Annotated in this window: 45 protein-coding genes and 1 pseudogene; 39 read left to right on the plus strand and 7 right to left on the minus strand. The window is 71.1% G+C overall.

Annotated features, from left to right (window positions below; genetic code table 11):
• The first annotated feature begins 72 nt into the window (after positions 1–72).
• Genes GTY56_RS29285 through GTY56_RS29295 form a run of 3 tightly spaced genes read left to right on the plus strand, consistent with a single transcriptional unit; the run spans position 73 to position 2,864 of the window.
• Positions 73–885, plus strand: coding sequence for a hypothetical protein (locus tag GTY56_RS29285; protein ID WP_161368354.1), 813 nt, complete (start codon positions 73–75; stop codon positions 883–885).
• Entirely contained in the window at positions 882–2,090 is a 1,209-nt protein-coding gene (gene mycP, locus GTY56_RS29290; protein ID WP_346345614.1) for a type VII secretion-associated serine protease mycosin, read from the plus strand. Before GTY56_RS29285 ends, mycP begins: the two co-directional genes overlap by 4 nt.
• Positions 2,091–2,132: 42 nt before the next feature.
• Positions 2,133–2,864 (plus strand): SseB family protein, encoded by a 732-nt coding sequence (locus GTY56_RS29295; protein WP_161368322.1) that lies wholly within the window; start codon positions 2,133–2,135, stop codon positions 2,862–2,864.
• A gap of 17 nt (positions 2,865–2,881) precedes the next feature.
• Here GTY56_RS29295 and GTY56_RS29300 read toward each other — a convergent pair whose 3' ends face one another.
• Positions 2,882–3,238 (minus strand): DUF1844 domain-containing protein, encoded by a 357-nt coding sequence (locus GTY56_RS29300; RefSeq protein ID WP_062925865.1) that lies wholly within the window; start codon positions 3,236–3,238, stop codon positions 2,882–2,884.
• Between the two features lie 395 nt (positions 3,239–3,633).
• Between GTY56_RS29300 and infC the strand changes: the two genes are divergently transcribed.
• The 9 genes from infC to GTY56_RS29345 all read left to right on the plus strand — a co-directional run bounded on the left by infC (position 3,634) and on the right by GTY56_RS29345 (position 13,324).
• Positions 3,634–4,272, plus strand: a complete 639-nt coding sequence (gene infC, locus GTY56_RS29305) for a translation initiation factor IF-3 (RefSeq protein WP_218829481.1) — start codon at positions 3,634–3,636, stop codon at positions 4,270–4,272.
• Positions 4,273–4,380: 108 nt separating this feature from the next.
• Entirely contained in the window at positions 4,381–4,575 is a 195-nt protein-coding gene (gene rpmI / locus GTY56_RS29310; RefSeq protein ID WP_003977225.1) for a 50S ribosomal protein L35, read from the plus strand.
• Positions 4,576–4,673: 98 nt separating this feature from the next.
• Positions 4,674–5,057 (plus strand): 50S ribosomal protein L20, encoded by a 384-nt coding sequence (rplT, locus tag GTY56_RS29315; protein WP_003989074.1) that lies wholly within the window; start codon positions 4,674–4,676, stop codon positions 5,055–5,057.
• Between the two features lie 87 nt (positions 5,058–5,144).
• Positions 5,145–6,005 carry a TrmH family RNA methyltransferase gene (locus GTY56_RS29320; protein ID WP_161368323.1) on the plus strand — a complete coding sequence of 287 codons (861 nt, stop codon included), beginning with the start codon at positions 5,145–5,147 and terminating at the stop codon, positions 6,003–6,005.
• A 53-nt stretch (positions 6,006–6,058) separates the two neighbouring features.
• Complete coding sequence (locus GTY56_RS29325; RefSeq protein WP_161368324.1) at positions 6,059–7,201, plus strand: sensor histidine kinase; 1,143 nt, start codon at positions 6,059–6,061, stop codon at positions 7,199–7,201.
• Positions 7,202–7,356: 155 nt separating this feature from the next.
• On the plus strand, positions 7,357–8,484 hold the full coding sequence (gene pheS / locus GTY56_RS29330; protein WP_161368325.1) for a phenylalanine--tRNA ligase subunit alpha: 1,128 nt from the start codon (positions 7,357–7,359) through the stop codon (positions 8,482–8,484).
• On the plus strand, positions 8,484–10,997 hold the full coding sequence (gene pheT, locus GTY56_RS29335; protein ID WP_161368326.1) for a phenylalanine--tRNA ligase subunit beta: 2,514 nt from the start codon (positions 8,484–8,486) through the stop codon (positions 10,995–10,997). The genes pheS and pheT overlap by 1 nt, the downstream gene beginning before the upstream one ends.
• Before the next feature lie 333 nt (positions 10,998–11,330).
• Positions 11,331–12,671, plus strand: a complete 1,341-nt coding sequence (locus GTY56_RS29340) for an NsdA family TPR-like regulatory protein (protein ID WP_161368327.1) — start codon at positions 11,331–11,333, stop codon at positions 12,669–12,671.
• A gap of 107 nt (positions 12,672–12,778) precedes the next feature.
• Entirely contained in the window at positions 12,779–13,324 is a 546-nt protein-coding gene (locus GTY56_RS29345) for an NUDIX hydrolase (protein ID WP_033311944.1), read from the plus strand.
• 1 nt (position 13,325) lies between these two features.
• Here GTY56_RS29345 and GTY56_RS29350 read toward each other — a convergent pair whose 3' ends face one another.
• Together GTY56_RS29350 and GTY56_RS29355 are read right to left on the minus strand one after the other, a co-directional pair.
• Positions 13,326–13,583, minus strand: coding sequence for a hypothetical protein (locus tag GTY56_RS29350; protein WP_030243880.1), 258 nt, complete (start codon positions 13,581–13,583; stop codon positions 13,326–13,328).
• A gap of 227 nt (positions 13,584–13,810) precedes the next feature.
• Positions 13,811–14,686 (minus strand): 3-hydroxybutyryl-CoA dehydrogenase, encoded by an 876-nt coding sequence (locus tag GTY56_RS29355; RefSeq protein ID WP_107458236.1) that lies wholly within the window; start codon positions 14,684–14,686, stop codon positions 13,811–13,813.
• Between the two features lie 180 nt (positions 14,687–14,866).
• Between GTY56_RS29355 and GTY56_RS29360 the strand changes: the two genes are divergently transcribed.
• On the plus strand, positions 14,867–16,096 hold the full coding sequence (locus tag GTY56_RS29360) for a family 10 glycosylhydrolase (protein WP_524540153.1): 1,230 nt from the start codon (positions 14,867–14,869) through the stop codon (positions 16,094–16,096).
• 1 nt (position 16,097) lies between these two features.
• On the opposite strand, the gene GTY56_RS29365 is transcribed toward GTY56_RS29360, so the two are convergent.
• Both GTY56_RS29365 and GTY56_RS29370 read right to left on the minus strand, forming a co-directional pair.
• A complete protein-coding gene (locus GTY56_RS29365; RefSeq protein ID WP_107458238.1) occupies positions 16,098–16,298 on the minus strand; it encodes a DUF1918 domain-containing protein in 201 nt (66 codons plus the stop codon).
• 93 nt (positions 16,299–16,391) lie between these two features.
• The gene (locus GTY56_RS29370) at positions 16,392–17,312 is read right to left on the minus strand and encodes a DMT family transporter (RefSeq protein ID WP_161368329.1); all 921 of its coding nucleotides are present in this window, start codon (positions 17,310–17,312) and stop codon (positions 16,392–16,394) included.
• On the opposite strand from GTY56_RS29370, the gene GTY56_RS29375 reads away from it, so the two are divergent.
• The 3 genes from GTY56_RS29375 (at position 17,311) to GTY56_RS29385 (ending at position 19,896) form a co-directional block, all read left to right on the plus strand.
• Entirely contained in the window at positions 17,311–18,747 is a 1,437-nt protein-coding gene (locus GTY56_RS29375; protein ID WP_161368330.1) for an aminotransferase-like domain-containing protein, read from the plus strand. The genes GTY56_RS29370 and GTY56_RS29375 overlap by 2 nt on opposite strands.
• A 41-nt stretch (positions 18,748–18,788) precedes the next feature.
• Positions 18,789–19,229 carry a GNAT family N-acetyltransferase gene (locus tag GTY56_RS29380; RefSeq protein WP_161368331.1) on the plus strand — a complete coding sequence of 147 codons (441 nt, stop codon included), beginning with the start codon at positions 18,789–18,791 and terminating at the stop codon, positions 19,227–19,229.
• A gap of 73 nt (positions 19,230–19,302) precedes the next feature.
• Positions 19,303–19,896 carry a histidine phosphatase family protein gene (locus GTY56_RS29385; RefSeq protein WP_161368332.1) on the plus strand — a complete coding sequence of 198 codons (594 nt, stop codon included), beginning with the start codon at positions 19,303–19,305 and terminating at the stop codon, positions 19,894–19,896.
• Here the strand turns inward: GTY56_RS29385 and GTY56_RS29390 are convergent.
• Positions 19,878–20,318, minus strand: coding sequence for a DUF6314 family protein (locus GTY56_RS29390; RefSeq protein WP_161368356.1), 441 nt, complete (start codon positions 20,316–20,318; stop codon positions 19,878–19,880). The two genes, GTY56_RS29385 and GTY56_RS29390, sit on opposite strands and share 19 nt — an antisense overlap.
• Before the next feature lie 137 nt (positions 20,319–20,455).
• Between GTY56_RS29390 and GTY56_RS29395 the strand changes: the two genes are divergently transcribed.
• The 3 genes from GTY56_RS29395 to GTY56_RS29405 all read left to right on the plus strand — a co-directional run bounded on the left by GTY56_RS29395 (position 20,456) and on the right by GTY56_RS29405 (position 24,073).
• Complete coding sequence (locus tag GTY56_RS29395) at positions 20,456–22,942, plus strand: alpha-L-arabinofuranosidase family protein (protein ID WP_161368333.1); 2,487 nt, start codon at positions 20,456–20,458, stop codon at positions 22,940–22,942.
• A gap of 271 nt (positions 22,943–23,213) precedes the next feature.
• Positions 23,214–23,456 carry a response regulator transcription factor gene (locus GTY56_RS29400; RefSeq protein WP_346345615.1) on the plus strand — a complete coding sequence of 81 codons (243 nt, stop codon included), beginning with the start codon at positions 23,214–23,216 and terminating at the stop codon, positions 23,454–23,456.
• On the plus strand, positions 23,453–24,073 hold the full coding sequence (locus GTY56_RS29405) for a leucyl/phenylalanyl-tRNA--protein transferase (RefSeq protein ID WP_161368335.1): 621 nt from the start codon (positions 23,453–23,455) through the stop codon (positions 24,071–24,073). Before GTY56_RS29400 ends, GTY56_RS29405 begins: the two co-directional genes overlap by 4 nt.
• Positions 24,074–24,139: 66 nt before the next feature.
• Here GTY56_RS29405 and GTY56_RS29410 read toward each other — a convergent pair whose 3' ends face one another.
• A complete protein-coding gene (locus tag GTY56_RS29410; RefSeq protein ID WP_161368336.1) occupies positions 24,140–24,826 on the minus strand; it encodes a 4'-phosphopantetheinyl transferase family protein in 687 nt (228 codons plus the stop codon).
• A 410-nt stretch (positions 24,827–25,236) separates the two neighbouring features.
• Here GTY56_RS29410 and GTY56_RS29415 point away from each other — a divergent pair, with 410 nt between their 5' ends.
• The 20 genes and pseudogenes from GTY56_RS29415 to GTY56_RS29505 all read left to right on the plus strand — a co-directional run bounded on the left by GTY56_RS29415 (position 25,237) and on the right by GTY56_RS29505 (position 49,473).
• Positions 25,237–26,052, plus strand: a complete 816-nt coding sequence (locus GTY56_RS29415; protein WP_161368337.1) for a phytanoyl-CoA dioxygenase family protein — start codon at positions 25,237–25,239, stop codon at positions 26,050–26,052.
• A complete protein-coding gene (locus tag GTY56_RS29420) occupies positions 26,049–29,396 on the plus strand; it encodes a non-ribosomal peptide synthetase (RefSeq protein ID WP_161368338.1) in 3,348 nt (1,115 codons plus the stop codon). The genes GTY56_RS29415 and GTY56_RS29420 overlap by 4 nt, the downstream gene beginning before the upstream one ends.
• 26 nt (positions 29,397–29,422) lie before the next feature.
• Entirely contained in the window at positions 29,423–29,647 is a 225-nt protein-coding gene (locus GTY56_RS29425) for an MbtH family protein (protein WP_161368339.1), read from the plus strand.
• The gene (locus GTY56_RS29430) at positions 29,640–30,608 is read left to right on the plus strand and encodes a TauD/TfdA family dioxygenase (RefSeq protein WP_161368340.1); all 969 of its coding nucleotides are present in this window, start codon (positions 29,640–29,642) and stop codon (positions 30,606–30,608) included. The genes GTY56_RS29425 and GTY56_RS29430 overlap by 8 nt, the downstream gene beginning before the upstream one ends.
• A 28-nt stretch (positions 30,609–30,636) precedes the next feature.
• Positions 30,637–35,304 (plus strand): non-ribosomal peptide synthetase, encoded by a 4,668-nt coding sequence (locus tag GTY56_RS29435; protein WP_161368341.1) that lies wholly within the window; start codon positions 30,637–30,639, stop codon positions 35,302–35,304.
• Between the two features lie 2 nt (positions 35,305–35,306).
• Complete coding sequence (locus GTY56_RS29440; protein ID WP_161368342.1) at positions 35,307–36,116, plus strand: class I SAM-dependent methyltransferase; 810 nt, start codon at positions 35,307–35,309, stop codon at positions 36,114–36,116.
• A 30-nt stretch (positions 36,117–36,146) separates the two neighbouring features.
• Entirely contained in the window at positions 36,147–36,815 is a 669-nt protein-coding gene (locus GTY56_RS29445) for a phosphopantetheine-binding protein (protein ID WP_161368343.1), read from the plus strand.
• Positions 36,816–36,839: 24 nt separating this feature from the next.
• Positions 36,840–37,778 carry a cysteine peptidase family C39 domain-containing protein gene (locus tag GTY56_RS29450; RefSeq protein WP_161368344.1) on the plus strand — a complete coding sequence of 313 codons (939 nt, stop codon included), beginning with the start codon at positions 36,840–36,842 and terminating at the stop codon, positions 37,776–37,778.
• Positions 37,775–38,068 carry an acyl carrier protein gene (locus GTY56_RS29455; RefSeq protein WP_202510893.1) on the plus strand — a complete coding sequence of 98 codons (294 nt, stop codon included), beginning with the start codon at positions 37,775–37,777 and terminating at the stop codon, positions 38,066–38,068. The genes GTY56_RS29450 and GTY56_RS29455 overlap by 4 nt, the downstream gene beginning before the upstream one ends.
• Positions 38,065–39,258 (plus strand): acyl-CoA dehydrogenase family protein, encoded by a 1,194-nt coding sequence (locus GTY56_RS29460; protein WP_161368345.1) that lies wholly within the window; start codon positions 38,065–38,067, stop codon positions 39,256–39,258. Before GTY56_RS29455 ends, GTY56_RS29460 begins: the two co-directional genes overlap by 4 nt.
• Positions 39,255–40,124 (plus strand): aminoacyl--tRNA ligase-related protein, encoded by an 870-nt coding sequence (locus tag GTY56_RS29465; RefSeq protein WP_161368346.1) that lies wholly within the window; start codon positions 39,255–39,257, stop codon positions 40,122–40,124. The genes GTY56_RS29460 and GTY56_RS29465 overlap by 4 nt, the downstream gene beginning before the upstream one ends.
• A gap of 75 nt (positions 40,125–40,199) precedes the next feature.
• Complete coding sequence (locus GTY56_RS29470) at positions 40,200–42,731, plus strand: alpha/beta fold hydrolase (protein ID WP_161368347.1); 2,532 nt, start codon at positions 40,200–40,202, stop codon at positions 42,729–42,731.
• 5 nt (positions 42,732–42,736) lie between these two features.
• A complete protein-coding gene (locus GTY56_RS29475; RefSeq protein WP_161368348.1) occupies positions 42,737–43,972 on the plus strand; it encodes an MFS transporter in 1,236 nt (411 codons plus the stop codon).
• Positions 43,973–44,214: 242 nt separating this feature from the next.
• Positions 44,215–44,382 (plus strand): hypothetical protein, encoded by a 168-nt coding sequence (locus tag GTY56_RS40115; RefSeq protein WP_202510897.1) that lies wholly within the window; start codon positions 44,215–44,217, stop codon positions 44,380–44,382.
• Positions 44,379–44,543 (plus strand): annotated as a pseudogene (locus GTY56_RS41225) (cation transporter); the annotation flags it as partial. The gene GTY56_RS40115 and the pseudogene GTY56_RS41225, both read left to right, overlap by 4 nt.
• A gap of 93 nt (positions 44,544–44,636) precedes the next feature.
• Positions 44,637–45,665, plus strand: coding sequence for an N-acetyl-gamma-glutamyl-phosphate reductase (gene argC, locus GTY56_RS29485; protein WP_161368349.1), 1,029 nt, complete (start codon positions 44,637–44,639; stop codon positions 45,663–45,665).
• A complete protein-coding gene (gene argJ, locus GTY56_RS29490) occupies positions 45,662–46,813 on the plus strand; it encodes a bifunctional glutamate N-acetyltransferase/amino-acid acetyltransferase ArgJ (RefSeq protein ID WP_161368350.1) in 1,152 nt (383 codons plus the stop codon). Before argC ends, argJ begins: the two co-directional genes overlap by 4 nt.
• Positions 46,810–47,724, plus strand: a complete 915-nt coding sequence (gene argB / locus GTY56_RS29495) for an acetylglutamate kinase (RefSeq protein WP_161368351.1) — start codon at positions 46,810–46,812, stop codon at positions 47,722–47,724. The genes argJ and argB overlap by 4 nt, the downstream gene beginning before the upstream one ends.
• The gene (locus tag GTY56_RS29500; protein WP_161368352.1) at positions 47,721–48,920 is read left to right on the plus strand and encodes an acetylornithine transaminase; all 1,200 of its coding nucleotides are present in this window, start codon (positions 47,721–47,723) and stop codon (positions 48,918–48,920) included. Before argB ends, GTY56_RS29500 begins: the two co-directional genes overlap by 4 nt.
• A 7-nt stretch (positions 48,921–48,927) precedes the next feature.
• On the plus strand, positions 48,928–49,473 hold the full coding sequence (locus tag GTY56_RS29505; RefSeq protein WP_033311957.1) for an arginine repressor: 546 nt from the start codon (positions 48,928–48,930) through the stop codon (positions 49,471–49,473).
• Positions 49,474–49,546: the final 73 nt, after the last annotated feature.

A 49,546-nucleotide genomic window follows, 5' to 3' on the forward strand; every position in this document is an offset into this window, starting at 1 on the left:
GCCCCGCCGCACCGGAGCCCCGCCCCGGTCTCGCCCGACCCCGCCCTCTCCTGGAGCACCACGCGCCCCATGGTGTCGTTCGGTGAGCCCGAGGGCTACGACGGCGACGCCCGGCCCCGGCCGCTCGTCCGCCGTGGGGCTCCGCAGGCCGCCGCTGCCGCCGTCTGCCTCGTGCTCGGACTGGGCCTCATCTCGGGAGCGGTCACCGGCAGCTGGCTCGTCGGCGGCTCCGGGGAAGAGGGCTCGCCCAGTACCTTCGCCGCCGCCGGAAGCCTCTGGCACAGCGTCCCGGTCGACCAGCTCTTCCCGCCCACCGTGCAGGGCCGGGGTGCCGGGCCCGGCGGAGCCGACCGCACCTGGACCCGCATCGCCGTCGCCCCCGACAGCGGCTGCAAGAACGCCTTCGACCCGCTGCTGCGCAAGGCCCTCGCCCCCGTCGGCTGCGAACGCCTCCTGCGCGCCACCTACACCGACGCCACCGAGAGCTACGTGACCACCGTCGGCCTGCTCTTCACCACCGCCGACGCACCCGGCATGACCGCCCTCGCGAACCGTTTCCGCAAGGAACGCCTGGACCGCCGCAGCGACCTGATGCCCCTGCCGTACGCAGCGAAGGGCACGCTCGCCGCCGGCTTCGGCGCCCGCCAGCGCGCCTCCTGGACCGTCTCCGTGCTCACCGAGGCCCCGGTCGTCGTCTACGCCGTCTCCGGCTGGGCCGACGGCCGCAACGTCGACGACCCGCAGCCCGCCGGGGACGCCCTGGAGGCCGACGCCACCACCGCGGCCGCACAGGCCGGCCTCGGCAACGAGGCGCAGGGCCTCGCCGACCGCGTCGAACGCGACTTCCGCAGAAACGTCCGCTCGGCCTCGGAGCAGCCCTCGTGACCGCCGCGCTGCCACCGGCCGAGAAACGCCCGCGCAGGCCGTCCAAGAGGGCCGCCGCCCTCGGCGTCCTGCTCACCGCCGGTCTCGTCCTCATCCCCGCCGCCACCGCGCACGCCGACGGCATCCGCGCCCAGCAGTGGGCCCTGGAGGCCATGCACACCGAGCGGGCCTGGCAGACCACCAAGGGCCGTGGCGTCACCGTCGCCGTCCTGGACACCGGTGTCGAGGAGGACCACCCCGACCTGGCCGGCAACGTCCTGCCCGGCAAGGACCTGATCGGCTTCGGGGCCGAACCCGGTGACCGCGCCTGGGCCCGGCACGGCACCGCCATGGCCGGGATCATCGCAGGCCACGGACACGGCCCCGGCAACGCCGACGGCGTCCTCGGCATCGCGCCCGAGGCGAAGATCCTCCCGGTCCGCGTGATCCTGGAGGACGGCGACTCCTCCCGGGCCAAGGCCCGCAGCACCCGCGGCAACGCCCTCGCCGAGGGCATCCGCTGGGCCGCCGACCACGGCGCCGACGTCATCAACCTCTCCCTCGGCGACGACTCCGCCTCCGCGCACCCCGAACCCGGCGAGGACCAGGCCATCCAGTACGCCCTGAAGAAGGGCGTGGTGGTCGTCGCCTCAGCGGGCAACGGCGGCGAGAAGGGCGACCACATCTCCTACCCGGCCGCCTACCCGGGCGTCATCGCCGTCACGGCCGTCGACCGCGCCGGCACCCGTGCCTCCTTCTCCACCCGCCGCTGGTACGCCACGGTCAGCGCCCCCGGCGTCGACGTCGTCATCGCCGACCCCGACCACAAGTACTACGAGGGATGGGGCACCAGCGCCGCCGCCGCCTTCGTCTCCGGCGCCGCCGCCCTGGTCAAGGCCGCCCACCCCGGTCTCGCCCCGGCCCAGATCAAGACGCTGCTGGAGGACACCGCCCGCAACGCCCCGGCCGGGGGCCGTGACGACTCCCGCGGCTTCGGATTCATCGACCCGGCCGCCGCCATCGAGGCCGCCGGCCGTCTGGAGCCGGAGGACCTGCAGTCGGCGTCCTACGGCGCGAAGTACTTCGGCAGCGGACCGGACGCCGAGGCCTCCGGCGACGACACCGCCGACTGGGCCGCCCCCCTCGCGGGCGGCGCCGGCGGCGTCCTGCTGGTCGCTGCGGTCGTCCTGTGGCGCGGCCGCCGGGCCGGCCGTCAGGAGTTCTGAGCCACTTCCGGGAGCGCACCGACCGGCCGATAGGGTCGAGGCGTGGCGAACAAGAACATCCCGGACTCCGGCTTCTCCGACGACGACGGCTCCGCCGATCCCCGGCTGAGCGCGGCCCTCACCGCCTGGTCCGCGGACCGGAGCGCCGTGGGTCCGGTCCTGGCCGCCCTCAAGGACGCCCGGCTGCTCGTCCCCGTCGTGGCCGTGCTCGGCGAGGCCGAGGAGGACGAGCGGGGGCTGCGCCGCGACAAGACCAGCGACATGGCCGTCCCGACGCTGAAGGCCGGCGACCGCACCGCCCTGCCCGCCTTCACCTCCACGGACTCCCTCGCCCGCTGGGACCCGGCCGCCCGCCCCGTCGCGGTGCCCCTGCACCAGGCACTTCAGGCCGCCGCGCACGAGAAGGCGGACACCATCGTGCTCGACCTGGCCGGACCGGTGCCGTTCGAGCTGACCGGGCCCGCGCTGCTGTCGCTCGCCGAGGGCCGCACCACCACGGACCCGCTCACCGACCCGGCGGTCGTGGACGCGGTGCGCTCCGTGGTCGCCGACGTGGGCGCCGTGATGCGGGCCTACCTCGGCCCCGGCCGGGCCGACGGCACCCTCGCCCTGGTCTTCGAGCCGGCCGTGCCGCACGAGGCCGGCGTCCACGCGGTCGCGCGCCGCCTCGCCGCCGACGAGACACTGAGGGCCCGCCTGGTGCGCGGCCTCGACCTGGCAGTCCTGCCGGCCGGGGCGACGCCACCGGGCGAGCCGTTGTACGTACGCGGATGAAGCAGGCCGCGTCCTGCCTAGCCGTAGACCGGGCCCGTGTACTTCTCGCCCGGTCCCTGTCCCGGCTCGTCCGGGACGAGTGAGGCCTCGCGGAACGCCAGCTGGAGCGACTTCAGACCGTCGCGCAGGGGCGCCGCGTGGAAGGAGCTGATCTCGGTCGCCGTGGCGTCCAGCAGACCGGCCAGGGCGTGGACCAGCTTGCGGGCCTCGTCCAGGTCCTTGTGCTTCTCGCCCTCCTCGGTCAGACCGAGCTTCACGGCGGCGGCGCTCATCAGGTTGACGGCGACCGTCACGATCACCTCGACCGCCGGGACCTCGGCGATGTCGCGGGCCATGGCGTCGAAGTCGGGGGACTCAGGAGGGGTCTCACTCATGCCCCACACGATAGGCGCAGCGGGCGGGCGAACCCCACGTGACCCCGGCCCGCCCCAATTGGCCGTTCCTGGCCGTTGCTGGTAACCTCGTGTAACGACCGGTCGGACACGTGTGCCCCACAGCTCGCGGGCCCGGCCCACAAGTGGAGGCTTTCGAACTCCCACCCGATCGCCCTCTGGGTGGCGGGTCACCGGTCAGGCGGTCCCGTCCATGCGGCGGCGATCCGTCCGAAAGCGCGCCCCGCGGCCCCCGCGGCGGTGCTCCGGTAGTTCGAGGAGCCCCGCCTGGGATCGTCCCGGGGCATTTTTGTTGCACCGGCGCGGTTAGGTCTATCGATACAAGACGTTACGCGGCCGTCCGCCAGACCGTCGCGTGGTGCTACCGAGGAGGATCCATCAGCGCCGAGCCCCGCATCAACGACCGGATTCGCGTTCCCGAGGTGCGACTTGTCGGTCCCAGTGGCGAGCAGGTGGGCATCGTCCCCCTGGCCAAGGCACTGGAGCTTGCGCAGGAGTACGACCTGGACCTGGTCGAGGTCGCGGCGAACGCCCGTCCGCCCGTGTGCAAGCTCATGGACTACGGGAAGTTCAAGTACGAGTCGGCCATGAAGGCCCGTGAGGCGCGCAAGAACCAGGCGCACACGGTCATCAAGGAGATGAAGCTCCGGCCGAAGATCGACCCGCACGACTATGACACCAAGAAGGGTCACGTCGTCCGGTTCCTCAAGCAGGGCGACAAGGTCAAGATCACGATCATGTTCCGTGGTCGCGAGCAGTCCCGTCCCGAGCTGGGCTACCGACTGTTGCAGCGTCTCGCGGAGGACGTCCAGGACCTCGGTTTCGTCGAGTCGAACCCGAAGCAGGACGGCCGGAACATGATCATGGTTCTCGGTCCGCACAAGAAGAAGACCGAGGCGATGGCCGAGGCTCGCCAGGCGCAGGAAGCCCGCAAGGCGGACGCGAAGGCCAACCCCGGCAAGTCGCAGAACGCCGCGGAGACCGAGGCGCCGGCTGAGGAGCCCGCCGAGGCGTGACTCCCCGGGACGCCAGTCCCAGGAAGCAACCGATACAAGACGACGCTCCACCGTGCCCGGTTTCGCGACCGGGCACCGGAGCGCCACCGACGAGGAGAGAACGGCGCTATGCCGAAGAACAAGTCGCACAGCGGTGCCAGCAAGCGCTTCAAGATCACCGGCTCCGGCAAGGTGCTGCGCGAGCGCGCCGGCAAGCGCCACCTGCTCGAGCACAAGTCGTCCCGCGTGACGCGTCGCCTCACCGGCAACGCCGAGATGGCCCCGGGCGACGCCGCGAAGATCAAGAAGCTTCTCGGCAAGTGACGTCCGGGCGCGTGAGCGCCGGACGTACGTCAGACCGGGACCCAATCGATTTCGGGTCGTGTGAGCACCCCCACGGCCCCGCTACAAGGAGTTAACAAGTGGCACGCGTCAAGCGGGCAGTCAACGCCCACAAGAAGCGCCGGGCGATCCTCGAGCAGGCCTCCGGCTACCGCGGTCAGCGCTCGCGCCTGTACCGCAAGGCCAAGGAGCAGGTCACCCACTCGCTGGTCTACAACTACAACGACCGCAAGAAGCGCAAGGGCGACTTCCGTCAGCTGTGGATCCAGCGCATCAACGCCGCTGCCCGCGCCAACGGCATGACCTACAACCGCTTCATCCAGGGTCTGAAGGCCGCCAACGTCGAGGTGGACCGCAAGATCCTGGCCGAGCTGGCCGTCAACGACGCCGGTGCTTTCGCCGCCCTCGTCGAGGTCGCCCAGAAGGCGCTGCCGAGCGACGTGAACGCGCCGAAGGCTGCGTGACGCCGGCCCGAGCCGACGTGAACTGAAGGACCCGCAGGCCGGACGGTCTGCGGGTCCTGCTGTGCAGCTACCGAGAAAGCGAACAGGATGCCGCCTGCCACCCCCGAGCTCGTCTCCCCCCGCTCCCCCCGCGTCCTGGCCGCGCGGCGGCTGGCCAAGCGGAACTTCCGGGGGAAGGACCGCCTGTTCCTGGCGGAGGGGCCGCAGGCCGTCCGGGAGGCCGCCGGGCACCGGACCGGGGACACGGCCACGCTCGTGGAGCTCTTCACGACACTGGAGGCCGCCGAGCGCTACGCCGACATCGTCGGGGCAGCTCGGGACGCCGGAGCCCGGGTGCACCTCGCCGCCGAGCAGGTCATCGCCGACATCTCCACGACCGTCACCCCGCAGGGCCTCGTCGGCGTCTGCCGGTTCCTGGACACGCCCTTCGAAGAGGTCCTCGCGGCCCGCCCCCGGCTCGTCGCCCTCCTCGCCAACGTCCGTGACCCGGGCAACGCCGGGACCGTGCTGCGCTGCGCCGACGCCGCCGGGGCCGAGGCCGTCGTCCTGACCGACGCCTCCGTCGACGTGTACAACCCCAAGGCCGTCCGCGCCTCCGTCGGCTCCCTGTTCCACCTGCCGGTCGCCGTCGGCGTCCCCGTTGAGCAGGCCGTCGACGCACTGCGGGGCGCAGGGGTCCGGGTGCTCGCCGCCGACGGCGCGGGCGACCGCGACCTCGACGACGAGCTCGACAAGGGCACCATGGGCGGGCCCACCGCGTGGGTCTTCGGCAACGAGGCCTGGGGCCTGCCCGAGGAGACGCGTGCCCTCGCCGACGCCGTCGTCCGCGTCCCGATCCACGGGAAGGCCGAGAGCCTGAACCTCGCCACCGCCGCCGCCGTATGTCTCTATGCGTCGGCGCGTGCACAGCGCGCCTCCGGAGGGTGCCGCTCCGTCACCGGGAACTAGTAGGGTGACCAGCTCAGGACCCCTCTGCGGAGCCTTGGAGGTGGGGTACGGGGATGAGCGTCGGCACGAGCAGCGCACCGGGAGCCCAGGACGCCGGGAGCCCGCCCGCCGCGTCCCGGCCACCCGGTGATCCCGCCGGCCTCGGCATCGACCCGGACCACCTGCCCGACGGGCTCGTCGTCGCCGATGAGCAGGGCCACATCATCTGCTTCAACGCGGCCGCCGAGCGCATCACCGCCGTCCGCGCCCAGGACGCCCTCGGGCAGCGGCTGGAGAAGGCCCTGCCCTTGGAGGACCTGGAAGGCCGGCGCTGGTGGCAGCTGACCGACCCGTACGGCGGCCTCGCCATCCGCGTCGGACAGCCCGAGCGCAACCTGCTCCTGCCCGGCGGCCGTGAGGTGCTGGTCTCCGCGCGCTACGTCCGCACCCGGCCCACCGGCCCCCTCCGGCGCCTGGTCGTCACCCTGCGTGACACCGAGGCCCGCCGCCGCACCGAGCGCAGCCACGCCGAGCTGATCGCCACCGTCGCCCACGAACTGCGCTCCCCGCTCACCTCGGTGAAGGGCTTCACCGCCACGCTGCTCGCCAAGTGGGAACGCTTCACCGACGACCAGAAGCGGCTGATGCTGGAGACCGTCGACGCCGACGCCGACCGGGTCACCCGGCTCATCGCCGAGCTGCTCGACATCTCCAGGATCGACTCCGGCCGCCTGGAGGTGCGCCGCCAGCCCGTCGACATCGGTGCCGCCGTCGGACGGCACATCCAGGCCTACGTCGCCGCCGGGCAGCCGGCCGACCGGTTCCTGCTGCGCGTCCAGCAGCCGCTGCCCGACCTGTGGGCCGACCCCGACAAGATCGACCAGGTGCTCAGCAATCTGCTCGAAAATGCCGTGCGGCACGGCGAGGGAACTGTCACGATCGACGTCACGGCCACGGCGTCCCCCCGCGAGGACGAGGACACCGGTACGTCGGTCATCGTGAGCGACGAGGGGCCCGGCATCCCGGAGGAGTCCATGAACCGCGTCTTCACCCGCTTCTGGCGGGGCAGCAAGCGCGGCGGGACGGGCCTCGGTCTCTACATCGTCAAGGGCATCGTCGAGGCCCACGGCGGGACCATCACGGTCGGCCGCGCCCCCGGCGCCGGCGCCGAGTTCCGATTTACGTTGCCCGTGGCGGCTCCGGCGTATCTCGCCTGAGGACCACGGGCGCATTCGTCCACCTCCACCCCGTTAGACTCGGCCATTGGCACCTTTGTGTCCCCACAGGCGGCCGTCGGGGTCGGTGACGGGGACCTTCAGCCTGGGGGCACCTCCCAGCGGTAGCTGGGGGACAATCGGAAGCACGGGAAGAGATGTCGGCACCGAATAAGTCGTACGACCCGGTCGAGGTCGAGACGTTGAAACCGGAAGAGATCGAGCGCATGCGGGACGAGGCGCTCGCCGCCTTCGCCGCCGCGGACTCCCTCGACGCACTCCACGAGGCCAAGGTCGCCCAGACCGGCCCAGCCTCCCCGCTGGCCCTCGCCAACCGCGAGATCGGCGCCCTCCCCCCGCACGCCAAGGCCGAGGCCGGCAAGCGCGTCGGCCAGGCCCGCGGCGCCGTGAACAAGGCCCTCGCAGCACGCCAGGTGGAACTGGAGGCCGAGCGGGACGCGCGCGTGCTGGTCGAGGAGGCGGTGGACGTCACGCTGCCCTACGACCGTGTACCGGCCGGCGCCCGGCACCCGCTCACCACCATGATGGAGCGCGTGGCGGACGTCTTCGTGGCCATGGGCTACGAGGTCGCCGAAGGGCCCGAGGCCGAGGCGGAGTGGTTCAACTTCGACGCCCTGAACTTCCTGCCCGACCACCCGGCCCGGCAGATGCAGGACACGTTCTTCGTGCAGGGCCCCCAGGGCACCGACGAGTCCGGATCCGGCGTCGTGCTGCGTACCCACACCTCCCCGGTGCAGGCCCGCGCGCTGCTCGACCGTGAGCTGCCGGTCTACATCGTCTGCCCCGGCCGCGTGTTCCGCACCGACGAGCTCGATGCCACGCACACGCCCGTCTTCCACCAGATCGAGCTGCTGGCGGTGGACGAGGGCCTGACGATGGCCGACCTCAAGGGCACCCTGGACCACATGGTCCAGGCCCTGTTCGGTGCGGACATGAAGACCCGGCTGCGGCCGAACTTCTTCCCGTTCACCGAGCCGAGCGCCGAGATGGACATGCTCTGCTACGTCTGCAAGGGCGAGTCCATCGGCAACCCGGACCGCCCCTGCCGCACCTGCTCCTCCGAGGGCTGGATCGAGCTCGGCGGCTGCGGCATGGTCAATCCGCGGGTGCTCACCGCCTGCGGCGTCGACCCCGAGAAGTACAGCGGGTTCGCCTTCGGGTTCGGCATCGAGCGGATGCTGATGTTCCGCCACAACGTCGAAGACATGCGAGACATGGTCGAGGGTGACGTCCGGTTCACCCGGCCGTTCGGGATGGAGATCTGATGCGGGTCCCGCTTTCTTGGCTGCGGGAGTACGTCGACCTGCCGGAGACGGAGACCGGTCGTGACGTGCAGGCCAAGCTCATTTCGGCCGGTCTGGAGGTCGAGACCGTCGAGCAGCTCGGCGCCGACCTCAAGGGTCCGCTGGTCGTCGGCCAGGTGGCGACGATCGAGGAGCTGACGGAGTTCAAGAAGCCGATCCGCTTCTGCACCGTCGACGTCGGCCAGGCCAACGGCACCGGCGAGCCGCAGGAGATCATCTGCGGCGCCCGCAACTTCGCCGTGGGTGACAAGGTCGTCGTGGCCCTGCCCGGCGCCGTGCTGCCCGGTGACTTCCAGATCGCCGAGCGCAAGACCTACGGCCGGATGTCGCGCGGCATGATCTGCTCCAGCGACGAGCTGAACATGGGCGACGACGGCACCAAGGGCATCATCGTCCTGCCGCCGGAGACCGAGATCGGCAAGGACGCCGTCGAGCTGCTGGAACTGGTCGACGAGGTCCTCGACATCGCCGTGACGCCCGACCGCGGCTACTGCCTGTCGCTGCGCGGCGTGGCGCGTGAGACCGCCACCGCCTACGGTCTGCCGCTGCGCGACCCGGCCCTGATCGACGTGCCCGGCCCGAACGCCTACGGCTACTCGGTGCAGATCTCGGACCCCACCGGCTGCGACCGCTTCACCGCACGCACGGTGACCGGCCTCAGCGCCGAGGCGCGCTCCCCGATCTGGCTCCAGCGCCGGCTGCAGAAGGTCGGCATGCGCCCGGTCTCCCTCGCCGTCGACGTCACCAACTACGTGATGATGGAGCTCGGCCAGCCGCTGCACGCCTACGACCGCGGTCTGGTCCAGGGCACGATCGGTGTACGCCGGGCCGAGGCGGGGGAGAAGCTCACCACCCTCGACGGTGTCGAGCGCACGCTGGACGCCGAGGACCTGGTGATCACCGACGACCGCGGCCCGATCGGGCTCGCCGGCGTCATGGGCGGCGCCAACACGGAGATCGCCGATCACGACGACACCGAGAACGCCACGGCGGACGTCGTCATCGAGGCCGCGCACTTCGACGCCGTGTCCATCGCGCGCACGGCCCGCCGCCACAAGCTGTCCTCCGAGGCGTCCCGGCGCTTCGAGCGCGGCGTCGACCCGCAGGCCGCGGCAGCCGCCGCGCAGCGCACCGTCGACCTGCTGGTGCTGCTCGCGGGCGGCACCGCCGAGGCCGGCGTCACCGAGGTCATCGCCCCCTCCGCGCCGCGCACCATCACCATCCCGGCCGACCACCCCGACAAGGTCGCGGGCGTCGCCTACGGCCGCGAGACGGTCGTGCGCCGCCTCCAGGAGGTCGGTTGTGACGTGTACGGGCAGGACGAGCTGATCGTCACCGTGCCGTCCTGGCGTCCCGACCTCACCGACCCGAACGACCTGGCCGAAGAGGTCATCCGGCTGGAGGGCTACGAGAACCTGCCCTCCACGCTGCCCAAGCCGCCGGCGGGCCTCGGCCTGACCGACCGGCAGCGGCTGCACCGCCGTGTCGGCCGTGCCCTGGCCGGTGCCGGGTACGTCGAGGCGCTGAACTACCCGTTCATCGGCGAGCAGGTCTTCGACCAGCTCGGTCTGGAAGCGGACGACCCGGCCCGCCGCGTCGTGAAGCTCAGCAACCCGCTGAGCGACGAGGAGCCCGCACTGCGCACGACGCTGCTGCCGGGTCTGCTCGCCGCCCTGCGCCGCAACGACGGCCGGGGCTCGCACGACCTCGCGCTGTTCGAAACCGGACTGGTCTTCCGGCCGCGCGAGGAGCGGCGGACCGCGGCCGTGCTGCCCGTCGACCGCCGTCCGACCGACGAGGAGCTCGCCGAGCTGAACGCGGCGCTGCCCGACCAGCCGCGGCACGTGGCGGTCGTCCTCGCCGGTGCGCGCGAGCAGGCCGGCTGGTGGGGCAAGGGCCGTCCGGCCGACTGGGCCGACGCGGTCGAGGCCGCCCGGTCCGTCGCCCGTGAGGCCGGTGCCGAACTCGTCATCCGCAAGGGTCAGTACGGGCCGTGGCACCCGGGGCGGTGCGCCGAGCTTGCGGTCACCGTGGACGGCGCCGAGCGGGTCGTGGGCCACGCGGGTGAGCTGCACCCCCGGGTCGTGAAGGCCCTCGGGCTGCCCGCGCGCAGCTGCGCGATGGAGATCGACCTGGACGCGGTGGAGGCGGCTGGTGACGCCACGGCCGAGGCGCCGCGGATCTCCACGTTCCCCGTCGCCACGCAGGATGTCGCCCTGGTGGTCGACGCCGTCGTCCCGGCGGCGGAGGTCGAGGAGGCCCTGCGTGCGGGGGCCGGGGAACTGCTGGAGTCCATCCGGCTGTTCGACGTCTATGAGAACGCGGAGCAGCTGGGTGACGGACGGAAGTCGCTCGCCTATGCGCTGCGGTTCCGGGCGGCCGACCGGACGCTGACGGTGGACGAGGCCTCCGCGGCCCGGGACGCGGCGGTCGCCCTCGCGGGCGAGCGGGTGGGTGCCGAGTTGCGGAGCTGAGTGCCCAAGGGGCGGGGAGCTGCGGCTTGTCGGCGGCTGACGGTTCATCGTGGTCGTTCGCGCAGTTCCCCGCGCCCTGACAGCCCGGCCGGCGATGCCGTCCGCCCCGCCACGGAGTGTCGGGCAGGCAGCCGGGCGGACGGCGGGTGCGGGCCGCCGCACTGTACGAGGGGGAGCCGGCGGCCCGGCCGGCCTCTTTCGAGGCAATTCAGTCAACCGGTCGGCGACTCTGAGCGACAGTGCGCACACCGTGCGGATTCGGGCACTCCGTTCACACCCCGTGTGAAGGCGGACCCACTAATCTGGCCGCACCGAGCCACCCGGGGGGCCCACATGCAGCCCAACACTCTGCTCGACGCGATCCTGGACGAGGCGGGGATCTCGCACGCGGGGCTGGCCGCACACGTCAATCAGGCGGGACGGGCGCGAGGTCTGTCCCTGAGGTACGAACACACCGCCGTCGCCCGGTGGTTGAAGGGGCAGCGCCCTCGGGGCCAGGTGCCCGACCTGATCTGCGAGGTGCTCGCGGCCAGGCTCCAGCGGCAGGTGACCCTCGACGACATCGGTCTCGGCGTGCCCGGCGAGCCGTCCGCCCCGCACACCGGCTCCCTGTCCGGGTTCGTCGAACGCGCCACCGCCCTGTGGCGCTCCGACCAGCAGCAACGGCCCCACATCCTGGACGCGCCCGCGCTCACCGGCACGCCCGCCGTGATGCCCGTGTGGGAGTGGGAGAACCCTCCCGAGGACGTGGACGTCTCCCGCGGCGGCAGACACCGGGTGACCACGGGCGACCTGGCGATGCTGCGGGCCGCCCGTGCGCACTACGAGCAGATGTACCGCAAGGCCGGCGGCATCGCCACGCGGGCCCGGATCGTCGGCTTCCTCAACGCCGAGGCCGCGCCGCTGCTGCGCGGCAGCTACACCGACGAGACGGGCCGTCAACTGCACCGTGCCACGGGCGGGTTGGTGGCGGTCGCCGGCATCTGCGCGTACGACTCCGACGCGCACGGACTGGCCCAGCGCTACTTCCACCAGGCCCTGCGGCTGGCCAAGGCCAGCGGGGACCGGGGCCTCGGGGCGTATGTGATCGCCCTGCTCGTCAACCAGTCGCTGTTCATGCGGGAGTACCGGCAGTCCGTCGCCTTCGCGGAGGCGGCGCTGCGGGCCGCCGGCAAGCACATCACCCCGGCGCTCGCCTCCGACCTCTACGCGATGCAGGCCAAGGCGTACGCGCATCTCGGCGACGGCGGCAGTGCCCTGTCCTGCATCCGGCGGGCCGAGCAGTCCGCCGAGCGCATCCGGCGCGGCCACGAGCCCGACGAGACCGGTTATGTCCAGCCCGGGCTCGTCAACGTCCAGGTGGCGGAGGCGCTGCTGAGCCTCGGGGAGATCGCGGCCGCCGGGGAGCATGCCGCGGCCGCCGTCGACAGCCCGGCGCACGACCGCGGCCGGGTGCACCGGCTCGCGATGCTGAGCACCATCGAGCTGCGGCAGGGCAACGCCGACAAGGCGGTCATCATCGCCGTGCAGATGGCCGAGCAGGCCCGGGGCATGGAGTCCCAGCGGCTGCGCGACCGGCTGCGCGCCGTGCGGGAGCACCTGGTGCGCAGTGGCTGCGCGGGCACGGCCGAGGCCGCCGAACTCATCGACGGGGCCCTGCGCGTACCGTTGTAGATCCGGGCGGTGGTGCCCGGGGTCGCTCCGAGGCGCTTCCCGTGCGCCTGCTGTCCCTCCGTCCCTGCTGCGATATTGCCACTTACTCGACGGAAGGTGGCAGAACCGTGCAGTGGACGAAACACAACGAGCAAACCGTGTACTCAAACCGCTGGTTCAGCGTCAATCTCGCGGATGTCGAACTGCCGGACGGCCGGCACCTGGACCACTTCCTCATACGGCTGCGGCCCGTTGCGGTGGCCACGGTCGTGAACGAGGCCAACGAGGTGCTGCTGCTCTGGCGGCACCGCTTCATCACCGACAGCTGGGGGTGGGAACTCGCGGCGGGGGTCGTCGAGGACGGCGAGGACATCGCCCGCGCGGCCGCCAGGGAACTGGAGGAGGAGACCGGCTGGCGGCCGGGACCCCTGCGCCACCTCATGAGCGTGGAGCCCTCCAACGGGCTCACCGACGCCCGGCACCACGTGTACTGGGCCGACGAGGGCGACTACGTCGGGCACCCCGTGGACGACTTCGAGTCGGACCGCCGGGAATGGGTGCCTCTCAAGCTCGTCCCCGACATGGTCGCCCGCGGCGAGGTCCCGGCCGCCAACATGGCGGCCGCGTTACTGCTGCTGCACCATCTCAGGCTCGGTCAGGACACGCTGCCCTGAGTCAACGGCCCAGCGCCTGCCAGATCGCCATGACGAGGGCACCCACGGCGGTGAGGGCGGCGACCGCAGGGAGCGGCCAGCGCGCGTGTTCGAGCGTGTGGATACGGGTGTTGAGCTCCTCGATCTCCTTGGCGGTCTCCTCGGTGCGGTGGCTGAGCAGAGCCAGTCCCCCCTCGACGCGGGCGTAGGCCACATCGAGGCGGCGTCGTAACTCTGCGAGTTCTCCATGAACGACGGGATGCTCGGGATCGGCGGTCACGATTCCGCTCCTTTCCGTAGTCGTTTCACATCCCTTGCATGCGCATGTGGAGTCAACTCGCCTGGTGGGCGCCTGGGGAGAGTGTGCGTAGGGCATATGCGAGCCCGGCGCGCACACGGTGTGTGAATGCCGCGGGCCCGGCACCATCTCTGGTGCCGGGCCCGCGACATGGCTGAAATCTGACCGTCCGTAATCGGCCTCGGGATGAGGCGGACGGGGAGCGCCGATCAGGCGTACGTGTAGAAGCCCGAGCCGGACTTGCGGCCCAGCCGGCCCGCGTCGACCATGCGCTGGAGCAGCGGGGGAGCGGCGTACAGGGGCTCCTTGTACTCCTCGTACATCGACTGCGCGACCGAGGCGACCGTGTCCAGGCCGATCAGGTCCGACAGCTTCAGCGGACCCATCGGGTGGGCGCAGCCCATCTCCATGCCGTTGTCGATGTCCTCGCGGCTGGCGATGCCCGTCTCGAACATCCGGATCGCCGAGAGCAGGTAAGGGATCAGCAGCGCGTTGACCACGAAGCCGGAGCGGTCCTGAGCGCGGATCGCGTGCTTGCCCAGCAGCTTCTCCGTGAACATCTGGGCGCGGCCGATGGTGCCCTCGGACGTGGTCAGCGCCGGGATCAGCTCGACGAGCTTCTGCACCGGGGCCGGGTTGAAGAAGTGGATGCCGATGACCTGGTCGGGCCGCGAGGTCGCCACCGCCAGCTTCACCAGCGGGATGGACGAGGTGTTGGAGGCCAGGATGGCGTCCGGCCGGGTCACGACCTGGTCCAGTACCTGGAAGATCTCGGTCTTCACCTGCTCGTTCTCGACGACGGCCTCGATCACGAGGTCACGGTCGGCGAACTCGCCGAGGTCCGTGGTGAAGCTCAGGCGGGCCAGCGTGGCCTCCTGCTCCTCCTCGGTGATCTTGCCGCGCTCGGCGGCCTTGGCCAGGGAGGTGAACAGCCGGGTACGGCCGATCTCCAGGGCTTCGCCGGTGGTCTCGGCGACCTTGACGTCCAGGCCGGCCCGGGCGCACACCTCGGCGATGCCCGCGCCCATCTGACCGCAGCCCACGACTCCGACGCGTGCAATGTCTCCCGCTGGGATGTCCGTCACATCGTCCCTTTCGCTGCTGATCCACGTCCGGGCAGGTTCGCCGGGTCCCGGTGCCTGCTCCGTTCGTGCACGTTACTCCGAAGTATCGATGATCGATCGCCGGGGTCGGGTCTGCTTCCGGCATGCTGGGCGCGGAGCGATCCGCGGCCGGGCGGATCCGCGGCTTTTTGGAGCATGCGGATGGGACGAGTCTCACGCAGGGCGTTCGCGGTGGCGGCGCTGTCGGCTTTCACGATGATGCCCCAGGCGTCGGCCGCTCCCGGCCGCCGGGGCGGCGCCCCGGATCCCGAGATGCGGGGTGTCTGGATCGCGTCCGTGGCCAACCGCGACTGGCCGTCGAAGTCCGGGCTGACCGCGTCGCAGCAGCGCGCCGAACTGCTCACCCACCTCGACACGGCGGTCCGCAACCGGCTCAACACCGTCTTCTTCCAGGTCAGGCCCACGGCGGACGCCCTGTGGCCCTCGCCGTACGAGCCCTGGTCGCAGTACCTCACCGGCACCCAGGGCAAGGATCCCGGCTGGGACCCGCTGGGTACGGCGGTCCAGGAGGCGCATGCGCGGGGGCTCCACCTGCACGCCTGGTTCAACCCGTACCGGGTCGCCGCACACGCCGACCCGGCCCGGCTCGTCGCGTCTCACCCCGCCCGGGAGAACCCCGACTGGGTGGTGACGTACGGCGGGAAGCTCTTCTACAACCCCGGGCTGCCGGAGGTCCGCGCCTTCGTCGAGGACGCGATGCTCGACGCCGTGGCGAAGTACCCCGTGGACGGCGTCCACTTCGACGACTACTTCTACCCGTACCCGGTGGCGGGAGAGAGCTTCGACGACGACGCGGCCTACGACGAGCACGGCGGCGGCTTCCCGGACCGGGCCGCCTGGCGGCGGGACAACATCGACCGGCTGGTGCGGGAGACGGCGGACCGCGTCAAGGAGGTCCGGCCGGGCGCACGCTTCGGCATCAGCCCGTTCGGCGTGTGGCGCAACGCCGGGACGGACCCGCTCGGCTCGGACACGAAGGCGGGTGTGGAGACCTACGACGACCTGCACGCGGACACGCGGAAGTGGGTACACGAGGGCTGGATCGACTACATCGTCCCGCAGCTGTACTGGAACATCGGCTTCGCCGCCGCCGACTACGCGAAGCTGCTGCCCTGGTGGGCGGAGGTCGCACGCGGCAGCTCGACGCAGCTCTACGTGGGGGAGGCGCTGTACAAGGCGGGTGACCCGGCGCAGCCCGCCTCGTGGCAGGAGACGGACGAACTCTCCCGGCACCTGACGCTGGCCGGGCAGTACCCGCAGGTGCGCGGACACGCCTACTTCGCCGCCAGGGACGTGGCGGCCGACCGGATCGGGGCGATGGCGCGGGTCGTCGCCGACCACTACGGGGAGCCGGCGCCGCCCCCGCGCTGAATCACGGCCCGGTGGTGGTCTCCCTGTGCCGGATCTCCGTGTCGGGACCCGGCGAGCACACGCCCTCGTGCCCGTCCTCGAACCGGACGCGGTACGGGGGGCCGCCCTCCTGCCCGAGCACTTCGACGATCTCGCCGACCTTGTCGTGCTGACCGACCACCCTGCCGTGCTGGACAAGCTGGTCGCCCACGGTTGCGCGCATCTGGGGCCTCCTCACGATGTGCGAAGCAGCGGTCCGTGGCCTCCGGGTCCACGGCGGCGGGCGCCTGCCGGCAGGGGCCGTGCGCCGTCCCGCTCAGCCGCGTGACCGCTGTGTGACGGCGATGCAGACCAGCACCGCCGCGGCCGTCAGCGGGGCGGCGACCGTGAGGTGCTCGCCCAGCAGCAGCACCGACCACACCAGTGTGAGCAGCGGCTGGGCGAGCTGCAACTGGCTGGCCTTCGGGATGCCGATGGCCGCCATGCCGCGGTACCAGACGACCAGCCCGAGGAACTGCGAGCCCACCGCGACCCACAGCAGCCCGGTGACGCTGTGCGCGGTCAGGTGCACCGGCTCGTGCGCCAGGGCGAACGCGGCGACGGGCACGGTCAGCGGCAGGCACAGCACCAGCGCCCAGCCGATCACGTGCCGGCCCGGCATGACCCGGGCCAGGCGGCCGCCCTCGGTGTAGCCGGCCGCGCAGACCAGCAGCGCGGCGAAAAGGTATAGGTCGGCGGTGGTCAGGGCGCCGCCGCTCTGCTGCACGGTGAAGGCCAGCACCGCCGCCGCGCCCGCGAGGGCGGCGATCCAGAAGGTGCGCGAGGGCCTGGCGCCCACGCGCAGCGCGGAGAAGAGAGCGGTCGTCAGCGGCAGCAGCCCGACCACGACGGCGGCGTGCGCGGTGGTGGAGGTCTCCAGCGCGAGCGTGGTCAGCAGGGGGAAGCCGAGGACGACACCGGCTCCGACGACCGCGAGTCCCGCCCAGTGCCGACGGGCGGGCAGCGGCACCCGCAGGGCCATCAGACAGCCGCCCGCGATCACCGCTGCCAGAACGCTCCGCACGGCGACCAGCGACCAGGGCCCGAAGCCCTCAAGCCCCCAGGCGGTGGCCGGGAACGTGAGGGAGAACGCGACGACGCCCAGGGCGGCCTGAAGGGTGCCGAACCCGGGGCGCTCCGGTCCCGGGGTGGCGACTGCTATCGGTGAGGTCGTAGTAGCGCTACTCTGTGCTCTCATGCAAGAGCGTAGCAGTGTGGATGAACTGGTTGAACAGCTGAGGGGGGAGCTTGACCGCTACTCACCCGGTGGAAAGCTGCCGTCGAGCCGGGCGCTCGTCGAGCGGTTCCGGGTGAGCCCGGTGACGGTGTCCCGGGCCCTGGCGCAGCTGGCCGCCGAGGGTCTGGTGGTCACCCGGCCCGGCGCGGGCGCGTTCCGTGCGCAGGCCCGCCCGGCACCGGCCCCCGCCGGGGACACCTCCTGGCAGGAGGTCGCCCTCAGCGCCGACGGTGCCGCCGATCTCGTGCCGCGCTCGGTCGACGCCTCCGGCGTACTGGTGTCGCTGGCCGCGCCGCCGCCCGGCGTGATCGAGTTCAACGGCGGCTATCTGCACCCGTCGCTGCAACCGGAGCGGGCGATGGCCGCCGCCCTCTCGCGAGCCGGGCGCCGCCCCGGTACCTGGGGGCGCCCGCCCATGGAGGGGCTGCCGGAGCTGCGCGAATGGTTCGCGCGGAGCATCGGCGGCGCGGTCACGGCCGCCGAGGTGCTGGTCACCGCCGGCGGGCAGTCCGCGCTCACCACCGCCCTGCGCGCCCTCGCCCCGCCCGGCGCCCCCGTCCTGGTCGAATCGCCGACCTATCCCGGCATGCTCGCCATCGCCCGGGCGGCGGGACTGCGCCCGGTCCCCGTCCCGGTCGACGCCGACGGGGTGCGACCGGAGCTGCTCGCGGACGCGTTCCGCGCCACCGGTGCTCCGGCCTTCGTCTGCCAGCCGCTCTTCCAGAACCCCACCGGCGCGGTCCTGGCGCCCGGGCGGCGCGCCGAGGTGCTGCGCATCGCCCGGGAGGCCGGCGCGTTCGTCGTCGAGGACGACTTCGTGCGGCGGCTGGTGCACGAGGACGCGGGGCCGCTGCCGCGCCCGCTGGCCGCCGACGACCCCGACGGTGTCGTCGTCCACGTCTCCTCGCTCACCAAAGCGACCTCGCCCAGCTTCCGGGTCAGCGCCCTGGCCGCGCGCGGGCCGGTCCTGGAGCGGCTGCGGGCCATCCAGGTCGTCGACACGTTCTTCGTGCCGCGCCCCCTCCAGGAGGCCGCCCTCGAACTCGTGGGCTCGCCCGCCTGGCCGCGTCATCTGCGGGCCGTCTCCGCGGAGCTGAAAGCCCGCCGGGACGCGATGACCGGAGCCCTCGCCCTGCACCTGCCGGAGCTCGCGCTGCCGCACGTCCCGTCCGGCGGCTACCACCTGTGGCCCCGCCTGCCCGACGGCACGGACGAGTCGGCCCTGACCTCAGCGGCCCTGCGGGCCGGCGTCGCCCTCACGCCCGGCCGCCCGTACTTCAGCGCCGAACCACCGGCCGCACACGTCCGGCTGAGCTTCGCGGCGGTCGCCGGGACGGGGGAGATCGCCGAGGGCGTACGACGGCTGCGCGCGGCCTGCGACGAGGTGCTGGGATAACCGTTCGACGCGCTTCCGGGCCGCCTGCGAGCATCGCGGCCATGACCGGCACCCCGAGCCTGCCCGAGGGCTACGAGATCTCCACCGACCCCGCCCGCGTCGACCGCGAGCGCGTCCACCACTGGCTGTCCACCGACGCGTACTGGGCGCTGGGGCGCCCCCGGGAGAAGCAGGACCGGGCGATCGAGGGCTCGCTCAACTTCGGCGTGTACGACACGGTGTCGGGGAAGCAGGTCGCCTACGCCCGGGTGATCACCGACCGGGCGACCTTCGGGTGGCTGTGTGACGTGTACGTCGACCCCTCGGTGCGCGGCAAGGGCGTCGGAGGCGCGCTCGTGGCCGCCGTTCGGGACGAGCTGCGGTCGTACGGGGTGCGGCGGGCGTTGCTCGCCACGCACGATGCCCACGAGGTGTACGCGCGGTACGGGTTCGCGGCCCTCGAGCGCCCCGGGGACTGGATGGCGCTGGTCTTCGGCCCGTGAGGACCGGCGCACCCTCGGTAACTCGTAGGTAACACCTCTTGACCTGCGCACTTGCTGCGTCCACCATCGCCGCATGCCACTTCGGGTCACCTTCGTCGCCGCGGCGCGCAGCTCCCCGGTGCTCGCCGAGCGTTTCGATGACGAGCGGCCGCTGGACCAGGCCGGCTGGGCGGAGGTGGAGCGGGTCGCGCAGGAACTGCTGCCGCTCGCCGCGGCCGAACTGCGCTACTGCTCGCCGACTCCGCGCAGCCGGGCGACGGGGGAGGGGCTCGGGTACGCGCCGCTGGTGCAGCTCGGGCTGCGCGACTGCGACATGGGCCGGTGGCGCGGGCTGACCCTGGGCGAGGCGATGGCCCGGGAGCCGGATGCCGTGGACGCCTGGCTCGCCGATCCGCGCGCCACACCGCACGGCGGTGAGTCGCTGGTCGACTTCATCACCCGGGTCGGCGGCTGGCTCGACACCCGGCCCGTCGAGGACGGCTGCCGGGTCGTGGCGGTGGCCGAGCCGTCCGTGATCCGGGCGGCCCTGGTGTACGCCCTGAAGGCACCGCCCTCGACGTACTGGAACCTCGATGTCCGCCCGCTGTCGACGACGTCCGTGACGGGCCGGGCCGGGCGCTGGAACCTGCGCTTCGACGGGGCGCCGGCTCAGCTCTCGCGCGCGTAGCCGGTGCTCAGCACCAGGTCCTTGGCAGGGCCGCGGACGTGCCACACCGTCCGCCAGTGATCGGCGTCGAGGACGGTGAACTCCCCGCGGTAGAGGTCCGCCGAGCAGGGGTGGCCGACGCGGTGCAGGCCGGACGTCAGGTCCAGGTCGTGGAACGGCCTCCCGTCGGCGAACCGCACGTCCGCCGTGCCGCCCGGGCCCGGCAGGAACCGTAGAGTCCGCTCCGCGGGCCGGGCGACGCCCTGCCAGACGAAGGTGCCGGACTCGTGGTGCAGCAGTCCGCCGGTCTCCTCCGCGCGGAACTCGGTGGTGCCGGTGAACTCCCCCTCTTCGCCGCTCGCGAGATCCCGCACCGACCGTGTCACGCGCCAGTGCCCGGCCAGATACGCCAGCACGTCCGGCACTGGCCAGAACTCGCCCATCGAGTACCGCTCTCCGTCCCACGCGTTGCTGCGCGACCCATTGACGCCCATCCACCCCCTCCCTATCTTGCCGTTCGAAGTGTTGACCAATGTCTGATATTTCGAACACTCCTCTACCAGAGAGCCGCGGAGTATCCATGCCACGCACCGCAGCCCGCACCCGATGGAGACTGGGTCTCACGACCACCGCCCTCCTGACGGCAGCAGCCCTCGTACCGGCGCCCGCGCACGCCGAGGACGTCACCGACTACGCGATCACCGTCGACCCGTCCGCCCAGGGCGCCGCGATCGACGACACGATGTACGGCGTCTTCTTCGAGGACATCAACCGGGCCGCCGACGGCGGTCTGTACGCCGAGCTCGTGCAGAACCGGTCCTTCGAGTACTCCACCGCCGACAACGGCTCCTACACGCCTCTGACCTCGTGGACGGCGGGCGGCACGGCCGCCGTCGTGAACGACTCGGGTCGCCTCAACGAGCGCAACCGCAACTACCTCTCCCTGGGCGCCGGCTCGTCCGTCACGAACGCCGGCTACAACACCGGCATCCGGGTCGACCAGGGCAAGCGGTACGACTTCTCCGTCTGGGCCCGGGCCACGAGCGGCACCACGCTCACCGTCTCGCTGAAGGACACCGCGGGCACGCTCGCCACCGCCCGCCGGGTCGCCGTGAAGGGCGGCTGGGCGAAGTACAAGGCCACGTTCACGGCTACCCGCACGAGCAACCGCGGCCGGCTCGCCGTCGCCTCGACGAACACCGCGGCGCTCGACGAGGTGTCGCTGTTCCCGCGCGAGACGTACAAGAACCAGCCGAACGGCCTGCGCAAGGACCTCGCGGAGAAGATCGCCGCCCTGAAACCCGGCTTCGTGCGCTTCCCCGGCGGCTGCCTGGTCAACACCGGCTCCATGGAGGACTACAGCGAGGCCTCGAACTGGCAGCGCAAGCGCAGCTACCAGTGGAAGGACACCATCGGACCCGTAGAGCAGCGCGCCACCAACGCCAACGTCTGGGGCTACAACCAGAGCTACGGTCTCGGCTACTACGAGTACTTCCGCTTCTCCGAGGACATCGGCGCCATGCCGCTGCCCGTCGTCCCCGCCCTGGTGACCGGCTGCGGCCAGAACAAGGCCACCGACGACGAGGCGCTGCTCAAGCGGCACATCCAGGACACCCTCGACCTCATCGAGTTCGCCAACGGCCCGGCGACCTCCACATGGGGCAAGGTGCGCGCGCAGATGGGCCACCCCAAGCCCTTCCGCCTCACCCACCTCGGGGTCGGCAACGAGGAGAACCTCCCTGAGGAGTTCTTCGCCCGCTTCGAGCGGTTCCGGGCGGCCATCAAGGCGCAGTACCCGGACATCACCGTCATCTCCAACTCGGGCCCGGACGACGCCGGCACGACCTTCGACACGGCCTGGCAGCTCAACCGCGAGGGCAAGGTCGACATGGTCGACGAGCACTACTACAACAGCCCGACCTGGTTCCTCCAGAACAACGACCGCTACGACTCCTACGACCGCAACGGCCCCAAGGTCTTCCTCGGCGAGTACGCCTCCCAGGGCAACGCCTGGAGGAACGGCCTGGCCGAAGCGGCCTTCATGACCGGCCTGGAGCGCAACGCGGACGTCGTCAAACTCGCCTCGTACGCCCCGCTGCTCGCCAACGAGGACTACGTGCAGTGGCGCCCGGACATGATCTGGTTCAACAACCGGGCCTCCTGGAACTCGGCCAACTACGAGGTCCAGAAGCTGTTCATGACCAACGTCGGCGACCGCGTCGTGCCGTCGAAGGCCACCACGACCCCGGACGTCAGCGGCCCCGTCACCGGCGCCGTCGGCCTGTCGACATGGGCGACCAGCGCCGCGTACGACGATGTGAAGGTCACCTCGGCGGACGGCTCGACCCTGCTGAGCGACGACTTCTCCGGTGACGCCTCGAAGTGGACGGGCAGCGGCAGCGGCAGCTGGAGCATCCAGGACGGCCAGTACGTCCAGACCGACGCCGCCGCCGAGAACACCATGGTCACGGCGGGCGACCCGGCCTGGAAGGACTACGACCTTCAGGTGAAGGCCACCAAGAAGGCCGGCAAGGAGGGCTTCCTCGTCGCCTTCGGCGTCAAGGACACCGGCAACTACTACTGGTGGAACCTGGGCGGCTGGAACAACACCCAGTCCGCGATCGAGCAGGCCGTGGACGGCGGCAAGAGCACCCTCATGGCGAAGCCCGGGTCGATCGAGACCGGCCGCGCCTACGACATCGGCATCAAGGTCCGCGGCCGCCAGGTCACCCTCTTCCTCGACGGCAAGGAGTGGGGCAGCTTCAAGGACGACAAGCCGGCCGAGCCGTTCCGCCAGGTCGTCACCAAGGACGCGAAGACCGGTGACCTGATCGTCAAGGTCGTCAACGCCCAGTCCGCCGAGGCTCGTACGGCCGTCGACCTCGGGGGCGCCAAGGTCGCCTCCACGGCCCGCGTGACCACGCTGGCCGCCGACGAGGACGCAGTGAACACGGAGACGGACACGCCGGTGACGCCGGTGACGTCCACCCTCCGGGGTGTGGCCCCGAAGTTCACGTACACCTTCCCGGCGAACTCCGTCACCTTCCTGAGGATCAAGCAGAGCTAGGCGGACACGTCCTGGCACCACCCCTGCATGGGCCGCTGTCCGGTGGGCAGCGGCCCATGCGTATGCGGGCACCCGGCACGAGCACGCCGACTACCCCCTCGGCGACGCAGGGCACTCATCGACCCTGACAAGCAGGATGCACGCAAGAGGTATCTCTGAGAATGGCCGAAAACGGCCCCCGTTGAGATTAAATTGCGAACTGATATCCTGCAGGTGCAAGTGCAGTCGAAGATCTTGATTTCTCTTCGGGATCGATGTGTACGGGGGAACTGTGCAGGTATGCAAAACCGGGAACTTGTCGCCTCGGGAACGTGAAATCCTGAACTGCCTGGCATCAGGGTTCACATATGACCAAACCGCCCGATATCTCGGGATCAGTGTCCACACGGTAAGCACACACCTGCGGCGAATGCGGGCGAAAACATCGACGAGCTCGCTGGCCGCCCTCATCCGCGTGAGCATCACCGAGATAGATCCCCCCGGGTTCGCCGACGCGAGGGAGTCGCACCGTTGAGTACGCATGTCGAGGTAGCGGACGCCCTCTCCTATTACGCCAACGGCTGGTACGTGGGTGGCCAGGCCGACAAACCGGATGCTCCGCTCAAATGGGAGAGGCCTGCGACGCGATGCATCATCGACCTGCGAGGCCGCACCTGGAATCGGTACCTCAAGAAGGCGCAGCGTTCCGCGAGCTCCGCAGGGTTCACATTCCGCTGGGATGCCGCTTTCTCCGATGTTGTGAAACATTGTGCCGTCGGTCGTAATCCGGGCGAATCCACCTGGATCGACGACTCAATGATCGATCTTTATCAGAGGCTTCACCTCGCCGGGGCGGCCCACAGTGCCGAAGTCTGGCTCGACGGCCAACTCGTCGGTGGAACACTGGGCCTGGGAATGGGGCGCTGGTTCTCGATGGAGACCATGTTCCACGCAGCACCGAATGCGGGACACGCCGCGATCGCCGCGATGGCAGAATTCATGGCCCGCCGCAGCTGCGTACTCGCCGACGTGCAGGAAATGCATAGGTTCACGCGGCAGATCGGCGGAATGGAAATCCCGCTCGACACCTATCTCCAGTTGTTGCGCGCGGCCCTGGATCCGACCAACGGGCCGGATGCCGCGGCCGGATAGCGCACCCCACCGGGGTCCGGGCCACCCAGGGGCCGGACCCCGGTGGGGGTGCCCTCTTGGGTACCGCTACACCGGCCGGCAGACCGCGACCGCGCCCGCATAGCCGTCCCGTACGGGTACGTCCTGCATCAGCCACCCACCGGGGAGCGCGGCAGGGTCGGACCCCGCTCCGACGTGATCACGCGCCACATCGCGCGCCAGCCCGCACCCCAGCCCCTTGAGGTAGGCCTCCTTGCGCACCCAGGTCCGCGCGAACATCGCCGGCCGACAGGCATCCGGCGCCGCGGCCAGCGCCGCGGCTTCCAGCGGATGCAGGCGTGCACCGAGTGCCGAGGCCGTCTCCGGGGGCGGGATCCGCTCGACATCGACACCCACCGGCACATCGGCCAGCGCGAGCAGAGCGACGCCGTGGCTGCGCGCGAGCGAGAAATGAACGCCGCCCCCCTCGACCGCCGGGCGTCCGTGCAGGGCACCGCACTGTGGGCAGCCCTCCCGCACGAGCCGCACCGCCGGGGCGGCCACGCCGAGGAATGAGCCGAGCAGCAGACGCAACGCAAGGTGCGCGATCACATATCCGATGCGGCGCGACTCCACGTGGATGGCTGCTGCCCTGCGCCGCTCAGCCGGCGTGAGGATCCGGGGAGCCAGCCGGTCGGCGACCGCCCGTTGCTGTTCGGCATCCACCATCCACACCGATGGCACACCCGCCACGCGTTCCGGCAGGTCAATCGCGGCTGTCTCGTCGTACGCCATGAGGTCCAGGGGAGTCGCCGCAGCGACGGCCAAGGACAAGGGTCAGCCGATGCGCTCGTCCGGCGGCACCGAGGCGCAGCCGGTATGGCGTTCATCGTTCCGCACAGTCCCGGTCATTCGCCCCCGCTTTCGCCGAACCAGTCCGCTTACCGCCCCACCGGCCGACGGACGGAAGGGCACAGCGAGCACTGGCCGGTCCGGCAGCGCTGCTCGCCCATCCCACTAAAGATCACTCTGCGACTCACGTCAACGCCCTGGCGAGTGAGTCCGCCCATGCCATCGCCGGGCCACCGCGTCAAGTCACCAAATCCAGTGACTCATCGTGGAGTTCATCACGAGGCACAGTGACAGCCGGCTGCTGCCGAGGACGGCTTGTCCCTGGCCTTACGGGAAAGGACGGTGGCTCGTACATGCTGACCGAGGATCAGATACGGCGATTCGAGCAGGACGGATACATCCTGCTGCCGGACCTGTTCGATGAAGCGGAGCTGGACGTTCTGCGCGGGGAACTCCCCGCGGTCTTCGGTGAGGCGGGTCCGCACCGAGTCGTCGAGGCCGGAGCGGGCGTGGTCCGTGGAGTGCACGGCGTCCACGAGACCAACCCGGTGTTCGGCACCCTCGTCCGCCTGCCGAGGCTCGTCGAACCGGCTCGACGCCTCCTGGACGACGATGTCTACGTCCACCAGTTCAAGATCAATGCGAAGCTCGCGCTCGTAGGTGAAGTGTGGGAGTGGCACCAGGACTACCGCTTCTGGCGGGACGAGGACGGAATGCCCACCCCTCGCGCTCTGAGCGCAGCCGTCTTCCTGGATGCCGTGGACGAGTTCAACGGGCCGCTCATGCTGGTGCCCGGCTCGCACAAGGACGGCGTCCACGATGCAACGGTCCGGGACGACGCCGGATGGGCCGACACGCTGACGGCCAAACTGAAGTACTCACTCAGCGTCGAGGCACTCGCCCGCGCGACCAGCGGGCGCGGGATCGTGGCTCCGAAGGGCTCGGCTGGTTCGGTGCTGCTGTTCCACAGCAACATCCTCCACGGCTCGACACCGAACATGTCCCCGAACAACCGCACTATCGTGCTGGTCAGCTACAACAGCGCCGAGAACCGTCTCCACGACGTGCCCGACCCGAGGCCCGAGTTCATCGCGAGCCGGAAGTTCAGCCCGGTGACGACGGTCCAGGACGACGCGCTCCGTCCGCTCGGAACCCCTGTCTCGGCATGACGACGGGTGACGGCAGCCACGAGCGCCGGATCGAAGAACTCATGGCCCTGCGCGGATTGCGCCGCCCCGCGGCCGAGCGCTCCGCCGGATCGCCCGGCCTGTCGCGCGGGCCCCTGGCGCCGGGGCAGGAGCGGCTGTGGATGCTGGACCAGCTGCATCCCGGAAGCTGCCAGTACAACATCCCGATGGCCTGGCGCATCGAAGGCGACCTGGACGAGGACGGACTGAGTCGCGGTCTGCGCGAGCTGTGCCGTCGGCACGAGGCCCTGCGCACCGTGTTCCACGTGCGGGACGGCCGGCCGGAGCAGCGGGTCGTCGACGACCTTCCCGTTCTGGTCGTCGAGGATCTGGGCTCCGTCGCGCCGCAGGAGCGTCACCGGGCGGTCGCCGACCGGCTGCGCGCCGATGCCGGCACACCCTTCGACCTGACCGCCGGACCTGCGGTACGCATGCGGCTGTACCGGCACGACGACCACACGCGCACCTTGTCGATCACCGTGCACCACATCGTGTTCGACGACTGGTCGTCGACCGTCCTCGAGCGCGACCTCGCCGCCCTCTGCCGAGCCGCGGGGGCCGGCGGCCTCGAGCATGCTCAGCCGCTGCCGACGCGGTACCTGGACTGGGTCGTGCGGGAACGGGAGCGGATCCCTTCCGCGGAGCAGCTGGAGTACTGGCGCACCCGGCTCGACGGGGCTCCGGCCACCATCGAGCTGCCCGTCGACTCCGCGGCGGGCGACGGCCCGGCACCGGCCCTCCAGGAGACCGTGGCCGTGGCACAGGAGGACATCGAGAGCCTGGACCGGCTGGCCCGTTCGGAGGGCGCGACCTCTTTCATGGTCATGCTCGCGGCCTGGTCCGCGCTCCTGCACCGTGCGAGCGGACAGACCGACCTGGTCATCGGCACCCCGTACGCACTCCGGGAGTCGGCCGACACCCACGAGCTGATCGGGTTCTTCCTCAATACGCTGGCCCTGCGCACGGACCTCGCAGGCGATCCGAGCTTCAGACAGCTGCTGGCCCGTACGCGTTCCACGGCGACGGACGCCTTCGCCCGATCCGACGTTCCCTTCGACTCCGTGGTGCAGGCCCTGAGTCCCGAACGGGCCGGGGCCCGGCATCCGCTCTTCCAGGTCTGGTTCGCCACCGACAGCGCGGACGGGGCCGGTCTCGACCTGCCGGGCGTCACGTGCACCCGGATCCCACTCGACGGCGGTGAGGCCAAGTTCGACCTGGCGCTGTTCGTCACGCACCGGCCGGACGCCACCGAGCTGGTGCTCGAGTTCGACAGTTCCCTGTTCGAGCGCGCGGCCATCGCCTACCTCGGACGGCAACTCGGCCGGCTGATCACGTCGATCGCGGCCGAACCGGACCTCCCCCTGTCGGCACACGACCTGTTCGACCCGGGCGAGCGGGAGCTGGTGCTGCGGACCTGGAACGCCACCGACCGGCCGTACCAGACGCCGGCGCTCGTCCACCACTGGTTCGAGCAGCAGGCGGCGCGCACCCCCGACGCCACCGCGGTCGAGTTCGGTGACGAACGGGTCACGTACGTCCAGCTCGACCGGCGAGCGGACGCCGTGGCGCAGGCGCTGCGCAGGGCCGGCGCGGGCCACGGCGTGTACGTCGGCATCGCCCTGCGCCGTTCCGTGGACATGGTGGCGGCCGTCCTCGGCACGCTCAAGGCGCAAGCGGCCTATGTGGCACTGGACCTGAGCCATCCCGAGGAGCGCGTGGCGCTGCTCCTCGAGGACACCGGCGCGCCCGTCGTCCTTGTGGACGGTACGACCGCACAGCGACTGCCGCACACTCCGGCCCGGCGCATCGACATGGCCGGGATCCCCCAGGAGCCGGATGCGGGCGGCGCCCCCGGCGGGCCGGGAGCGACGGCCGGTTCCGTCGCCTACGTCACGTACACCTCGGGCTCGACAGGCCGGCCCAAGGGGATCCTGATGTCGCATCGCGCGGTCGGCAATCTGGTGGCGTGGCAGCTGGACCGGTACGGCCCATGGCAGCCCGGCTACCGCACCCTGCAGTTCGCGTCCCTGAGCTTCGACGTGTCCTTCCAGGAGATCTTCAGCTCGCTCGCCACCGGCGGCACGCTGGTGCTGATCACCGAGGACGAGCGGCGCGACGTCCACGGTCTGGCCGCCCTGCTGAACCGGCGCCGGGTGCAGCGGCTGTTCATCCCGGCGGCCGCCCTTCAGCAAGTCGCCGAGGGCTTTCGGGCGTCAGGCCTGCCGCCCCGCACGCTGGACACGGTGATAGCGGGTTCCGAGCAGCTCGTCGTCACGGATGATCTGCGCGAACTGTTCGCCGCCCTTCCCGAGGGACGGCTGCACAACGAGTACGGTCCGTCGGAGACCCATGTCACGACCGCCCACACCCTGCCCGCCGACCCCGCACAGTGGCCCTCCTGGGTACCCATCGGGCGGCCGATCGCCAACACCCGGGTATACGTGCTGGACGCACAGCGCAACCCCACCCCGGTGGGTTCCCGCGGTGAGGTGTACATCGGCGGCATCGGGCTCGCGCACGGATATCTGGGACGCCCCGACCTCACCACCGCGGCGTTCGTACCCGATCCATACGCTCCGGAACCGGGCGCCCGGATGTACAGGACGGGCGACATCGCGCGTCATCTGCCGAACGGAGACCTGGAGTTCCTCGGTCGCACCGACGGGCAGGTGAAGATCCGCGGCTTCCGGGTCGAGCTGGGCGAAGTGCAGGCCAACCTGGACGCCCACCCCGGTGTCAGGTCGGCGTTCGTCCGTGTGGACGGGCAACGTTCGGACCAGCGGCGGCTGGTGGCCTATGTCGTCCCCGCCACCGGGCAGGAGCTCGACGCGGCCCGGCTGCGCGCCTTCCTCCAGCGGCGGCTGCCCGACTACATGATCCCCTCGGCCTTCGTGCTCCTCGACCGCTTCCCCCTGACGGTCAACGGCAAGGTCGACCAACGCGGGCTTCCCGAACCCGATTTCGCCGCACACGGTGCCGCGGACACCTTCGTGGAGCCGCGTGACGCCCTGGAGAAGGAGATAGCCGCCGAGTGGGAGGCCCTCCTCTCGGTTCCCCGGGTCGGCCGCGACGACGACTTCTTCTCGCTCGGGGGGCACTCCCTGCTGGCGACCCGGCTCCTGTGGTCCCTGCGGGCAAGGCTCTCCGTCGAACTCGCCCTCGGCGAGTTCTACCGGCTGCCCACCGTGGCGGGTCTCGCCGGCAGTGTGCGGCGGGCACAGGCGGACCGGCCCGCCACGGCCGATGGAGCCTCCGATCCACCGCAGGGGGCCGAGCAGCGCCTTGACGCCCTCTTCGACGACTTGCTGGGGCCGGCCGACCGGTGACGCGCCCTTCTAAGGAGAACGAATCCATGACCGAAAAGGCGGCCACGGCCGCGCCCCTGTACTCCGTAGTGGTCAACGACGAGGGTCAGCACTCCATCTGGCCCGCCGGACGGGAAGTGCCGCTCGGCTGGACCGTCCTGGGGCGTCCGGCCGACGAGGCGGCGTGTCTGGCGTACATCGAGGAGAACTGGACGGATCTGCGACCGCTGTCGGTGCGCGGAGCCGGGACGTCCGAGGTGACCGATGGCTGAGTTGACGGCCGGTCTCGATCTGGAACTCGACGACGACGAGCGCCGGCTCGTGACGGAGCTGGCTGCGAGCCGCAGTGGACCGCAGCCGCACGACTACTTCCGTCAGGCACCCGTGCTCGCACAGGAATTGCCCCTTCGTCTCAGGCAGGCCCTGGTCGGCATGCGGCAGCGGGAAGACGCCGCCTACGTCCGGGTGACCGGGCTGGCGGTGGACGACGAAGCCATCGGGGGCACGCCCGGCAGGTGGCGTGACAGCTCGGCGCAACACCGCACCTGGCTGCACGAGAACCAGCTCGCCCTGCTGGGATCCGTGCTCGGGGAACTGTTCGGCTGGAGCAGTCAGCAGGACGGCTCCGTGATCCACGACGTGCTGCCGCTCCAGGAGTTCGAGGACCAGCAGATCAACTTCGCCAGCCGGGAACCGATCTGGTGGCACACCGAGGACGCCTTCCACACCTATCGGCCGGACTACGTCGGCCTGATGTGTCTGCGTAACCCCCAGCGTGCGGCCACCACGGTCAGCTGCGCATCCGACTGGGACCTCACCGATCCCAAATTCGATCTTCTGTTTGAGGAACGCTTCCGGCAGCGGCCCGACCAGTCGCACGGAGATGCGATCGAACCGGCCAAGCCTCGGGCGCTGCTGAGCGGAGAGCGCAGCCGTCCGTTCGTCTGCGTGGACCCGTATTTCCTGCAAGCACCCACGGACGGCGCGGTGGCAGAAGTCCTGCGGAGCTTCTACGACGTGGTGGACGGCGCGCTGCGGCAGGTGGTGCTGGAGCCCGGACACGTACTGATCGTGGACAACCACCGTGCCGTGCACGGACGGAAGCCGTTCCGCGCCGCCTACGACGGCCGCGACCGATGGCTCAAGCGGATGTCCGTGAGCAGGGACCTGCGCCGCTGCTGGCCCGCCTGGACCGCGCAGTCACGTCAGGTGCTGGACAGCAATGACCACTGATGGCCGGCGAATCACCAAGGAGACGAGCGTGACGAGGTCCGCCGATTGGACATCGGTGATCGAGGCGTTCACGGCGCAGCGCACCGCGCGGCCCGGGGCGACGGCGGTCGACGGCGACTACGGAACATGGTCCTTCGAGCAGCTGGGGACGATGGCGGATGCCGTCGCCGCGCACGTACGGGCAAGCGGGGAGCTGCGTTTCGGTTACCTCGGGGCACGTGACCCGCGGTTCCTCGCGGTGGTCCTGGGCGTGCTGGGCAGCGGGGCCGCCTACGTTCCGCTGGATCCCTCCTGGCCGGCCGCCAGGATCGCCGAGGTGGCCCGTGAAGCGTCGATGGGCGGTGTCTTCGTGGACGCCGACCACCTCGCGACCGCGTCCGCCGCGGGGCTGTGCGACGTGGTCCGTATCGATGACGTGACGGCCCGCCCCGCGGGCTCGGTACCCCGGCTGTCATGGTCGGGGAACGCACATGACCTGGCGTACATCGTCTTCACCTCAGGATCGACGGGCCGCCCGAAAGGGGTGCTCACCGAGCACGTCGCCCTGCTCAACAACTGCCTGGGTGTCGCCGAACGGTGGGAGCTCACCGAGGACGACCGGGTGCTGCAGTTCACCCCGCTCGGCGTGGACATCACGCTGGAGGAGGCGTTCTCCGCGTGGGCGGCGGGAGCCGGCGTGGTGCTGATGGACCCTGCCGCCGCGACCGATCTGGCCCGCTTCAGCGCTTTCCTCGCCGGACACGAGGTCAGCGCGCTCGACCTGCCCACCTCCTTCTGGACCACGTGGCTCGCGGCGGTCGAGGCGGCAGACGTGCCCCCACCGCCGGCCACCGTGCGCGCAGTGGCCGTGGGCAGCGAGGAGGTCGACTCGGAGGACATAGCACGGTGGCATGCGGCCGCCGGCCCGCACAGCCGCGTCTTCAACATGTACGGGTCCACCGAGCAGGCGATCACCTCCGTCATCCACGGCCCGCTCGCTCCGGGGGACCCCCTCGGCACCGGGGTCATCGGAACGCCGCTGCCCGGCGTCCTGGTCTACGTACTCGACGAGCAGTTGCGGCCTGTGCCTCCGGGAGTCCCTGGCGAGCTGTACGTCGGCGGTCTCGCCGTCGCCCGTGGCTATGCCGGGCAGCCCGGCCGGACGGCGGCCCGATTCCGGCCCGACCCGTTCGCCGGCGTGCCCGGAGCCCGGATGTACGCGACGGGAGACCGTGCGGTGGCCCTCACCGACGGCAGCTTCCGCTTCGCCGGACGGATCGACGGGCGGCTGAAGATCCGCGGCTTCACCGTCCAGCCCCACGAGGTCGAGACGGTACTCACCGAGGTGGCAGGGGTGGAGCGCGCCGTGGTCACGGCCGAGACGGGCCCCGACGGCCGGGACCGGGTGGTCGCCGAAATCTTCGCCACCGTCGCCGAGGACGGCGTCGAAGCGCTGGTGCGCACCCTCGCCGCCGGCATCGCGGACCGGTTGCCCGCCCCCTCGCACCCGCAGGTGTACACGGTGCACGTCCCGGGTGCGAACGAGCCCCGGACGCTACGCCCGATGAGCGCCCCCGCGAGGTCCGGGACCCCGGGCGCCGGCGAGAGCCCCCAGCACCTCGCGATCGCTGCCGCGGTCACCGGCCTGTGGCAGGAGCTGCTCGGTCCGCAGCGCATCGGCCCCCATGACAGCTTCCTCGACCTGGGCGGTAACTCCCTCATGGTCACCCAACTGCTGACCCGGTTGCGCAGCCGGCTCGGTGTGGAGCTGGACTTCGCCCGGTTCTTCGAGGCGCCCACGGTCGCCGCGGTGACCACGGCCGTCCTGGAGTCGGCCGTCGACATGACCGAGGTCACCGGATCCGTCGGCGGCGGCGCGGACATCGTCCGCACCACGGCTCTCGAAGGCCCGTGCTGGCCGGGACAGGAGCGCATGTGGTTCCTGCAGCGCCTGGCGCCCGAATCGGCGGCGTACAACCTGCCCCTCGCCTTCGAGGTGACGGGCCGTCTCGATCCACGGGCCCTGCGCGCCGCGGTACACACCGTGGTCACGCGCCACGAGCCGCTGCGTACCGCGATCCGCTTCGACGGCGGCTCTCTCGTGCAGAGCGTCCGTGACGCGGACGTAAGGATCGAAGTCGCCGATGGCGAGGGATCGGTGGAATCCGAGCTCACCCGCCCGGACGGCTTCGTCGCCGGGTTTGTCGCCCGGCCTTTCGCACTGGACACCGGCGAGGTGTTCCGCGCTGCGGTTCTGAACTGTGCCGACGACGCGCGGTTGCTGGTCTTCGTCGTGCACCACGTGGCGTTCGACGAATGGTCGGCCGGGCTGTTCGTCGAGGAGCTGACGCGTGCCTACGCAGCGGCCGTCCGCGGCGCCGACCCCGAGTTGCCGACGCTGGGCATGCGTTACCTGGACTTCAGCACCTGGCAGTCCGGCGAGGAATTCCGGCGCCACGCGGACCAGCAGCGGGAGTTCTGGCGGGAGTACCTGAGGGGGCTGCCCGCGACCACGGAGCTGCCCGCCGACCGCGAGCCCACCCGGCAACCGAGCGGCGTCGGCGCGGCGAAGGCGTTCGTCATCCCCCGTACCGAAACGGCCAGACTGGGTGCCCTCGCCCAGCGGGAGGGTGTCACCCGGTTCCAGACACTGCTCACCCTGTTCTCGGTGTTCCTCGCCCGGCACGCCGGGCAGTACGACCTGGCCGTCGGCGTGCCCACCGCACGGCGCGGGCACGAGGAGCTCGAGCTGCTGATCGGACTGTTCGTGAACACCCTGCCGGTGCGGGCCGTCCTCGACGACAATCCGCGGTTCGCCGAAGCCGTTCAGCGCATCAGCAAGAGCATGCTCGCCGCCCAGGCCGCCGGTGCCCTGCCGCTGGACGAGATCGCACGCGCCGCCGGTGCGCACAGCGCCCCCGGGCGCAATCCGGTCTTCCAGACCATGTTCCTGATGGACGAACAGCGGATCGGCGTACAGGAGCTCGCCGGAGCCCGGCTGCGCCCACTGGAGGTCCCCGCCCGCACCTCCACCCTCGACCTCACCCTGATCCTCGGTGAGAGCGACGGACAACTGGACGGCAGGCTCTGGTACTCCACCGACCGCTTCGACGAGGAGACTGCGGACCGCCTGGTCGCGACCTTCCTGGCGCTGGTCCGGCAGGTGGTGGCCGACCCGGACCTGCGGGTCAAGGACCTGGACTTCGTACGCCCGCAGGACCGCGCGCTGGTCGCCGGTCCCTCGCGCGGGGACGAGCCCCGCCCTCCGCTGGCGGTACGGATCGCCGAGACCGCCCGGGCACACCCGGAGCGGATCGCGGTGGTGGACGGCGCACAGTCGCTCACGTACGCCCAGTTGATGCGGCTGGTCGACGACATCCGGGGCAGGCTCCTCGCGGCCGGGGAGGCCGGCGAGTTCGTTCCGCTCGTGCTTCCGGGCGGCGTGGCCATGCTCGCATCCATGATCGCGGTCAACAGCATCGGGCGGGCCTTCGTACCGATCGACCCCGAGTGGCCCGCGGAGCGCACGACGGCCGTTCTGAGGGACCTCGCCGCACCGTTCGCTGTGGTGGCAGAGAGCGGCGGCGACCTCGCGGGCGGGACACGGTGCGTGCGGGTTCCGTCGCGGCCGCTCGGCGAACACGGCCCGACGCCCTGGCAGCTGACCGCCGACGACACCGGCCGTCCGATGTACGCGATCTACACCTCGGGCTCCACCGGGCGCCCCAAGGCGGCGATCGTGCCCCATCTGGGCGTCGCCAACCGCATCGCCTGGATGGACCGCGAGTTCGGCGAGCAGGCCGCCCAATCCGTGCTCCAGACCACCCCACCGGTGTACGACAGCTGTGTCTGGGAGTACTTGTGGCCGCTCACCCAGGGCGGCCGGACCGTCCTGTCCGGACCAAGGCTGCAGGCCTCGCCCGCCCGACTGGCCGAGGTCATCGCCGGCAACGAGGTGCGCACCATCGACATGGTGCCCAGCATGCTCGACGGTCTGGTGCGTCATGCCGCCGGGGACGCCGCGGGCAGGGCCGCCCTCACGAGCCTGCGCGTGGCGATCGTCGGCGGCGAGGAGCTGGGGCGCGACCTGGCCCGGCGCTTCGACGAACTCGGCCTCACCGCACGGCTCTACAACCTGTACGGGCCGACCGAGGCGAGCATCGGGTCGATGTTCCACCGCGTACGGGGCACGGACCGGGGCAGGGTGCTGATCGGTCTGCCGATCGACAACACCGGGGCCGCCGTGCTCGACGCCCGGCGCCAGGTGGTCGCGCGCAATGTGGTCGGCGAGCTCTACCTGGCCGGTGACTGCGTCGGCTCCGGTTATCTGAACAACCCCGGTCAGACTCGGCGGCGGTTCGTCGAGAATCGCTTTCCGGACGTGCTGCCCGGAACTCGTCTGTACCGGACCGGCGATCTCGTACGGATGCGGCCTTCCGGCGAGACGGAGTTCTGCGGACGCGCCGACGACCAGCTCAAGATCCGCGGAGTGCGGGTGGAGCCGGGTGAGGTCGCCGCCGCCCTGGAGTCACACCCGGGCGTCGCCTCGGCCGTGGTGATCAGCGCGCCACGGCGGGCCACGAGCGACCCGGCACAACTGCGGGTGGCGGCCCTGCTCGCCGCCGCTCCGCCCGACCTGGCCGCCGCCGCGCTGCTCCGGGTGACCGGATCGGACACCTCGGCGGACCTCCTGACCACCACCGAAACGGAGGGCTGACCATGTTGCGTCGGTACAAGGACTTCACCATCGAACTGGGTTTGCACCGCGAGTCGTTCATCGCCGCCCCGCGGTCCGAGCAGCAGCGCTGGGTGGTGCACCGGGCGGTCGACGAGCTGGCCGAGCAACTGCGGCACCTCGACGTCATCGCTCCGGACTTCGTCGACGGCACGACGCGCGGCGAGATCAACGCGGAGTGGCACGACAGCGAGGCCGACTACCACGACGGCCAGCTGATCATCGAGGGCCAGCAGGTCATGCAGGACTGGGAGGAATCCCTCATGCGCCGCATGGCCGAGAAGGTCGGTGCCACCCACGGGGACGTCCTTGAGATCGGCTTCGGACTCGGCCTCTCCGCGACCTTCATCGAGGAGCAGGACGTCAGATCGCACACCATCGTCGAGTTCAACGACGAGGTCCTCGCCAGAGCGCGCGCCTGGGCCGCGGAGCGGCCCGACGCGGACATCGAGTTCATCCAGGGCAGCTGGCAGACCGTGCTGCCGCAGCTCGGGGACTTCGACGGGATCTTCTGGGACGCGTTCCCCACCAGTGAGGACGAGTTCGACCAGTACGTCCTGCGGGACAGCACCGTGGCCGAGGCGTTCTTCTGCGAAGCGGCAGCCCATCTGCGGCCGGGTGGCGTGTTCACCTACTACACCAACGAGCGCGACTCGCTCAGCCGCCGGCACCAGCGGAGTCTGCTGCGCTACTTCAGCTCCTTCGCCGTGGAGGTCGTGGACGGCCTGGCCCCGCCCGTGGACTGCCAGTACTGGTGGACCGACCGCATGACCGTGGTCACGGCCACCCGCTGATCCGCCGATCCCGCCAAGAGGAGAACACCCATGCCATCCCGCATCGACGGGCTTTCGCAGGCTCAGCTGCAGGAGCTGGAGCGGCTGCTCACCACCACGAGCACGGAGGCAGCGCAGCCCGAGGAGGCCACGGAACGCGAGGAGAGCGAGCTGGTCGCGTACTTCGTTCCCGAGGGACCGCCCCCCTCGACCGCGGAACTGCGGGCGCATGCCGCCCGGATGCTGCCCGCCTCGCATGTGCCGGTCCGCTTCGTGGCCGTCGCCGAACTGCCCAGACTCACCGGCGGAAAGCTCGACCGGCGCGCTCTGCTGCGAGCGGCGGCGCTCGCGGAGGAGACCACCGAAGCGGACGTGCCCGCCGGGGAACCCTCGGACGACGTCGAGCAGTGGCTGGCCGGGGTGTGGTCCGCCGTACTCGACGTACCGACGCCCGCTCTCGACGCGGACTTCTTCGCACTCGGCGGCAGTTCACTGCGCGCGGTGCAGGTTCTCGCACGGGTCGAGACCGTTCTCGGTGTCGAGCTGCGCCTGGCCGCCTTCTTCGAGCACCCCACGCTGAGGTCGTTCGCCGCGATGGTGCGCGACCAGTCCGAACGGGTGCCCGGGTTCGCGGAGATCGTCGCCGTCGCGGCGGAGGTCTACGCGCAGGACGCTCCCGGTTCCGCTCCGGTGGACGCCCCGCTGACGCCGACGCACTGACCACACGCAAGGAGGAGACTGAGGATGGCTGACGACAACCTGCTCGCGCCGCTGTCGCTGCCGGCTCCCAGGTACACCGGAGAAGCCCCGTTCGGGAGCTGCTACCAGCAGTCCGTGGCCAATCTGCTCGCCTGGCGAGGGCTCGCGGACGCGGCGGACTCCATCGGCATCGGCTGGGGCTTTTCCTGGGAGTCCGGCGAGTTCCTCGAAGGCAGCGGACGGTGGCTGTCCGCCATCCGCACGGTGTACGCGACCGATCTCGAGGACCTGCGCTTCGGGACGGCCGACGACGCGCTGGAGTTCGAGCGGGAGTCCATCGCCACGGGGCACCCCCTGGCGGCCGCGGTCGATTCGTACTTCATCCCCTCGCCGTTCCAGAAGCACCACCACATCACGCACTGCGTGCTGGTGACCGGCGCCGACGCTGCCGGCGTCCAGGTCGTCGATCCGATGAACAACCCCACACCCACCTGGTACGGGACCGAGGACTGGATCGAGATGAGGTCGGCCCCCTGCGCACAGCGGGCGCGCACCTTCCGGGTCCGCAGCGGACCGGACGGGCGACCCGGGCCCCTTCGCCTCGCGCACGCTCTCGCGGACGATCTGCGCGGTGGGCAGGACAGCGATCCAGCCACCTTGGCCGCGTACCTCACCGCGTGTGAGGAAGGGGCGGTGGCCGGGACGCCGGACGTGAGCGGGGTGGCGGCGGAACGGCTGTACCTCGCGCGGTTCCTCAAGGCGCTGGCAGCGCACCTGCCCGCACTGCATCCGGTGGCGGAGGCCGTGTCCGCGCTGGAGCGGCGCTGGTACCTGGCGCACACCCTGGCCATCGAACCCGGGGGTTTCCCGCGCGAGCGTCATCTCAGGCTCATCCGCGACCTGGGCGAGCGAGAGCTGGAACAACGGCAGCGCGCCATCGCCCTTCTGGAGGCGCTGCCCCACGACATCGAGGAGAACGTGTGACATCCGTACCCGAACGCTGCGAACAGGTGGTCCGCGCCCAGCTCGCCGCCCACGCCGAACTGCACCCGGCGGCCGACCAGCTGGCCCGCACGGACGATCTCTACGACCACGGACTCACCTCGCTGGCCTCGGCCCGGATCATGCTGGCGGTCGAGGGTGAACTGGGCATCGAGTTCCCGGAGCGCTTGCTCGGCAAGGCGCTGTTCTCCAGCATCGGGCGGCTGACGGACGCGTGTGCCGAACTGGTCGACGCCCGCAGTGGCTCCGTCACCCGCGGGGTGGCCTCATGACCTTCGCAGCCCAGCCCGCCGCCGCGGTGCGCACCCCGCTGACCTTCGACGCGGCGCGGGCCGCCCTGGCGGAGCACGCCGACCTCCTCGAGCAGGAAGCGGTCAGGGCCGACCGAACCGCCACCGTGCCCCAGGCCTCCATCGACGCCCTGCGCACCGCGGGGTTGTGGTCGGCCGCGATTCCGCAGGAGTTCGGCGGCCACGGCCTGGGAGCGGTGGAGCTCGCCCGGCTCGGCATGCAGTTGGGCGGACATTGCTCCGCCACGGCGATGATCTGGGCCATGCACCAGCTCCAGGTGGCCTGCCTGGCCGGGTCCGCCACCGGACAGCCGGTGCTCGCCGACTACCTGCGGCGGGCAGCAGCCGAGCAGCTCCTGATCGCCTCCGTGACGTCCGAGGCGGGTATCGGCGGCAACCTGCGCGCGAGCAGCGCGGCGGCCGTACGGCTGGGGACGGAGGTCGAGTTCGAGAAGCAGGCGACGACCGTGTCGTACGGGGCGGTCGCGGACGCCTTCCTGATCTCGCTGCGCAGGGACGAGACGGCTTCCGCGTCCGACCAGGTACTTGTGCTGGCCGAGCGGGCGCAGCTGGATCTCCGGCAGACCGGAGGCTGGAACACCCTCGGCATGCGCGGCACGGGCAGTCCGGCGTTCCTGGTCCGCGGCACGGTCCCGGCCGACCAGGTGCTCGCCGAGCCGTTCGGCTCCATCGCCGCGCGGTGCATGGTGCCGCTGTCGCATCTGCTGTGGGCCGGCGTCTGGACGGGCGTCGCGAACGACGCCATCCGGCGAGCGGCACGGTTCACCCGGGCCAAGGCACGATCCGCGGCGCGGGCCGGGAACCCGCACACCGACGAGCGGCTCGGTCAGGCCTACGCCCGACTGCGGCTGCTCCAGGGCGCGGTACTGCACTTCGCCAACGAGTACGCCGACCGGGGCGCCCGCGAGGACGACAGCAGCCTCACCGTGCAGGCAAACGCCCTCAAGACGGCGGTCTCGGTGGATGCTTCCCGGATCGTCGAGGGCGCCCTGGAAATCTGCGGCATGGCCGGATACTCCGAGGACGGCCCGTACTCCGTGGCGCGACACATCCGCGATCTCTACTCGGCCCGGCTGATGGTGTCCAACCGTCAGATCGACCTGGCCAATTCCGACATGCTGCTCTTCGGCGAGAGGATGTTCCAGCAGTGACCACGGCGACCGGCAGTGCCCAGGGATCCGCGCAGGGCGAGGGCCGGGGAGACTGGGTGAAGGAGACCGGCATTCCCGGGGCCTTCGGTTTCACCGAGCCCTTCGAGGCGGTGGTGAGCGATGTGCGGACGGCGCTCACCGGAGTGGGGCAGGACGTGACGCACGGGCCGGTCTGGTACCCGCCGCTCATGGCCACCGCACGGGTCGAGCGTTCGGAGTACGCGGAGTCCTTCCCCCACCTGCTCGGAACCGTACACGCGTTCCGCGACGATCAGCTCGGCACGCCCGAAGGGCCGCAAGACGCGCGCCGGCCCACCGATGCGGTACTCGCCCCCGCGGTCTGCTACAACGTCTACGCCGAACTCGCCGACCAGGTGCTGACCGGGCTGCAGACCTTCGACGCCGCCGGCTACTGCTACCGGCACGAGGCGACCAGCGAGACCGGACGGTTGCGGGTCTTCCGGATGCGCGAGTTCGTCGCGGTCGGCGCGGCGGAGGCGACCGCCACCTGGCGGGACGAGTGGATCGACCGCTGCCAGGCGTTCTTCACCCGTCTCGGCCTGCGGGTCGACACCGTGTCGGCGACCGACCCGTTCTTCGGTCCGGGAGGCCGGCTGATGCGTTCCACCCAGCTGGAACAGGGTCTGAAGTACGAGTTCGTCGCCAAGGTCTCCGGCCAGGACAGCGGCACCGCCATCGCGTCCGCCAACCGTCACCGGGACCACCTGGGCCGTCGGTTCGGCATCGGCGTCGAGGACGGCCGCACCGCCCACAGCTCCTGCGTGGCCTTCGGTCTGGAACGCATCGCACTCGCGCTGGTCCACGCGCACGGCGAGGACCGCAGGAACTGGCCCGAGATCGTGTAGGCGCTGGCCCCCCGGTCCTGGAGGATCGGGCGCGAATTCCGGACGGCATGCGAAACGAGCGAGCAGGGACATGGGATGGGAACCGACCGATACGAGCGCTTCACACGCCTGTCGCTACAACAGCGCCAGGCACTCCTGGCCCGGACAGCCGAGGACCCAGCACTGGCCGACCAGATGCGGCTCTCCGAAGCGCAGCGGCGCATGTGGTTCCTGGAGCGCCTCACCTCGGGAAGAGCCCTGTACAACCTGCCGTCCGCGCACCGCTTCCGGGGCGAGCTCTCCGTGGACGCCCTCCGGTCGGCGCTCGGGGAGCTGACCCGCCTGCACGAGATGTTGCGGATGCGGTACGCCGATGTGCTGGGCGAGCCGCTCCAGTTGCCCTCGGGCAGGCCGCTGGACCTCCGCGTGATCGACCTGCGGGGGAGGGACGCCGACGCCCGCGAGGCGGAGGTCCGCCGCCAGGCCGAACAGGACGCGCGAGAACCGTTCGTGCTGCTCGGCGGGCCGCTGGTGCGGGCCACCGTTCTCCAGGTGGCCGATGACGACCACGTACTTCTGCTGAACCTGCACCACAGCATCGGCGACGGCTGGTCACTCGGGTTGCTCTACGACCAGCTCGCCCAGCTGTACGAGGACTTCACCCACGGCCGCGAGCCCTCGGTACCCGCGCCCAAGGCCGGCTATCTGGACCACTCGGCACGTCAGCGCCGATGGCTGGGCACGCCGGATGCCGAACAGAGCCTCGCCTTCTGGCGTGCCGAGCTGGCCGGAGCTCCGGCTCTGCTCGACCTGCCGAAGGACGCGGTGGAGCCGGGGTGTATGCCAGGGGACGGCGGTGTCGTGTCGATGGATGTGCAGGCCGCGTCGGCCGAGTCGTTGCGGAACCTGGGCCGCCGCGAGGGCGCCACGCTCTTCATGGTGATGCAGAGCGCGTACGCCATGGTGCTGCGGCGCCACTGCGGTGACGAGGATCTCGTCATCGGCTCCTCGGTCTCCGGGCGTGATCACCCGGACACCGCGGACGTCGTGGGCCTGTTCGCCAACACGGCGGTGTTCCGCGTCCGCGTCGACGCCTCCGCCACGTTCCGTCAGCTCCTCACCTCGGTGCGAAGCACGGCCCTGAACGTCTACGCGCACCAGGACGTTCCGTTCGACTGGCTCGTCGACCAGCTGAAGGTGCCACGGATCCCCGGCCGCAACCCGCTCTTCTCGGCGTACCTCTCCGTGGAGGGCTTCTCCGAGCACACGGTGCGACTCGGCGGGCTCATCGGCGAGGACGTGGAGGCGCACGGCGCCACCTCCTGGTTCGACGTCAGCTTGTGGGTCGGCGAGCGCCAGGACGGAAGTCTCCGCCTGGACCTCACCTACGCCGCCGACCGACTGGCCCCCACAACCGCTCGGGCCATGCTCGACGATCTACGGGATGTTCTCCAGGCAGTGGTGCTCGACCCGGAGGCCCGCCGCGTGGACGAACTGGCGCCCGTGCTCGAGCGCACCGAGCCCGAGCTCACCGACGAGGCCGCACCGGCGGGCCGGCAGTCCGTCGCCGAGGGGAAGGCTCCGTCCACCGCGATGCAGCGCGTGGTGGCGGAGACCTGGGGCGAACTCCTCGGACGGGCGGAGATGTCCCTGACCGACGACTTCTTCGATCTCGGCGGCCGCTCGATCGTCGCCCTCCAGGCCGTCGCGCGGCTGAACGAGATATGCGGCACCGATCTGCACCCCGTGGAGCTGTTCGAAGCGCCGACCGTAGAAGGCTTCGCCCGGCTCCTTTCCCGGACCGGGGCGCGCTCCTCCGCGGGACTGCGCACCATCCGTCCCGGCTCGGGCCAGGTCATCGTCTGTCTGCCGCCGGTCGGCGGAGACATCCTGTGCTACGCCGGTCTGGTGATGGCCCTGGACACCGGGCGACCGGTGTACGCGGCGGCCATGCCGGGCCTCCACGATGACGCGGCCCCGCTGCGCTCGGTCTCCGAACTGGCCGATCACTACCTTGAGTTGCTGCGGACCGAAGGGCTGATCGCCCCAGCGGCACCGCCGACCCTGATCGGCTGGTCCATGGGCGGGCTCATAGCCATGGAGATGGCCTGCGTACTCGACGCCGCCGCGGCGGCCCGGCCCGAGGTGGTGCTGATCGACAGCCCGCCCCCGGGGCCGGCGGACCGGGAACCCGACCTGGTGGAGGAGTTCAGCGGCTATCTGTCGGCCGCCGTGGGCCGCGCCGAGACCACGACCTCGCGGGAGTGCCCCGATCACGCGACGCTCCGGGCCTGGGCCCGTGACCTCGAGATCATCGGCCCGGAGATCGATGAGACCCGCTTCCGTAGGCTCATCGAGCTGTTCCGCACCAACGTGAGAGCACTGGACGAGGACCGCATCCCGCCGTACGGCGGCCCGGTGCTGTACCTGGCGGCCGCCGACGACGCGTCGGAGCGTCGTTGGGCCCCGTGGCAGGCGGCCCTCGGGCCGGGACTCGAGGTCAGAGCGGTACCCGGAAACCACTTCAGCATGATGGCGCGCCCTCATGTCGCCGAACTGGCAGGACGGATCGGGCAGTGGACCGATCTGTCGTCCGGCGGCGGGGCGCGCGACGGGAGGACATGGTGAGCGGCATGGGAGCGGAGTTCCGCAAGCTGTGGGTGGGCAGTGCGCTGTCCAACCTCGGGGACGGCGTCAGCTTCGTCGCCATCCCTCTGCTGGCGGCGACGCTGACCGATCGGCCCGAGCTGGTGGCGGCGCTCTCCACGGCATACGCCCTGCCCCGGTTGCTGGTCTCCGTGGTCAGCGGAGCGGCGGTGGACCGGCTGGACCGGCGCAAGGTGATGGCGGGTGTCAACATGGCCCGGGGCGCCGTGCTGGCCGTGCTCGCCCTGCTGGTCTGGCTCGACATGGCGTCCATCTGGACGCTCTACGGCGTGTTCGTCGTACTGGGCCTGCTTGAGACACTCGCCGATGTGTCCGCCTTCTCCGTGCTGCCCACCGTCGTCACGGCCAAGGACCTGGACCGCGCCAACAGCCGGCTGGCCGGCGCCCAGACGGTGTGTGACGAGATCGCCGGACCGCCGCTGGGCGGCCTGCTGTTCGGCATCGCCGTGACCCTGCCGATCCTCTTCGACGCCGCTTCCTTCATGGTCGCCGCGGTGTGCTTCTGGTGGCTGAAGGGGGACTTCGCCCCCCGCCGGGCCGCCGTGGACGGTCCGGGCCCGAGCATCGCCCGGGAGATCGGCGACGGGCTGCGCTATCTGAAGGAACACCGGCTGCTGCGCGCGCTCGCTGTGATGTCACTGGCGGCCAACCTGGCGTACATGCTGCCGTTCTCCGTGCTGGTGCTCTTCGCCACCAGGACCCTCGACCTCAGCCCGACCGGATACGGGGTCATCCTGACGGTTTCCGCCGCCGGCAGTCTCGTCGGCAGCGCAGCCGCCCCCAAGGTACGTCGATTCCTGGGCACCGCGGGAACGATCGGCGGCACGCTGCTGCTGGGCGCCGCGGCCTACGCGGTGATCGCCATGACGGACTCCGTCGTGCTGGTCACAGCCATGCTGGCGGTCTACTTCTTCTACACGTCGGTGTGGACCATCACGGTCACCTCCCTGCGCCAGGCGCTGATTCCGGGTGAACTGCTCGGCCGGGTGGCCGGTGCGAGCAGGACCTTCAGCCTCGTCGGCCTGCTCGTCGGCTCTCTGTCCGGTGGGTTCATCGCCGCTGCGTACGGGCTGCGGGCCCCGTTCTGGTGCGCGGGCGCGCTGCTCGCCCTCACCGCGGTGATCACCCTTCCGCTGCTCGGCCGCTGGCTCGGCACCCACGAAGAGGCGCAGCCGGAGGAAGGCCTGGTACCGAGCGAATGACGACGACGTCACCCGCGCGGTCCGAGTCTGCCGGGGCGTCCGCGACTACGCCGAAGCCCTGCACCCCGGGTGTGACCGACGATGTCAGTTGGCGGATCACGGTTCGAGCTGTGCAGGTCAGCCGGCCGTGAGTGCGCTCGTCCCACGCCGCGGCGGGAGTCGTCGCACTCGTGGAGAGGTGTCCCCGGACGCTCTCCACATGCACGCCGTGTGGCACCAGGACGCCGAACAGGAGCACGGCCATGGCCGGCAGGCAAGGTCAAGGGCGTCGGCAGCCCTCCTGCCAGGGTGTCGTCGCCAAGGCCCTGGGCGGCGGCCTGGGCGAGATCACCGCGGTCGACGTCGAGATCGGCACCGGCCTGGTCACGGTGACGACCGGCGCCGAGTCGAGCTCGCCATCGGTGGCATGACCTGCGCCACGTGCGCCGCCCGGATCGAGAAGGAGCCCAACCGCATGGACGGGGTCGAGGCCACCGTCGACTACGCCACGGAGAAGGCCAAGGTCACCTTCCCTGAGGACGTCGGTGTCGGGGACCTGATCTCCACGGTGGAGGCCACCGGCTACACCGCCCTCGGCCGCACCGGGAGCCCGTCGCATACGGAACAGCTGATTGCATAAACGTGCAAGGAAACGTATAGTCATGCCCTCTAAGGAGGAGGATCCATGGCGGTACGTGCGGCAGTGGCCGGAGCGAGTGGGTACGCGGGCGGGGAACTGCTGCGTCTGCTCCTGGCACACCCCGAGGTCGAGATCGGCGCCCTCACCGGCAACTCGAACGCGGGGCAGAGGCTCGGTGCGCTCCAGCCGCACCTGCTGCCCCTGGCCGGGCGAGTGCTTCAGGAGACCACCCCCGAGATCCTCGCCGGTCACGACGTCGTCTTCCTCGCGCTGCCGCACGGGCAGTCCGCAGCCGTCGCCGAACAGCTCGGCCCGGACGTGCTCGTCGTCGACATGGGCGCCGACTTCCGGCTGACCGACGCCGCCGCCTGGGAGCGGTTCTACGGCTCCCCGCACGCCGGAACCTGGCCCTACGGCCTTCCCGAACTGCCGGGCGCCCGCGCTGCGCTGGAGGGGTCCAAGCGCATCGCGGTGCCCGGTTGCTACCCGACCGCCGTCTCCCTCGCCCTCTTCCCGGCGTACGCGGCGGGCCTGGCCGGACCCGAGGCCGTGATCGTCGCCGCGTCGGGCACGTCCGGCGCGGGCAAGGCGCCCAAGCCGCACCTGCTCGGCAGCGAGGTCATGGGTTCGATGTCCCCCTACGGCGTCGGCGGCGGGCACCGGCACACCCCCGAGATCACCCAGAACCTCAGCGCGGCCGCCGGGGAGCCGGTCACGGTGTCCTTCACGCCGACCCTCGCGCCGATGCCCCGCGGCATCCTCGCCACGTGCAGCGCCAAGGCCGCCGACGGCGTCACGGCCGAGTCCCTGCGCGCCGTCTACGAGAAGGCCTTCGCCGACGAACCGTTCGTGCACCTGCTCCCCGAGGGCCAGTGGCCCGCCACGGCGTCCGTCCACGGTTCGAACGCCGTTCAGGTGCAGGTCGCGTACGACGCGGACGCCGGACGGATCATCGTGATCAGCGCCATCGACAACCTCACCAAGGGCACCGCGGGCGGTGCCGTCCAGAGCATGAACATCGCCCTGGGTCTCGACGAGACCACCGGACTGACGACGATCGGAGTTGCGCCGTGAGTGTGACGGCAGCAAAGGGATTCACGGCAGCGGGCATCGCCGCCGGGATCAAGGAGAACGGCAACCCCGACCTGGCCCTCGTGGTCAACACCGGCCCCCGCCGTGCCGCCGCCGGCGTCTTCACCTCCAACCGTGTGAAGGCCGCGCCGGTGCAGTGGTCCGAGCAGGTCATGAAGAGCGGCCAGGTGTCCGCCGTCGTCCTCAACTCCGGCGGCGCCAACGCCTGTACCGGACCGAAGGGCTTCCAGGACACGCACGCGACGGCGGAGAAGGTCGCCGAGGTCCTGGGCCGGGGCGCCATCGAGGTCGCCGTCTGCTCCACCGGCCTCATCGGCCTCCTGCTCCCGATGGACAAGCTGCTCCCGGGCGTCGAGACCGCCGCCGCCCAGCTCTCCGAGCACGGCGGCGAGAAGGCCGCCATCGCCATCAAGACCACCGACACCGTCCACAAGACGTCCGTCGTCACCAAGGACGGCTGGACCGTCGGCGGCATGGCCAAGGGCGCGGGCATGCTCGCCCCCGGCCTCGCCACCATGCTCGTCGTCCTGACCACCGACGCCGACCTGGAGAACGAGGCCCTGGACAAGGCGCTGCGGGCGGCCACCCGCACGACCTTCGACCGGGTCGACTCCGACGGCTGCATGTCCACCAACGACACCGTGCTGCTGCTCGCCTCCGGCTCGTCCGAAGTCACTCCCGCGTACGAGGAGTTCGCCGAAGCCGTACGGCAGGTCTGCGACGACCTCGGCCAGCAGCTCATCCGCGACGCCGAGGGCGCCAGCAAGGACATCAAGGTCGAGGTGATCAACGCCGCGAGCGAGGACGACGCCGTCGAGGTGGGCCGCTCCATCGCCCGCAACAACCTCCTCAAGTGCGCCATCCACGGCGAGGACCCCAACTGGGGCCGCGTGCTCTCCGCGATCGGCACCACGTCCGCCGCCTTCGAGCCCGACCGGCTCAACGTCGCGATCAACGGCGTCTGGGTGTGCAAGAACGGCGGCGTCGGCGAGGACCGCGAGAAGGTCGACATGCGCTACCGCGAGGTGCACATCGTCGCCGACCTCGCCGCCGGGTCCGAGACCGCCACCATCTGGACCAACGACCTCACCGCCGACTACGTCCACGAGAACAGCGCGTACTCGTCATGAGCAGTGGAGCGACACGCAAGCACACCGCGCTGCCCAAGGCGCAGATCCTCATCGAGGCGCTGCCCTGGCTGGTCCGGCACAACGGCAAGACGGTCGTCATCAAGTTCGGCGGCAACGCCATGATCGACGAGGACCTGAAGGCCGCCTTCGCCCAGGACGTGGTGTTCCTGCACCACGCCGGCCTCAAGCCCGTCGTCGTGCACGGGGGCGGGCCGCAGATCAGCGCCGCCCTCGACCAGCACGGCATCGTCAGCGAGTTCAAGGCGGGCCTCAGGGTGACCACCGAGGACGCCATGGACGTCGTACGGATGGTGCTGGCCGGTCAGGTCCAGCGCGAACTGGTCGGGCTGCTCAACCAGCACGGGCCTCTCGCCGTCGGCCTGACCGGCGAGGACGCGCACACCATCACCGCCACCAAGCACCAGCCCGAGATCGACGGCGAGCTGGTCGACATCGGGCGGGTCGGCGAGATCACCGCGATCGACACCGGCGCCATCGAGGCCCTGCTCGCCGACGGCCGCATCCCGGTCGTCTCCTCGATCGCCCGATCCCAGGACGACGGACATGTCTACAACGTCAATGCTGATACGGCGGCTGCGGCACTCGCTGCTGCACTGGACGCCGAAACCCTCATGGTCCTCACGGACGTCGAGGGCCTCTACGAGGACTGGCCGCACAGCGACGAGGTGATCAGCCGCCTCACCGCCACCGAGCTGGAGCGGCTGCTGCCGGACCTGTCGTCCGGCATGGTGCCGAAGATGGAGGGCTGCCTGCACGCCGTGCGCAACGGTGTGACCACCGCCCGCGTCATCGACGGCCGGGTCCAGCACTCGATCCTGCTGGAGATCTTCACCGACGAGGGCATCGGCACGATGGTCGTGCCCGACGAGCAGGAGGGGGACGCCGTATGACCGCCCAGCAGGAGTACACCGAGCGGTGGCAGGGCGCGCTCATGAACAACTACGGCACCCCGCTGCTGCCCCTGGCACGCGGGGAAGGCACCCGCGTGTGGGACGCCGACGGCACCTCCTACCTCGACTTCGTCGGCGGCATCGCCACCAACGCCCTCGGCCACGCCCACCCGGCGGTGGTGGAGGCCGTCACCCGGCAGATCGGCTCCCTCGGCCACATCTCCAACTTCTTCATGGCCGAGCCGACCGTCGCCCTCGCCGAGCGGCTGCTGCGCCTCTTCGGCCGGGACGGCAAGGTCTTCTTCTGCAACTCCGGCGCCGAGGCCAACGAGGCGGCCTTCAAGATCGGCCGGCTGACCGGCCGGACCCGCATCGTGGCCACCGAGGGCGCCTTCCACGGGCGGACCATGGGCGCCCTGGCCATGACCGGCCAGGCCGGCAAGCGCGAGCCGTTCCTGCCGCTGCCCGGCGATGTCACGCACGTGCCGTTCGGCGACGCGCAGGCCCTGGCTGCGGCGGTGACCGAGGAGACCGCGCTCGTCATCCTCGAACCCGTCCAGGGCGAACTCGGCGTCATCGTCCCGCCGGCCGGCTACCTCAAAGCGGCCCGGGCCATCACGGCCGCGACCGGGGCGCTCCTCGTCCTCGACGAGGTGCAGACCGGCATCGGCCGGACCGGGCACTGGTTCGAGTACCAGGCCCACGAGGGCGTCCTGCCCGACGTCGTCACCCTCGCCAAGCAGCTCGGCGGCGGGCTGCCGCTGGGCGCCACCGTGGCCTTCGGGCGCGCGGCCGACCTGCTCCAGCCCGGCCAGCACGGCACCACCTTCGGCGGCAACCCGGTCGCCTGCGCCGCCGGGCTCGCCGTCCTCGACACCATCGAGAACGAGGGGTTGCTGGAGAACGTCAAGCGGCAGAGCGAGAGGTTGCGGGACGGAATCGAGGGCCTCGGTCACCAGTTGATCGATTTCGTCCGGGGGACGGGGCTCCTCCTGGGTATCGTGCTGACCGAGCCGCTCGCGCCCCAGGTGCGCCAGGCGGCTCAGGAGGCCGGATTCCTGGTGAACGTGCCCGCCCCCGACGTCGTCCGGCTGATGCCGCCGCTGAACCTTCGCGACGACGAGGTGGACGCGTTCCTCGGGGCGCTGCCCGGCATCCTCCAGGCAGTCAGCGGGGACGGACGATCCGGGGAATGAGACGACGATGAGCCAGGCGCAGGACCACGAGCAGCCGGGGGCGAACGGGCCCGCCGTGCCGCAGACCCGCACCGCCCGCCACCGCCGGATCGTGGACATCCTCAACCGGCAGCCGGTCCGGTCGCAGAGCCAGCTGGCGAAGCTGCTCGCCGACGACGGACTGAGCGTCACGCAGGCGACACTCAGCCGGGACCTGGACGAGCTGAACGCGGTGAAGATCCGCAACGCCGACGGCGACCTGATCTACGCGGTGCCCAGCGAGGGCGGGTTCCGCACGCCCCGGGCGCCGCTGGGCGGGTCGGCGAAGGAGGAGCGGATGCGGCGGCTCTCCCAGGAGCTGCTGATCTCCGCGGAGGCCTCGGCGAACCTCGTGGTCCTGCGGACCCCTCCGGGGGCGGCCCAGTTCCTGGCCTCGGCCATCGACCAGGCCGAGCTGCACGACATCCTGGGGACGATCGCGGGTGACGACACGTTGCTGCTGATCAGCCGGGAGCCGACGGGCGGGCAGGCCCTGGCCGACCATCTGCTGAGGCTGGCGCAGAACGGGCACTAGGTCGTGTCCGCAATGTCAGGGCAGCCAGAGTTGTAGGCAGGCGATGGTGACCAGGGCCTGGTAGTGGCGGGCG

The organism is Streptomyces sp. SID5643 (assembly GCF_009872555.1).
GTDB classification, from domain to species: domain Bacteria; phylum Actinomycetota; class Actinomycetes; order Streptomycetales; family Streptomycetaceae; genus Streptomyces; species Streptomyces iakyrus.

Coding starts and splice junctions, on each gene's coding strand:
- GTY56_RS29300 (WP_062925865.1), bottom strand. CDS start 3,238: ATGAGTGAGACCCCTCCTGAGTCCCCCGACTTCGACGCCATGGCCCGC.
- rpmI (WP_003977225.1), top strand. CDS start 4,381: ATGCCGAAGAACAAGTCGCACAGCGGTGCCAGCAAGCGCTTCAAGATC.
- GTY56_RS29320 (WP_161368323.1), top strand. CDS start 5,145: ATGCCGCCTGCCACCCCCGAGCTCGTCTCCCCCCGCTCCCCCCGCGTC.
- GTY56_RS29325 (WP_161368324.1), top strand. CDS start 6,059: ATGAGCGTCGGCACGAGCAGCGCACCGGGAGCCCAGGACGCCGGGAGC.
- pheS (WP_161368325.1), top strand. CDS start 7,357: ATGTCGGCACCGAATAAGTCGTACGACCCGGTCGAGGTCGAGACGTTG.
- pheT (WP_161368326.1), top strand. CDS start 8,484: ATGCGGGTCCCGCTTTCTTGGCTGCGGGAGTACGTCGACCTGCCGGAG.
- GTY56_RS29340 (WP_161368327.1), top strand. CDS start 11,331: ATGCAGCCCAACACTCTGCTCGACGCGATCCTGGACGAGGCGGGGATC.
- GTY56_RS29360 (WP_524540153.1), top strand. CDS start 14,867: ATGGGACGAGTCTCACGCAGGGCGTTCGCGGTGGCGGCGCTGTCGGCT.
- GTY56_RS29365 (WP_107458238.1), bottom strand. CDS start 16,298: ATGCGCGCAACCGTGGGCGACCAGCTTGTCCAGCACGGCAGGGTGGTC.
- GTY56_RS29375 (WP_161368330.1), top strand. CDS start 17,311: ATGCAAGAGCGTAGCAGTGTGGATGAACTGGTTGAACAGCTGAGGGGG.
- GTY56_RS29370 (WP_161368329.1), bottom strand. CDS start 17,312: ATGAGAGCACAGAGTAGCGCTACTACGACCTCACCGATAGCAGTCGCC.
- GTY56_RS29380 (WP_161368331.1), top strand. CDS start 18,789: ATGACCGGCACCCCGAGCCTGCCCGAGGGCTACGAGATCTCCACCGAC.
- GTY56_RS29385 (WP_161368332.1), top strand. CDS start 19,303: ATGCCACTTCGGGTCACCTTCGTCGCCGCGGCGCGCAGCTCCCCGGTG.
- GTY56_RS29390 (WP_161368356.1), bottom strand. CDS start 20,318: ATGGGCGAGTTCTGGCCAGTGCCGGACGTGCTGGCGTATCTGGCCGGG.
- GTY56_RS29395 (WP_161368333.1), top strand. CDS start 20,456: ATGCCACGCACCGCAGCCCGCACCCGATGGAGACTGGGTCTCACGACC.
- GTY56_RS29410 (WP_161368336.1), bottom strand. CDS start 24,826: ATGGCGTACGACGAGACAGCCGCGATTGACCTGCCGGAACGCGTGGCG.
- GTY56_RS29415 (WP_161368337.1), top strand. CDS start 25,237: ATGCTGACCGAGGATCAGATACGGCGATTCGAGCAGGACGGATACATC.
- GTY56_RS29420 (WP_161368338.1), top strand. CDS start 26,049: ATGACGACGGGTGACGGCAGCCACGAGCGCCGGATCGAAGAACTCATG.
- GTY56_RS29425 (WP_161368339.1), top strand. CDS start 29,423: ATGACCGAAAAGGCGGCCACGGCCGCGCCCCTGTACTCCGTAGTGGTC.
- GTY56_RS29430 (WP_161368340.1), top strand. CDS start 29,640: ATGGCTGAGTTGACGGCCGGTCTCGATCTGGAACTCGACGACGACGAG.
- GTY56_RS29440 (WP_161368342.1), top strand. CDS start 35,307: ATGTTGCGTCGGTACAAGGACTTCACCATCGAACTGGGTTTGCACCGC.
- GTY56_RS29445 (WP_161368343.1), top strand. CDS start 36,147: ATGCCATCCCGCATCGACGGGCTTTCGCAGGCTCAGCTGCAGGAGCTG.
- GTY56_RS29450 (WP_161368344.1), top strand. CDS start 36,840: ATGGCTGACGACAACCTGCTCGCGCCGCTGTCGCTGCCGGCTCCCAGG.
- GTY56_RS29460 (WP_161368345.1), top strand. CDS start 38,065: ATGACCTTCGCAGCCCAGCCCGCCGCCGCGGTGCGCACCCCGCTGACC.
- GTY56_RS29470 (WP_161368347.1), top strand. CDS start 40,200: ATGGGAACCGACCGATACGAGCGCTTCACACGCCTGTCGCTACAACAG.
- GTY56_RS29475 (WP_161368348.1), top strand. CDS start 42,737: ATGGGAGCGGAGTTCCGCAAGCTGTGGGTGGGCAGTGCGCTGTCCAAC.
- GTY56_RS40115 (WP_202510897.1), top strand. CDS start 44,215: ATGGCCGGCAGGCAAGGTCAAGGGCGTCGGCAGCCCTCCTGCCAGGGT.
- argC (WP_161368349.1), top strand. CDS start 44,637: ATGGCGGTACGTGCGGCAGTGGCCGGAGCGAGTGGGTACGCGGGCGGG.
- argB (WP_161368351.1), top strand. CDS start 46,810: ATGAGCAGTGGAGCGACACGCAAGCACACCGCGCTGCCCAAGGCGCAG.
- GTY56_RS29500 (WP_161368352.1), top strand. CDS start 47,721: ATGACCGCCCAGCAGGAGTACACCGAGCGGTGGCAGGGCGCGCTCATG.
- GTY56_RS29505 (WP_033311957.1), top strand. CDS start 48,928: ATGAGCCAGGCGCAGGACCACGAGCAGCCGGGGGCGAACGGGCCCGCC.